Source organism: Sphaerisporangium sp. NPDC004334 (assembly GCF_053602655.1).
This window is the reverse complement of sequence record NZ_JBSGDZ010000002.1, coordinates 200,776-258,446: the sequence shown is the minus strand read 5'-3', so window position 1 is coordinate 258,446 and position 57,671 is coordinate 200,776. Positions and strand designations below refer to the sequence as shown.

The 57,671-nt window shown below is 71.5% G+C and carries 40 protein-coding genes (2 of these 40 only partly in view); 14 read left to right on the top strand and 26 right to left on the bottom strand.

The window, feature by feature from the left end:
• The 4 genes from hemC to ACWEN6_RS03020 form a co-directional block, all read right to left on the bottom strand.
• A protein-coding gene (gene hemC / locus ACWEN6_RS03035; protein ID WP_452568695.1) for a hydroxymethylbilane synthase crosses the window boundary here: on the bottom strand, positions 1-199 show its beginning. Its footprint begins 800 nt before the window's first position; the window shows 199 of its 999 coding nt (coding positions 1-199); the start codon lies at positions 197-199; its stop codon lies off the left edge, out of view.
• A gap of 452 nt (positions 200-651) precedes the next feature.
• On the bottom strand, positions 652-2,535 hold the full coding sequence (locus ACWEN6_RS03030) for a hypothetical protein (RefSeq protein ID WP_452568694.1): 1,884 nt from the start codon (positions 2,533-2,535) through the stop codon (positions 652-654).
• A 744-nt stretch (positions 2,536-3,279) separates the two neighbouring features.
• Entirely contained in the window at positions 3,280-4,113 is an 834-nt protein-coding gene (locus ACWEN6_RS03025) for an SAM-dependent methyltransferase (protein WP_452568693.1), read from the bottom strand.
• 1,464 nt (positions 4,114-5,577) lie between these two features.
• Positions 5,578-6,225, bottom strand: a complete 648-nt coding sequence (locus tag ACWEN6_RS03020; protein WP_452568692.1) for an HAD family hydrolase — start codon at positions 6,223-6,225, stop codon at positions 5,578-5,580.
• 602 nt (positions 6,226-6,827) lie between these two features.
• Between ACWEN6_RS03020 and ACWEN6_RS03015 the strand changes: the two genes are divergently transcribed.
• Positions 6,828-7,592, top strand: coding sequence for a DUF2786 domain-containing protein (locus tag ACWEN6_RS03015; protein ID WP_452568691.1), 765 nt, complete (start codon positions 6,828-6,830; stop codon positions 7,590-7,592).
• 92 nt (positions 7,593-7,684) lie between these two features.
• On the opposite strand, the gene ACWEN6_RS03010 is transcribed toward ACWEN6_RS03015, so the two are convergent.
• Complete coding sequence (locus ACWEN6_RS03010; RefSeq protein ID WP_380824401.1) at positions 7,685-8,071, bottom strand: VOC family protein; 387 nt, start codon at positions 8,069-8,071, stop codon at positions 7,685-7,687.
• A gap of 288 nt (positions 8,072-8,359) precedes the next feature.
• On the opposite strand from ACWEN6_RS03010, the gene ACWEN6_RS03005 reads away from it, so the two are divergent.
• Positions 8,360-10,309 (top strand): hypothetical protein, encoded by a 1,950-nt coding sequence (locus ACWEN6_RS03005; protein ID WP_452568690.1) that lies wholly within the window; start codon positions 8,360-8,362, stop codon positions 10,307-10,309.
• Here the strand turns inward: ACWEN6_RS03005 and ACWEN6_RS03000 are convergent.
• Positions 10,306-10,773 carry a hypothetical protein gene (locus ACWEN6_RS03000; protein ID WP_452568689.1) on the bottom strand — a complete coding sequence of 156 codons (468 nt, stop codon included), beginning with the start codon at positions 10,771-10,773 and terminating at the stop codon, positions 10,306-10,308. The two genes, ACWEN6_RS03005 and ACWEN6_RS03000, sit on opposite strands and share 4 nt — an antisense overlap.
• 474 nt (positions 10,774-11,247) lie before the next feature.
• Entirely contained in the window at positions 11,248-12,585 is a 1,338-nt protein-coding gene (locus ACWEN6_RS02995; protein WP_452568688.1) for a hypothetical protein, read from the bottom strand.
• 230 nt (positions 12,586-12,815) lie between these two features.
• On the opposite strand from ACWEN6_RS02995, the gene ACWEN6_RS02990 reads away from it, so the two are divergent.
• Positions 12,816-13,937, top strand: a complete 1,122-nt coding sequence (locus tag ACWEN6_RS02990; RefSeq protein ID WP_452568687.1) for a hypothetical protein — start codon at positions 12,816-12,818, stop codon at positions 13,935-13,937.
• Positions 13,938-14,107: 170 nt separating this feature from the next.
• A complete protein-coding gene (locus ACWEN6_RS02985; protein ID WP_452568686.1) occupies positions 14,108-14,572 on the top strand; it encodes an ATP-binding protein in 465 nt (154 codons plus the stop codon).
• Positions 14,573-14,792: 220 nt separating this feature from the next.
• On the opposite strand, the gene ACWEN6_RS02980 is transcribed toward ACWEN6_RS02985, so the two are convergent.
• From ACWEN6_RS02980 to pip, 5 genes are all read right to left on the bottom strand, one after another.
• Positions 14,793-17,675, bottom strand: a complete 2,883-nt coding sequence (locus tag ACWEN6_RS02980; RefSeq protein ID WP_452568685.1) for an AfsR/SARP family transcriptional regulator — start codon at positions 17,673-17,675, stop codon at positions 14,793-14,795.
• A 51-nt stretch (positions 17,676-17,726) separates the two neighbouring features.
• On the bottom strand, positions 17,727-18,449 hold the full coding sequence (locus ACWEN6_RS02975) for a hypothetical protein (RefSeq protein ID WP_452568684.1): 723 nt from the start codon (positions 18,447-18,449) through the stop codon (positions 17,727-17,729).
• A 79-nt stretch (positions 18,450-18,528) separates the two neighbouring features.
• On the bottom strand, positions 18,529-18,675 hold the full coding sequence (locus ACWEN6_RS02970) for a hypothetical protein (RefSeq protein ID WP_452568683.1): 147 nt from the start codon (positions 18,673-18,675) through the stop codon (positions 18,529-18,531).
• 332 nt (positions 18,676-19,007) lie between these two features.
• Positions 19,008-19,154, bottom strand: coding sequence for a hypothetical protein (locus tag ACWEN6_RS02965; protein ID WP_452568682.1), 147 nt, complete (start codon positions 19,152-19,154; stop codon positions 19,008-19,010).
• 215 nt (positions 19,155-19,369) lie between these two features.
• Complete coding sequence (gene pip / locus ACWEN6_RS02960) at positions 19,370-20,335, bottom strand: prolyl aminopeptidase (RefSeq protein ID WP_452568681.1); 966 nt, start codon at positions 20,333-20,335, stop codon at positions 19,370-19,372.
• 1,082 nt (positions 20,336-21,417) lie between these two features.
• Between pip and ACWEN6_RS02955 the strand changes: the two genes are divergently transcribed.
• Positions 21,418-25,131 carry an nSTAND1 domain-containing NTPase gene (locus ACWEN6_RS02955; protein ID WP_452568680.1) on the top strand — a complete coding sequence of 1,238 codons (3,714 nt, stop codon included), beginning with the start codon at positions 21,418-21,420 and terminating at the stop codon, positions 25,129-25,131.
• A gap of 167 nt (positions 25,132-25,298) precedes the next feature.
• Entirely contained in the window at positions 25,299-28,820 is a 3,522-nt protein-coding gene (locus ACWEN6_RS02950) for a WD40 repeat domain-containing serine/threonine protein kinase (protein WP_452568679.1), read from the top strand.
• A gap of 16 nt (positions 28,821-28,836) precedes the next feature.
• Here the strand turns inward: ACWEN6_RS02950 and ACWEN6_RS02945 are convergent, their stop codons facing one another.
• Positions 28,837-29,418 (bottom strand): ArsR/SmtB family transcription factor, encoded by a 582-nt coding sequence (locus ACWEN6_RS02945; RefSeq protein ID WP_452568678.1) that lies wholly within the window; start codon positions 29,416-29,418, stop codon positions 28,837-28,839.
• A 79-nt stretch (positions 29,419-29,497) separates the two neighbouring features.
• Here ACWEN6_RS02945 and ACWEN6_RS02940 point away from each other — a divergent pair, with 79 nt between their 5' ends.
• A complete protein-coding gene (locus ACWEN6_RS02940; RefSeq protein WP_452568677.1) occupies positions 29,498-31,102 on the top strand; it encodes an alpha/beta hydrolase family protein in 1,605 nt (534 codons plus the stop codon).
• A gap of 27 nt (positions 31,103-31,129) precedes the next feature.
• Here ACWEN6_RS02940 and ACWEN6_RS02935 read toward each other — a convergent pair whose 3' ends face one another.
• Together ACWEN6_RS02935 and ACWEN6_RS02930 are read right to left on the bottom strand one after the other, a co-directional pair.
• Entirely contained in the window at positions 31,130-33,016 is a 1,887-nt protein-coding gene (locus ACWEN6_RS02935) for a hydantoinase B/oxoprolinase family protein (protein ID WP_452568676.1), read from the bottom strand.
• Entirely contained in the window at positions 33,013-35,211 is a 2,199-nt protein-coding gene (locus ACWEN6_RS02930) for a hydantoinase/oxoprolinase family protein (RefSeq protein WP_452568675.1), read from the bottom strand. Before ACWEN6_RS02930 ends, ACWEN6_RS02935 begins: the two co-directional genes overlap by 4 nt.
• Positions 35,212-35,471: 260 nt before the next feature.
• Between ACWEN6_RS02930 and ACWEN6_RS02925 the strand changes: the two genes are divergently transcribed.
• Positions 35,472-36,803, top strand: coding sequence for a hypothetical protein (locus tag ACWEN6_RS02925; RefSeq protein ID WP_452568674.1), 1,332 nt, complete (start codon positions 35,472-35,474; stop codon positions 36,801-36,803).
• 62 nt (positions 36,804-36,865) lie between these two features.
• The gene (locus ACWEN6_RS02920; protein ID WP_452568673.1) at positions 36,866-37,528 is read left to right on the top strand and encodes a thymidine kinase; all 663 of its coding nucleotides are present in this window, start codon (positions 36,866-36,868) and stop codon (positions 37,526-37,528) included.
• A 159-nt stretch (positions 37,529-37,687) separates the two neighbouring features.
• Here ACWEN6_RS02920 and ACWEN6_RS02915 read toward each other — a convergent pair whose 3' ends face one another.
• From ACWEN6_RS02915 to ACWEN6_RS02900, 4 genes are all read right to left on the bottom strand, one after another.
• Positions 37,688-38,590: a hypothetical protein gene (locus ACWEN6_RS02915; RefSeq protein ID WP_452568672.1), complete on the bottom strand. Its 903-nt coding sequence runs from the start codon at positions 38,588-38,590 to the stop codon at positions 37,688-37,690.
• Positions 38,591-38,978: 388 nt separating this feature from the next.
• Positions 38,979-39,776 carry an SRPBCC family protein gene (locus ACWEN6_RS02910; RefSeq protein WP_452568671.1) on the bottom strand — a complete coding sequence of 266 codons (798 nt, stop codon included), beginning with the start codon at positions 39,774-39,776 and terminating at the stop codon, positions 38,979-38,981.
• Positions 39,777-40,207: 431 nt separating this feature from the next.
• Complete coding sequence (locus tag ACWEN6_RS02905) at positions 40,208-41,125, bottom strand: hypothetical protein (RefSeq protein ID WP_452568670.1); 918 nt, start codon at positions 41,123-41,125, stop codon at positions 40,208-40,210.
• A 157-nt stretch (positions 41,126-41,282) separates the two neighbouring features.
• Positions 41,283-42,329, bottom strand: a complete 1,047-nt coding sequence (locus tag ACWEN6_RS02900) for a Crp/Fnr family transcriptional regulator (protein WP_452568669.1) — start codon at positions 42,327-42,329, stop codon at positions 41,283-41,285.
• Positions 42,330-43,077: 748 nt separating this feature from the next.
• Between ACWEN6_RS02900 and ACWEN6_RS02895 the strand changes: the two genes are divergently transcribed.
• The 3 genes from ACWEN6_RS02895 to cydB all read left to right on the top strand — a co-directional run bounded on the left by ACWEN6_RS02895 (position 43,078) and on the right by cydB (position 46,310).
• Positions 43,078-43,755 carry a polysaccharide deacetylase family protein gene (locus tag ACWEN6_RS02895; RefSeq protein ID WP_452568668.1) on the top strand — a complete coding sequence of 226 codons (678 nt, stop codon included), beginning with the start codon at positions 43,078-43,080 and terminating at the stop codon, positions 43,753-43,755.
• Between the two features lie 179 nt (positions 43,756-43,934).
• Entirely contained in the window at positions 43,935-45,371 is a 1,437-nt protein-coding gene (locus tag ACWEN6_RS02890) for a cytochrome ubiquinol oxidase subunit I (RefSeq protein WP_452568667.1), read from the top strand.
• Positions 45,372-45,380: 9 nt separating this feature from the next.
• Positions 45,381-46,310: a cytochrome d ubiquinol oxidase subunit II gene (gene cydB, locus ACWEN6_RS02885; protein WP_452568666.1), complete on the top strand. Its 930-nt coding sequence runs from the start codon at positions 45,381-45,383 to the stop codon at positions 46,308-46,310.
• Positions 46,311-46,591: 281 nt separating this feature from the next.
• On the opposite strand, the gene cutA is transcribed toward cydB, so the two are convergent.
• The 6 genes from cutA to ACWEN6_RS02855 all read right to left on the bottom strand — a co-directional run bounded on the left by cutA (position 46,592) and on the right by ACWEN6_RS02855 (position 53,563).
• Entirely contained in the window at positions 46,592-48,982 is a 2,391-nt protein-coding gene (gene cutA, locus ACWEN6_RS02880; protein ID WP_452568665.1) for an aerobic carbon-monoxide dehydrogenase large subunit, read from the bottom strand.
• Positions 48,979-49,497: a (2Fe-2S)-binding protein gene (locus tag ACWEN6_RS02875; RefSeq protein ID WP_354839048.1), complete on the bottom strand. Its 519-nt coding sequence runs from the start codon at positions 49,495-49,497 to the stop codon at positions 48,979-48,981. Before ACWEN6_RS02875 ends, cutA begins: the two co-directional genes overlap by 4 nt.
• Entirely contained in the window at positions 49,490-50,398 is a 909-nt protein-coding gene (locus ACWEN6_RS02870; RefSeq protein WP_452568664.1) for an FAD binding domain-containing protein, read from the bottom strand. Before ACWEN6_RS02870 ends, ACWEN6_RS02875 begins: the two co-directional genes overlap by 8 nt.
• On the bottom strand, positions 50,395-51,765 hold the full coding sequence (locus tag ACWEN6_RS02865) for a uracil-xanthine permease family protein (protein ID WP_452568663.1): 1,371 nt from the start codon (positions 51,763-51,765) through the stop codon (positions 50,395-50,397). The genes ACWEN6_RS02870 and ACWEN6_RS02865 overlap by 4 nt, the downstream gene beginning before the upstream one ends.
• Positions 51,766-52,100: 335 nt before the next feature.
• Positions 52,101-52,937, bottom strand: a complete 837-nt coding sequence (locus tag ACWEN6_RS02860; protein ID WP_452568662.1) for an oxidoreductase — start codon at positions 52,935-52,937, stop codon at positions 52,101-52,103.
• Between the two features lie 248 nt (positions 52,938-53,185).
• Positions 53,186-53,563: a winged helix-turn-helix transcriptional regulator gene (locus ACWEN6_RS02855; RefSeq protein WP_452568661.1), complete on the bottom strand. Its 378-nt coding sequence runs from the start codon at positions 53,561-53,563 to the stop codon at positions 53,186-53,188.
• Between the two features lie 100 nt (positions 53,564-53,663).
• On the opposite strand from ACWEN6_RS02855, the gene ACWEN6_RS02850 reads away from it, so the two are divergent.
• Positions 53,664-54,338 carry an NADPH-dependent F420 reductase gene (locus tag ACWEN6_RS02850; RefSeq protein ID WP_452568660.1) on the top strand — a complete coding sequence of 225 codons (675 nt, stop codon included), beginning with the start codon at positions 53,664-53,666 and terminating at the stop codon, positions 54,336-54,338.
• A 25-nt stretch (positions 54,339-54,363) separates the two neighbouring features.
• Here the strand turns inward: ACWEN6_RS02850 and ACWEN6_RS02845 are convergent, their stop codons facing one another.
• Positions 54,364-54,720, bottom strand: a complete 357-nt coding sequence (locus tag ACWEN6_RS02845) for an STAS domain-containing protein (RefSeq protein WP_452568659.1) — start codon at positions 54,718-54,720, stop codon at positions 54,364-54,366.
• 421 nt (positions 54,721-55,141) lie between these two features.
• Here ACWEN6_RS02845 and ACWEN6_RS02840 point away from each other — a divergent pair, with 421 nt between their 5' ends.
• Positions 55,142-57,671: the 5' portion of a SpoIIE family protein phosphatase gene (locus tag ACWEN6_RS02840; RefSeq protein WP_452568658.1), read on the top strand. Its footprint extends 1,640 nt past the window's final position; the window shows 2,530 of its 4,170 coding nt (coding positions 1-2,530); the start codon lies at positions 55,142-55,144; its stop codon lies off the right edge, out of view.

Here is a 57,671-nt window from a genome sequence, read left to right as displayed (position 1 = left end):
GCTCAGACAGATCACCCGGCCACAGATCAGCGCTGGTCTTGATCGGGACAAGCTCCACCTTGACCCCGGGCGCCCTGCTGGTGATCAGGTCCGAGACATGCTGAGCCTGATGCATGGCCATCGGCGAGGTACGCGTACCCAGCCGCAACGACGTACCGGAAAACCGCTCCACGAGCAGGGCAACCAGAGCATCAGCCATCGCGAACCATCCCAGGTAAGGCGCCAGCACCGCCGACGCGGACAGTGAACCTACCAACCAGCCCCCAACCAGGGGCCCCGTTACAGTTACTACGCCGATATCAGACCGGCCGCAGTGGCGCCGGCCGAACTCCCTCACGGTCGCCCTACGGGTGGCCTACGGCCATTCCGCCGGCCCCACCGCTCCCCACCCCACCGGCACGGGGAACCACATGAGTCATGACGCGGATTCGACGCCTCCACGCGGGCGCTACCGAGATGGACCATCTCGCAGGTTCGAGGCCCCTGCGCAGGCATAAACGCGGATGCACCATGTCGCGGATTCGACGCCTCCACGCGGGCGCTACGCAACATGCGTCATGTCGCAGATTCGTGGCCCCTGCGCGGGCGTCACCGAGTATTCGATCATGTCGCGGATTTCCCGCCTCCGCGCAGGCGTCCGTGTGTTGGCGGTCAGGCGCGCATCATGTGCTCAAGGGTGTTGACGTCTTGATCCACCACCTGTCCGCACGCCGCGCAGCCCACCATGACGGCCGATTTACGCTTGTCGCCGTCCAGCAGGCCACCACAGCCGATGTGCGGCAGCGAGGACTCAAACTCCGTCTTCTCGACCGCCCCGCCTTGTCTCTCAGCGGCTTCCTCGATGTACCGGCGCAGCTCCCCGGGAGCGGCCATGAACCGGTTTGCGTTGGCCACCCGGGTTTGCGCGTTCTCCGGACCCGGCCCAGGCCGCTGGGCAAGGTCGGTCAGGTTCCAGCCATCAAGCACCACCACCGCGGCCTGTCGTGTCACCCACGAAGCGACTTGACGCCACCAGTCATTACGCTGCCCCAAAACCTTGGCCGTGCCGTGCCCGTGCCAGCGGTGAAGGTGAAGATCCTGCCGGTCCCAGGCGATCAGACGCAATGCCGCCTCAGTCACTTGCGGCGCACCGTCCCAGACATCGGTGACCGGCCCTGCGTCGTGCCGCTCGACGTGAAAGTGACACCGCAGCCCAGCCACCACCCGCCGCAATCTGTCCGGGGATCGCCACTGCGCCAGGTCCTCCAGGCTTCCCCCTGCGGCCAGCTCCAGCAGCTCTCGCCGCTCGCCATCGCTTGCCAGCCAGCGGACCAGCCAATCACGCATGGCGTTGAAACCCAGGCGCCGCGTGGAGTCCACCCCCGCGAGCCGTTCATATCGGGCACGCCACTCACGCGGCAACACCACCTCATGCCATGCCCCACGGTCGCGCACGACACCGGCCAGCGCATCGGGCACACGACCCGCGCCCGCGACGACCGCCACACGCAGGCCCCCATCAGCAAGACTGCGCCAGCCCAGATGGACAGCCACCCGGCCCCCACCCACCAAAGCCCCAGGCGCGGGAAGGTGGACAGTGACACTGAGATGACACTCAAAGCCATCCGTTACCTTCGCGCGGGTGAGATGAGCCTCAACCACTGTCGCCTCCGCAGGCAACATCCGGTGAATACGCACCGGCAGCGTTACCACCGCCGTAGCAGGCCCCGAACCGATCCGGAACCGCGCCACAGCCCCCCGCGTCGCCCGGCGCTGCTCAGCACGGCTCATCGACTGCCACGTCTGCGGAGCGATCCACGGGCTCAGCCCGAACACATTGCGCCACGGCCCCTCAGCATCCGCCAGCGTCTCAGGGTCCCGAGGACGCTGAGACGTCGAGGTGATCTGTAAGACCACCGCTAAGCGTTCGGTCCCATCCCACCGCCGAAAACGTAACTGCGCTTTCCGCCCCGCTTTACGCTGATCGGAAACCTTCCGCACCATCGGCATATGCCGACTCCAAAGCAGGTCCTTATAGGTGCCCCAGTACAAACCACCATCTTGAGCGAACTCCCTATACGTCCCGGCCACCGCAGCGGTATAAGCCGACTTAGCCTCAGCCCGCAAAATCTTGATGACCGGATAAACCCCGCGCTTGACTAGCTTGAGACGCTCAATCGCCTCCTTGAGTTCCTTACGGACCATACTCGTCTCCTCGGCCGACACCCCCTGTGCCCTGGCAGCCTCCACAGCCACCTTCAGGGCGTCGATCCGTTCCTGCGCGGCGCGTACCTCCGGATACCGTAGCCATATCGCCTCCAATTGCGCGTCATAGGCGCGCCATATCTCCACCAGCCTGTTACGCAACAGGTGCACCCGGCGCATCTCCTCCACCACCTCGCGCGGCACATCCCGCCGCGCCGCGAGCGGCCGTTTCACACACTCGCCATCCCTTGCGGGATCGAGGCCGGGAAGATTCCCGCAGATGGCGTATCGATAGGTACGCACCACGACTCCAGGCGCAGCCCCCTCGCAGGTGAGCGTCGGCACGGTCATCTGAACTGAATAATCCTTTCAATGTGGCTGATCAATACACGGTCCAGCCGCGATGACGCCGGCCGAACTCCCTTGCGGTCGCCCTACGGGTGACCTACGGCCATTCCGCCGGCCCCATCGCTCCCCTGAGTCTCTGCACGACGACGCGCCTCGCTGCCACCCACATCCATCGAAGCGGCAATCCCCGACCGCTGTAGAAACTCATCGAGCATCTCATCAGCCCGCCGATAGGCGTCCCGTTCTGTGGCAACCTGCTCAACCTGCTGCGTCCCCAGCGGGCCGGGTAGCAAGCAATGCAACTCCACCGGGCGGCACACTCGGACAACAATGAACGCTCGCACCTCGCCGACCATGCCGTGACGGTCACCGTGTATCCGCCGCGAGTCCTCCCAGACGATGCCTACAGCGGCCAAGACGACGGCCTTTCGTGACGAGAGTCATCCTTGCCTGCGTCCAACCTGCGATACAGATCCGCGATCCGCTGTGACGCCGTCTCCGCAGCCGCCACCCGGCACCAGGTGTAAACCCGCCGCCCTGTCCGCTTCGAAAACCGGCCAGTCCACCAGCGGTAATGCCACTCTTGTAGCCCCGGCTCACACCACACCACCAACGCAGGTGCGACCGACACCGCCGCAATCTTGCTGCCCGGTTGAACGTCCGCCTCAATCCCCAGCCCAGCGAGGTTCCGTCGAAGCTGCCAAGCAGCTACCGCCGCCTCAGAACGCGGACCCGTCGCGATCGCGATCACGGCTTACGCCCCACACCGCACACCACCGGCATGTCTGGGAACTGGCGACGGTACATGTCGTCTTCGTTCGTGCGCCACATCGTCAACGGCACCAAACCCGGCTCGACCAGGGCCACCCCCGAGAAGAAGGCCCGCACCTCCTCCAGCGAACGCGGCACCCCCGGCGAACTCGCCTTGTCATACACCCGGGCCGCCTGGCGCATACTCGGCACATCCAGCACATGCGAAATCACCAGCAACGACCCCGGAGCCAGCGCCGCCACCAGATCAGCCACCACTTCATACGGCTCATCCTCAGGCGGAATGAAATGCAACACAGCCACCAGGAACAAGGCCACCGGCCGAGAAAAGTCGAGCAGCGGCTTACTCGACCACAGCAGTTCCCCCGCCCTGCGAAGGTCCGCCTGAATAAAAAAGGTGTCCTGGTCGTCGGCAAGCAGAGCACGCCCATGGGCAGCAACGATCTCGTCGCTATCCACATAGACGGTTTTCACGCCGCGAGCAACCGACCGCGCAACCTCATGCACGTTGTCCTGAGTCGGATAACCACTCCCGACATCAAGAAGCTGCCGGATACCACACTGCTTAACGGCGTAGCGGACCGCCCGCCCCAGAAACAAGCGATTCGCCCGAACCATGTACTTGATATCAGGGTTGGCGGCCAGCACCTTAGCCGCCGCCTCACGCTCACACGCGAAAGCATCCCGATCATCACCGAGCAGAGCGTTATACACCCTCGCCACACGCGGAACCCCGGTGTTGACCGGAGGGGCCAGCGGGACCAGTGCTCCACCCAGGTTCGAGGCATCGCCTCCGAGATTCCTGGTCACGCGCCCTCCTTCGCCTGTCTGACCGCCCTCAGCTTGTGAGGTGCTCCAAGGGTTATCTACACTGAAGGCCCCTTCAAGGACTTGGAGAGGACATTGAGAGGACTCTCAGGGGCCATACAGTGACCGAGGATGTCTGTTTAGTCCCCTGTGGGCCATATGGCAGTACTGTTTGGCTCGCCAGCCCGTGACCCATTGCGGAGGTTGCTCACATGACCCGTCCCACGGGAAATGCCCAGCTCAAAGCGGCGCGGCAGTATGCCGGCTATGCATCCCAACAAGGGTTCGCCGACGCCTTGACCGCGGCTGCCCTTGTGCTCGGCCTGGGGCACATGGAGGTAAGCGTCCGCCAGGTTCGGCGTTGGGAGTCGGCGACCCCACCTTGGCCGCAGGCCGATCACCAACGTCTGCTTGTGCACGTATTGCAGATGCCCCTAGAGGAGCTGGGCTTCACTCCGCCCTGGTCTGGGGCATCGGGTTCTCCCTCTGCGCCGCAACAGTCTCGCCGTCCTAGACCGCCCCACAGCACGGGGGCCGCTTTGCCGCTTCCTCGGGCATCAGCGGCAACTCAACCGACGACAATCGGGACCGACTACAGCGCGATAACTGTCGCCTATAGGCGTCTATATTGGACTGTCCAGCCCACGCAACTGCATCCCGCTGTCCTAGAACATACTCGGCTAGGAGTCCAACTCTTAACAGAGACAACCAATCTCGCACGTCGAATGCTCGCGACGGCCCTAGCTGAGTCCCTCTTGCTGGTTGGTCGCATCGAGTTTTTCGACCTTCGACAACCTCAAGACGCAGACGCAACCTTTATTCGCGCTCTACAAGCAGCAGGGGAAGCAGAGGACCCTATCCTTGGCTCAGCCATCCTGGCACACGCCGCATTCATCCCCGGATGGGAAGGGCATCGTGAAGATCTGGCGGAACGCATGAGGGCATCCCGTGCTTACTCGCGCCGCGCGCCAGCTTCCCCTGAATTCCTCGCCTGGCTTGACGCGGTGGAAGCCGAATGCGAGGTTCGCTGTGGACATTTTAGAGAAGCATTGCGCTTAATCGCACATGCAGAGGATACTCTCGCGACCGCGACGCTTCACCCGTCCCCGGATTGGTTCCAATGGTTCTCTCCTGTGCGCCTGGCGGCATTCAAAGGTAATGCCCAACTCAAAGCCGGACATCTTCCTCAGGCTCGCGAAACACTGCGATCTGCCTTAAATTCACTAGCACAGAGCGACGGAAAACAGCGCGCAGTCGTTCTAGGCGACCTGGCCGCAGTCGAAGCATCCGATAGCAAACCAGACGCAGCGTGCGTTGTCCTTGAAGAGGCCCTAGATCAACTCGCGACAACGTGGTACGCGACTGGGATGGAGCGTGTTCGTGACGTACGCCGCATGCTGCAACCATGGACCGATCGTGAGTGCGTACAACGCCTAGACGATCGCCTCTATCAATGGAAAACAACGCTCACTGCATTGCAGCGTTGAAACTTTTGATCCGATCCGGCAATTCGTCAAGAGTCTCTATACGCATCGTCGGAATCCGATCCGCTTCCGGAGCGTCCTGTAGAATCACACCCCAGGGTCCCCTGCGTATCAGGGCAGTGCATAGACCCATTTGGGCCGCTGGCCTAATATCATTGTCGAGTCGATCGCCAACGTACAGGATTTCGCTTGCAGCACATGGGGCAGCGCCTATCACGCAGCGAAAGAATTCTACGTCCGGTTTTGATACCCCCCAATCATCGGATGTAGCAATCATGTCCGTAGGCAAGTTCAATGCTCGCAGGATTCCACCAGCCCTGACGGTCTGATTACCAGCGATCCCTACCCATAGACCGTCATTCCGAAGCTTCTCTAGCGCTGGTCGAGTGTCCGGATAAAGGTCTTCCTCGCCGAACCATTCCGCTTTACCTGCCTCAGCCCGCTTCTCGCGTTCCTCCGTCAGGTCGAATCCGGGCCGGAAGACCTGGAACGTCTCGCGATAATCCAAGCCCTTCGCAATGACCGCGCCGAAGACAGCAGAGAAGGTGTGTCGAGGCACGTCCAGCCAATCGGCCCAAGTGCCATACTCGCGAGTCTCATTGACCAAGCACTCACCGACATCGAACACCACGGCTCTAATCATGTGATGAGCTTACGACGTAGAGCCTGCCTCCGGCGGGGGGCTCCGGCTCCGGAGCGGCAAGGAGCAGCAGCGCGGGAAGGTTCGTGGCTGGCGTGCCTGCTGTCCGTCTGCCGTCGCCCAGGACAAGCCGAGCAGGCTATGGGCATGGGGTCAAGGTCGTTCCTCCAGTAGGGGGCTCCACCTTGACCCCATGCCCATAGCCCACTCCCCAGAAGGTGGGCGACGGCAGACGGACAGCAGGCGGTGGGTTTAGTGCAGGCCAGCTAGGTATCAAATGCGTCACAATTCCGTCATCGGCATGCCGGCGCCTGTTACGGCGCCCGAGTCGGTGAATGTTCGTGGACAGCGCACTAGCGGAGTCCACGCGCCCTGCCACCAGCACGTGCATTAGGTTGGTGCGTCGCCACCACCGCTCGGGCCGCTCGGCGGCAGCATCGCGGCGTCGCGGCGCAGGTCACTGCCACCGCGGATCCCCGGCCTCACAGGGGGCGCCGACGTCACGCCGCCCGACGACGAGAGACGGCGCACGCACGACCGAAAGGGAGGGCCAGCTGACCAGCACCGACACGACGGCGTCCAGAGCGAAGATCATGGAACGGGTCCGGCGACTGCTGGACCTCGCCGAGCATCCCAACACCGGCGAGGAGGAGGCGGCGCTCGCCTCCGCCCACGCGGCCGCCCTGATGCTGCGGCACGGGCTGGACGCCAGCGCGGTACGGCGCGGCGCCACCGGGCGTTCCGAGAAGATCGACGGCATCGAGTTCGAGGTCTCCAACCGCGGCGGCCACGCGCGTGAGCGCTGCTGGGCGCTCCACCTCATCTGCGACGCGCTCGGCTGCAAAGGCGCCCAGCACTGGACCGGTGTGCACGGGCGCGGCATCCGTGGCGCGCGGCACGTCACCATGACCGTCGTCGGACCCGACCCCGTCCTCGACAGCCTGCGCGTACTGCTCCCGTCCATCACCCTCCAGATGGAGAACCAGATGAGACCCGCTCTGCGGCATTTCACCACCCGCGACCTGACGGGCGTCGAAGGCAAGGACCGGCGCGCCCGCGCGACGTCCGACTACCGGCGCGCCTTCTACGTCGGCTTCGGCTCCGGCGTCTCGGCCAAACTCCGCGACCGGGTCGCCGAGATAGCCGACCAGGTGAAGGGCACCGGCGCCGAGCTCGTGCTCCTCGACCGATCGGCGCTCGTCCAGGCCGAGTTCCAGCGCCGCTTCCCCGGCCTCAGGCGCGCCCGCGCCACCACATTGGATGCCAACGGCTACCACACCGGCCGGCAAGCCGGCCACATGGCAGACCTCAGCGACCGAGCCCTCCCCGACCTCCCCCTCGGCCGCCTCCCCCACTGAAACCGGGGCGCCGCGGCCCGGCACGAGAAGTCCCGGAGAAACCAGGAACGAATGATGAAGGGCGCGGTCCCACCTCGAACGAACGAAAGGGGTCAGTCCCAGCGCCGGGCATTGCCCTCGTGGAAGTCCGTCCGCTCGTCGGGGATGACACAGAACGGCAGACCGGCCGGATCCTCCATGATCCACCATCTGCCGTCGACCTGGCGGACCCGCCGCGCCCCGAGCTTCTCCAGCCGCGCGACCTCCGCCTCCAGGTCGTCGGTGTGGACGTCCAGATGCACCCGGCTCGGCCCCTCCCCCAGGCGCTGGATCAGCAGCCAGGCATCCTGCCCCGGCAGATCCGCTCCGTGATACGCGGGCTCGGACTCGAATGCATGCATCGTCACCCCCGCCGCGCCCTCCCAGAACCTCAGCTCGGCGTCGTGGACGTCCTCGGAGACGTCGATCACGACTTTGGAAACCCTGCTGTAGTGCGCCACGCCCCTACCTCCCGACGAGCTTCTCCACACCGCGCTACGCAACCAGACCCTTCTGCTCCCCGCAAGCCACCCCAAGCTCCCGCTCCGGCTCGCCGAACGCCCGACCTCGCCCACCGCGAACCTCCCCTTCGATCCGCGAGCGCCCCGGCCTGACCCACCGCGCGCCCCGGTGCGGTATGTGAACGGTTCCCGCCGATCACGCATCCGTGACATCCGGCTGCGTTACGTTGGTTACGGAGGTTGCCGGGGCGTCGAAAGGCCGAGACCGTGACACAGGAAACAGGACCCGTGCCCCCCGGAACCGGCCCCCTATCACCCGATTTCACCGGCATCGACCCCGACCGGATGACCGGCTTCATCACCGAGATCGACCACGCCCGAGGCGTCCTCGCCGAACACACCGAAGCCATCCGCCGCGTCTTCGCCGCCAACGACCTCCCCGCCACCTCCCTCACCCCCATAGCCGAAGTAGAACACTGGATAGACACCCACCTCCCCCACCTCCGCCGCCGGGTACAGACAGCAAGAAACACCGCACAGCTTCCCAACTGGTCTCCTCAGGCGACACACCTGATCCCCTACGAAGAGAAGCCTGCTCTCCCCACGGCAGAGGCCCAACGCCTCGGCCAGGAGCTTGCCGCGCAGTACAAGAAGATCGACGACGACCTCATCAACCTGGACCGCCAGGCGGAATACCAGAAGGTCCTCGACACGCTCGCCCAGCACGTCCACGACCCCGCCTACACCGCCGCCTTCTTCGCAGCCTTGGGCGTACACGACACGCTGCAACTCCCCGTCGTCCTCCGCGAACACCTCGGCGACCCCGGCGAAGCCACGCTCGCGCCACCACGCCCCGACGACGAACTCATTCGCGCAATAAGCCAAGCCTTCGCCACCGCGGTCTCGTCCGGCCCTCGCCTGCCTGGAATGACGCAGATAAGTAACGCTCTCCGGAGTCCAAGCCTCGACCCGAGAGACACATTCGGTGCCAGCCTCATCCTGGCAGCGGGGGCCTTTCCTGCCGAGTGGCTGGCGCAGGTGGTGGCAGCGCGAGGACTGGCGACACCGCGCGAAGTACACACCGGTTATCTGTACGCTCTCGGAAACAACCCCGCCGCTGCCCGCTTGGCGATCAAAACGGCTCTAGGCGACAGCGCCGACCAGTCAGCGCTCAAGAAGTGGCTCAAGGGCATGAGCGACCGCACGAGCGGACCGTACGCCACCGACATCGAGGCAGACGCCTTCGGCCGCATGCTCGCCGCCGCCTCCGGCGCCTACGACGAAAAAGACGGCACCCACAGCAAAGACGCAGCACTATTCGCCTTCATCGTCATAACAACAATGGGAGACCTCCGCATCGGCCAGGCCGCTCGCATACACCTGGCAGAGATCGCCGGTAGGTACGTGACCGAGATAGCTGAAGGGTCTGATATAACCGACAAGAACCACTTGCTTCCCAGCGCATTCGTAGACGTAGTTTCTCGCACTCCCGGGCTGAAGCCTACGTTCCGACTGAGCCCAGAGGACACCTACAAGTTCATCAAGACCTTCGCGGACAGTCCAGAGACGCAGACACCCTTCCGGGAAGGTATGGGAAATTTCGCCCGTAGGCTGATTCACGCAGAAGTCCCGGCCATGCTGGAAAGCAAGGATCCCGCACGGGTGAATGAGATTTTCGCAGCCCTAGGCAATACGGCTGGCATGCAACTCGCCGCCGAGAAGAAGCTCAGCCAAGTTAAGGACGACGCCGACGACGCGGCCGGGAAAACATTCAGCACGATATCGGGCAACATGCTGGGCGTCATAGGCATCTTCGTCCCCGGCGAGAAGATAGGCGCTACGGCATGGACCTTACTCAGCGGCGGCTGGTCTGCATTCGACACCTACAAAGAAGAGAATGAAGAAGGAGAGAAGGTCGAGCAAAGGAATCGCGACGAAACCCTAGGCCGTCAGCACACAATAGCGAACTGGCTTACGGAAGGCGGAATGGCGCCACGGATTCCACCTGCACGCTATCCAGGAATAGCAAATCAATCAGGACTGCTTCGACCATTTTCAGAGATCCTGACGACCGGCGAAAATGGACTGAACGCCCTCGACAGCTGGTTCATTGATAATGGCATGGGCAGTGGAGACTTGAAGTCATTCGGCGAAATTTCCGACCAGTTTGCAACCACACTTGAAGGACGGAAAACCCGCGTTGCAGAGCGGGCCCTAAAGTTGGATGACGGAGGCTAAGACACCTTCAAGCAATGCGTCTCACCCCGCAGATCAATCTGACCATGCAGTGGCGAACCAACATACAGGACGGTAGCGGCATCCTGGTTCTCCAAGCGAATAGGCTTGCTATCGAAATCGTCGCTAGTGATTTCATACGGAGCTACACGCTTGAGGGTAGCGACCAATCCGTCCTTTACTAGTTGCGACTTAGAGCGAGCATCGATATCTGTCGCTCTAACAGCGAAGGTCTGTTTGGCCCTGCCATGCCCACAAGGAACATTTTTTCCACCGGGGTCCGTGATCGTCACATCCCTTGCATGCCGCTCCTGCAACAATTGAAGAATGTGTCCTTTCAATGTTTGTCCGGCCTGGGCAACGGTGGGGCCTTTGTCGATCGTGCAGGCTGTGAGCACTAGGGGTGTGAGCAATGCAACAGCGGCGAACTTGCGGCGCAGGGTCGAGTCACTAGACCGCTGCACCATCTTCGCCTCCACGTCTGTTCGAGACCGAGTCGCTTCCCACATAATCTCAGTGAGAGCCGCTGCGCCACCTAGTATCCACATACTCACTCAGACTTTCATCGCAGGAGGAGCCAGGCGTTGCCCATCGACGACGACTTGGTGCCGAACCCCCGGCATCGGGACCTTGAGGCGGCTCTCGCTGCCGTGCGGGTGTATGTGCGGGCGCTGGAGACCGCCCTTGATCCTGCCTGTGCCACGTTCGGGGGGCGTGTCGTGTGGGTCGGGCCTACGGCTCGGGCGTTCGGGGAGGAGTTAAATGGGCGGCGGGCGCGTCTGAAGACGGCCGTTCACCACATCCTGGCCGAGCTGGAGGCTGAGTTGCGATCCACGCCGAGCAAGGTCTCGCGGTCGACGGCGGCGAGCATGAGCGGCTGGTCATAGCAGCATTCACCCCCGCCGTCTCCCTCGAGGTCTCCCCGTTAGCGATCACGCAGCCTAGGACACCAGTGATGTCGGGTCCGGTGCTCGAAGACCGGAGAGAGCTTCTCGCCAGTCGGCCGTCGCCGAACCCGAGTCCGCGAGAAGATCGTCGAAATCGTGGGCCCTTACGACCACGGTGATGCTCGGTCCGGTGTGCGCGTCCCGGACGGCCGCCGTGGCGAAGTGGCACGCTTCTTCGATCTCCCCCGCCTTGGCGAGTGCACAGGCGTAGGCAAGCCGGACGAGAGCGGGATCGTTGGAGTCCTCGGCCCCGTAGCGCGCCAGTGCCCGGGTCATCGCCTCGGCCGTGCCACTCAGGTCCCCCAGGTCGGCCCGCCCTCGAGCCTCGTAGAAGAGTTGGCGCTCTCGCTGGAAGGACAGCACTCCCGGCTGGAGCAGGTCGTCCGCGCAACGGTCCAGCGTGTACCCGGATCGGTTGATGGCGCGTTCGAACGCCGGCCTGTCGCCGAGCGAGGCGTGGGCGAGGGCGGCGAGGCCCCACATCCAGGCGATGGCCGGCGTGGCGGTGACGCTGCGTTCCAGCCGGGGCACGACCATGGCAAGAGTCGCATGGGGATCTGCCGCATACGTCGGTATGAGCGCGGTGCTGGAGAGGGCGAGATCGGCGAGGTAACGATCGCCGGCCTCGTCCGCCGCCCTGGTCGCGGTCGTGTACCACCTGCGGGCGAGTGGGAAGTGGTTGGCGCAGAACATGATTTCGCCTACCACAATGGCCAGCTTGGCACCCACCCTGGTCAGCCTGCGTTGCGCTTCAGCGGGATGCCTCTGCGTCAGCAGTTCTCTCACACTCGCCAGATGGAGAAGCGCCTCTGGCAGCACGGTGGGAGGCGGGACATTCCGTCCAAGCCGATCCGCCTCGTTCTCCAGGTAGAGCACCCGTGCCTCGCTCACGCTGCTGGCATCGAGAACCTGCTCGAAGAGGTCGGGGGTTCGGGAGAGGGTCTCGGTGAGGCCGAGGGCCATGGTGGTGGCGCCTAGGTGGAAGACTTCTCGCCGGTTCGTGGCCGCCTCCCGGGGGTCGGGGCGCGTTGGTGCGACGCCGGAGCCTTTCCCTTCAGGGTCGTACGGCGCGAGCAGTTCTGCAACGGTGTGGCCGGGAAACATCCGTTCCAGCACCCGGCAGTGGTCGGCCTGCGGCTTGGTCTTGAGGTGGCCCTTGAGCCAGCGGCCGAACGCCTCGCGGCTCGGAGCCGAGCCGATGAGGCGCCGGTCGATGCCCCGCGCCACCTTCTCGTACTCCAGGCAGAACGCCCGATGCGTCTCCTGGTGACGCTTGGACAGCAACACTCTCAACAACGTCTGCCGGCCGGGCATCCGGAACACCGCCTTCACGAACCATATGGTCAACGTTCGGTAATCACTTCGCGACTTTAAGTGGCGTCGCGGGTGAAGGCCAGCCGTTTTCGGTGTCACGGCGGTCGAGGCACAGGCATGCCACATCGGTGACCGGTCGGTGCCCGTTGGCGACACGGGAAAGCGACGCCGCCGATCGGACGAGCCTCGTAGCGTCCCCGGCGAGATTCTCCCGACCCGATCCAACTCGAAGGTGCGGTCTGATTCGCATGTCCAGCTCACCGGCTCCCGTTGAGCCTTTCGCGGCCGTCCAGCGCATCCGGTATTCGGTGTGGTGTGCCGGCCTGTCCCTCGGCCTGCTTGTCACGAGCACCGTGCCGTGGCTGCCCCGTGCGCATCCCTGGTCGACGGGCGAGGCGCTGTCGCTGTGGGAACTGCCGGAGTCCGGCATCGGTTCCGTGAGCGCGTATGGCGGAGGCGCGCTCGGCATGCTGATGCTGGCTCTCGCGCTCACCCTCTTGGCCGCCGTCCATCCCGCGCGTCCGATGGTGCTCGGCGCGCTGCTCGCGGACGCGCTCAGCTTTCTGAACACCATGTGGCTCCACCAGGCGCTCGGCGACGCCGCCCCCGAGGGCATCGCACCCGGCGTGGCCGCCGCGCTCGTCGAAACGCTGGCTCTGATGCTCGGACTCGGCCTGCTCACTCTCGTCGACAGTGCCGACGAGCGAGACGCCGCGCGCCGGATGACGGCGTACGCGGGACAGAGGCTCACGGGCTCACCATGGTCACTGGAGATCCGCCGCAGGCTGGGACACGCGGTGCGCGGTGGCATGGTGTCGGTGCTGCTGATCTTCGCGAGCGCACTGCCGTGGGTGGGTCTTCGGCATCACCGCGAGTACGGTGAAGAGATCATCACCTACCTGTCCCTGTGGGACCTGGCGGGTTCCTCCGCCGGATCGGCGGTGACTCCGGCCGCCGAGACCGTCCTGTCCCTGCTGGTGGTGTCCTTTCTGCTCGTCCTGGTGGTGGCGAGCGAGCCTGACCGCTTCGTCGCCTGCTGGGCTCTGCTGTCGGCGTCTCTGACGGCGGGATCGCTGTGGTGGCTCGGCCGGGTGCTGAGCGATCTAGGACAGGTCCGAGGTACCGGGGCGGTCGCGTGGTTTTCAGGCCCGATGGTGACGGCCGTGCTGCTCGTCCTGAGCATGGCCGTGGTCGCGCTCGTGATCATGCCCGAGGCGCGCCTCCAGCGTCGTCCGGACAACCCCGGTGGTACGGCAGTCCAGCGCCGAAGGGCAGGACGGCGAGGTGCGTCTGGCGGGCCGACCGCGTGGGCTTCGCGAGGACTCCGAAGTCTCCGAGGGAGATGGGGGGCGCTTACCAGACGGCAGTGAGGGGTCGAGGCCGGGGACGACACGATGGTGAGGCAATGAGGACGGGAGCGAGGCCAGCTGAGCGGTGTCGGTGAGATGCCGACGGCCACGCGAAAGAGCTTGGCTTTCGCTGGGCCGCTGCCGGAACGCGGCTTGCGATCGACCCGGCCTCTTTCGTGAAGGACCAGCGAATGCCCATGTGCGAGGACGCCTTCGGCGCCGCTCCTGTCGTACGCCTGCTCGAGAGGGCGGCGTTCAGTGCCGCCGAGGGCTCGGTCCCCGAAGCGCGGAAGTGGGCGGCGAAGGTGCTGGAGGGTCATCCGCGCCGCGACGACGCTCTCCTGCTGCTGTCGGAGACGTTCACCAACGCCGTCGTGCACACCCGGTCCACCGTGATCGGGGTCGTCCTGCTCGGTGAGGAGGACCAGCGACTGCAGGTGGAAGTGGTGTCCGAGGGAGCCGAGACGCTGCCGTGCACCTGCCGCCGCGTTTCCGTCGACGCGGCCGCGCCGGCGGAGTGGGGAGAGTTGGCGGAGTCGGGCCGGGGCGTGCGTCTCGTCCGCGCCATCGCCGACCAATGGGGCTACATCGAGGACCGCCCTCGCTGCGTCGTCTGGTTCGTCCTTCACCCCCACCCGAGCTCCGACCAGGCATGACCTGTACTGCGACCCCGGCGGCGCCGCCGGTCATCGGTTCACCGCCGCACGAGGGCGCCGATACCCCCGTACACCGTCCCGCCGCCGCGGCGCCCCACCGCGCGGTCACCAGGTGACGAGAGGAAGGGCGAAACCGCCGACGGCAAACGGCGGGCTCACCGCCCTTTGAAGACGCCGATGGCCCGTACGCCTTCCGCCGCTGCGGCGCCTCATCGCGCGGTCACGAGGTGACGAGGGGAGGGGTGGGGGCGCCGGCGGGGAGCGGTGGGGTGGGGGACAGTTTGGCGCGGAGCAGGGTGGCGTCGGGGTGGGAGAGGTCGTCCAGGATGCTCAGGGCCTGGCGCCAGGCGTGCTGGGCGGCGGCGGGGTCGCCCATGGCCTGGTAGGCGTCGCCGAGACGGCTGAGAGTGCGGGTCTCGTAGTACATGCTGCCCGAGCGGCGGTACAGCTCCAGCGCCTGCCGGTAGCGGGTGACGGCCTCCTCGTAGTGGCCGAGTTGGTGATGGGCGTACCCGAGGCTGTCGCGGATGGTGGCCTTGCCGATCTGGTCGGGGAACTCCTCGCACAGTTCCAGGGACTTGTGGCAGTAGTACAGGGCGCGTTCGTGGTCGCCGAGCCGGGCGTGGCCCCAGCCGACGTTGTTGAGCGCGACGGCTTGGCCGGGACGATGGCCGGCGGCCGTGAACAGCTCCAGAGCCCGCTCGGCGTGGTGGAGCACCAGCTCGAAGCATCCCTGCTGGTCGCTGACCCAGGTGAGGCCCTGGTTGGCGTCGGCCTCGTAGGCGAGGTCGCCGAGACGGCCGAACAGGTCGACGGCCCGGCGCAGGTGGGTGTCGGCCTGGCCGATGTGGCCGAGCCCGGCGTGGACCAGGGCGAGGCCACGGTGGCTATGGGCCTGCCCGGTGAGGTCGCCGCGGCGCACGGCGGCGTCGAGGACCCGGCGGTAGGTCGTCATCGCCTCATTGAGCCAGCCGCCGCGCTGGTGGAAGAAGGTGGTGGTCAGGGTGCAGACGAGCTGCCAGGCGCGCGTGTGGAACCCGGCGTCGACGGCCTGGTCGATGGCCGCGAGGATGACGGGGTACTCGGCGGCGAACCAGTCGACGGCCTGCTGTTCGGTGAGTGCCTCGGGGACGACGCCGTCCAGGGCGGGGTCCAGAGGCATCGGCGGCTGCGAGGAGAAGCGGTGGCCCGCCGAGTGCGCGGTGTGCAGGTAGTGGTCGAGCAGGCGGTGCGTCGCGCCGCGCCGTTCGGCCTCCGGGTCGTGGGTGTGGGCCAGCTCGGTGGCGTAGACGCGCAGCAGGTCGTGCAGGGTGTAGCGCCCGGGGGTGTACTCGGTGACCAGTTGCGCGCGCGTGAGTTCGGCCAGCAGCGCGCGGGTGCGCCGTACCGGCAGGCCGGCCAGGCTGACCGCGACGCCGCCAGCGACGTACCGGCCGGGGTGCAGGCCGAGCAGCCGGAACAGCCGGGCCGCGTCCGGGCTGAGGGTGCGGTACGACCAGGAGAAGGTGGTGCGCACGTTGCTCACCGGGTCGCCGCCGTCGAAGGCGTCGAGGTCTCCGTGGGCCTCGCGCAGTTCGTCGGCGAGGGCGGCCAGCGGGAAGGTGGGGTTGGTGGCGGCGCGGGCGGCCACGATGGCGAGCGCGAGCGGGAGGCGGGCGCACAGGTCGCCGATGCGGTCGACGGCGCGCGCCTCGGCGGCGACCCGTCTCGCGCCGAGGCGGCGCGCCATCAGCTCGCGGGACTCGGCGGCGGACAGCAGGTCGAGGCTGATCGGCTGGGCTCCTTCGACGGCGACGAGCCCGGCCATCTGGTCGCGGCTGGTGACCACCGTGAGGCATCCGGGGTCGCCGGGCAGCAGGGGCCGCACCTGGTCGGCGTCCCGCGCGTTGTCGAGCAGGACGAGCACGCGCTTGCCGGCGAGCAGGCTGCGGTAGAGGCTGAAGCGCGCGGCCTCGCCGGCGGGGATGCGCTGCCCGGACACTCCGAACGCCTCAAGGAACCCGCAGACGGCCTCGGCCGGGCTCATCATCGAGCCCTTCGGGTCGAAGCCGCGAAGGTTCACATACAGCTGCCCGTCGGGGAAGCGGTCGCGGACGCGGTGCCCCCAGTGCACGGCGAGCGAGGTCTTGCCCACGCCGGCGCCGCCGCCGATCGCGGCCACGACGGCGGTGGACGGCGCGCCGTCACGCGGCAGCAGCGCGTCGAGGCGGGCGATGGGGCCGGCGCGGCCGACGAACGAGGTGACGTCGGCGGGCAGTTGCCTGGGGGTGATGGCGCCGCGGAAACCGGGCGAATCGGCGCCGGCCCCCGGCAGGCCGGCGCCCAAGCCGGGTACGGCGCCCGAGCCGGGCAGGTCGGCGCCGGCGTCGCGGTCGCGGTGGCGCAGCAGCCGCAGCTGGGTGTCGCGGAGCAGCGCGCCGGGCTCGAGGCCGAGCTCGGAGGTGAGGCGCTCGCGGGCGGCGGCGTACACCTCCAGCGCTTCGGGAGTGCGCCCGCAGTGGTGCAGCGCCAGCATGAGCAGCGACTGGAGACGCTCCCTGAACGGGTTCTCCTCGGCGGCGCGGCGCAACTCGCCGACGGCGTGGATGTGCCACCCGGCTTCGAGCTGGGCGTGGAAATAGTCCTCCAGCGCGCTAAGCCGCCGCTCCTGCAACGCCGGGCCTTCGAGCGCCAGGAGCGGCTCGGTGACGCCGCCGAGCGCGGCGCCCTGCCACATCGCCAGCGCGGCGCGCAGCCGGTGGGCGGCGGAGTCGGCCTGGCCGGCGGCCAGCTCGGCGTGGGCCCCGGCGACGGCGTCGTCGAAGGCGTCGAGGTCGAGCTCCCCGGGGCGCATCTGCAGGAGGTAGCCGGGGCGGCGCCGGACGATCGCGTCACGGCCGATGATCTTGCGCAGGTCGGAGATGTGGACGTGGAGCTGCCCGCGGACGCTGGGCGGGGGGTCGTCGCCCCACACATGGTCGAACAGCCGCTCTTCGGCCACCACGCGGTTGGCGTTCAGCAGCAGGGCGGCCAGCACCGCCCGTTGTTTGGGACCGCCGAGACGCAGCGGCCCGTCCGCGCCGGACACCGTGACCGGCCCCAGCAGCTGATAGCGGAAACGCACCCGGTGAGCCCCTTCTTCGGCCTGCGCCAAGGCTACTGGGGTCACCTGGTCTCATGCGCGCCGTCGGCGCGAGACCTCCCGGCGGTAGCCTCCGGGGCTGTCGTCGTCGCGGACGGAGAACGCGTCGGAGATCATCTTGGCGGTCTCCGCGCGGCTCTCGTCGCTCACCGGCACGAACTCCGTCTGCCGGAGCAGTTTGCCCTGGTAGGCAGCGCAGGGCACCGGCTGGACGGCGAACAGCGGCATCCTGCGCGAGAGCTGGATCACTTCGTCGGTGCGACGGAAGCGCAGGTTGCCCAGGACGGGGCCGTGCCACCAGCCGGTCTCCAGGATGCCGTCCTGCACCTCGTAGGTGATGCTGCCGGGCAGGTTGGGCACGCCGCGCACCAGGAGGCTCCATTCGGGCGGTGTGACGGCCACCAGACCGGTCCAGATTTGCAGCAGGCCGGCCTCGGGAGGGGTGGAGAAGACCGGCAGCCCGAGGAAGGCGTCGTCGGCGGGCTCCGCGCCGGTCAGCCGGATCAGCGTCTGCGCGGCGATGTTGGTCAGCGGCATCCAGTCGTCCGCGTTCTCCATCAGCCAGTGGAACGCGGCGCCGTCCCACTTGATGTAGCAGTCCACCGGCGGGTACAGGTACCAGCCGTAGCCGGAGGCGGCGCGGAAGGGCTCGCAGTAGGAGACGGCGCGGAAGGGCGGCGTTCCGAGCGCCGACGGGTCGGCGGCCGTCGGGGGGACGACGCCGTCGAAGCAGGCGCGGAACGAGAAGGACGTCATGGGGAGGGTGACCTTCACGAAGACGGGAGGCCCTCCGGCCTCGGGATCTTGGGGTTCCCTGGGCCGGAGGACCCGTGGATCAGTGCTGCTCGGCGTCCGCGAAGGCGAGTTCCTTCGGGCTGCGGGGGGCGTTCCATGTGATGCTCATGCGGATGGGGAGCGTCAGAGAGTCCCGCAGGATCCGGGTCTCGGCGCTGCGCGTGGACTTCGTGGAACCGTGTGCCATGGGGCTTCTCCTCAGAAGGTCGTCAGGGTGGCGGAAACCTGCGGCCGGGTGGCCGGCCGGCGGGTCGAGACCGCGTTCCACGGCCCGGCTGGGGAACCGGGCAGTGGTGCGGGTTCTGCCGGACGAGACCGTCGCCTCGGACCGGCCGGGGAAGGCGGGCCGGGTAGGGGATCGTGATGACGGGACCGTGGGCCTCGGACCGGCTGGGAAGGCGGCCGGGGTCGCGGTTTCGCCGGGGCGTGGAGGCGGCCCGCGGCGGTGGAGTCCGCCTTCGGGGTTGAGGGTTCCCGGCCCTGTGAGCGTGGGAGGGCCCAGGGCCGGGAACGTCTGCGTCAGCGCCCTTCGGCGCCCGTCACGGAGAGTTCCCTGGAGCCGCGGGGAGCATTCCAGACGATGCTCATGCGGATGGGGACGACCAGCGCGTCCCGCAGCACCTGGGTCTCGAAGTTCCGCTCGCCTGATGTCTGCCCATTCGCCATTGGAACCTCCGGTGCGGTGGTGAGAACTTCCCGGCCATCGTGGCGCGGCGGTCTTCGAAAACGCTTCGGAAGATCTTCGGGCGTTCCGGAGAGCCCCGAAGGCCTCGGACCGCCGGAGAACGGACGGACGGACGGCGACGGACGGCGGGCGTTGAAGCGGCGGGGCGTCGAGGCGGCGGATCAGGCGGATCAGGCGGGTCAGGCGGGTCAGCGGGTCAGGCGGGTTTGCGGGCGAACTGGTCGGTGGTGGTGATGAGGCGGTCGAGGATGGCCGGTTCGGAGTAGGCGTGGCCGGCGTCGGGGACCATGTGGAACTCGGCTTCGGGCCAGGCGCGGTGCAGGTCCCAGGCGGTCCTGGCCGGGGTGCACATATCGTAGCGGCCCTGGACGATGACGCAGGGGATGTGCCTGATCTTGTCGACGTCGCGCAGCAGCTGCTCGTCCTCGAGGAAGCCGTTGTTGACGAAGTAGTGGCATTCGATGCGGGAGAAGGCCACCGCGTAGTCGTCCTCGCCGTGGGTGGCGATGATGTCCGGGTTCGGGCGCACGGTGATCGTGGAGCCTTCCCAGACGCTCCACGCGCGGGCGGCGGGCAGCCGTACGTCCGGGTCGGGGTCGTTGAGCCGGCGGTGGAAGGCGCTGATGAGGTCGCCGCGTTCGTCGTGCGGGATGGGCGCGATGTAGCTCTCCCACAGATCGGGGTAGACCAGTGAGGCGCCCTCCTGGTAGAACCACCGCAGTTCCAGGGGCCGGAGCGTGAAGATGCCGCGCAGCACGAGCTCGGTCACCCGGTCGGGGTGGGTCTGGGCGTAGGCGAGGGAGAGGGCGCTGCCCCACGAGCCGCCGAAGACCTGCCAGCGGTCGATGCCGAGATGCTCACGCAGGCGTTCCATGTCGGCGACGAGGTTCCACGTGGTGTTGTGCTCCAGGGACACGGCGGGGTCGCTCGCGTGCGGCAGGCTGCGCCCGCAGTTGCGCTGGTCGAACAGCACGATGCGGTAGGCCTCGGGGTCGAACTGGCGGCGGTGGTCGGGGGTGCAGCCACCACCCGGCCCTCCGTGCACCATGACCACGGGCCTGCCGTCGGGGTTGCCGCAGACCTCCCAGTAGACCTGGTCGCCGTCGCCGACGTCGAGCATGCCGGAGTCGCAGGGTTCGAGCGGTGGATAGAGCGTCCTCATGACCAGCCATCTTGGCAGTGCGCCGCCCCGGACGCCGCACGGGCACGCCCACCCGGAAGCGCACGGCGAATGACCCGCCCGCACCATCTTCGGCCTGGTCGGACGCCCGTGCGGCGACTCGGACGTGGACCACATCCGCCTTGTCGTGGATCCGGTGGACCGGCGGCGGGTGATCTGATCGGGCGTCCGCACCGTGCTGGAGGGGCCGGTCCGCCGCTTCGGAGAGGCCCGTCAACGGCTGGTGCGGGCCTGCGATTTATACGATATTTCCACCATTGGCCCCCTTTGCCGTCGCTTATCACCCACAAATCGATTTAGCAGCATAAAACCGCCACACGGCCTCGCCCCCGGTTCTCGGGAGGTATCGAGACCGGGGGCGAGGCCATGTGAGGCAGGACGGAAACGGCCAGGCGCGCCGCCCCGGGGAAGCCCCCCGGCTTGGCCGGGATGGCGGGGAGGGCGCCTGTCTTCCGTCCTTGGGCTCGCACCGCCCGAGCAGGAGGGGGTTGCCCGAGGCGGTGCGGTGCCTTCCAGGGTGGCTTCGTGTAGGTCGCCCTCCGCGAGGGCGACCGTGGATGATCCCGCTTCAGGTGCGACCGGCGCGGCACCTCGTTCCACCGCCGTGCCCTTGTGGTGGCACGGCGTCCGGCACACGGGCCCCTTTCGCGCGGGCGAGCCGGGGACATCTCGCGCCCTCGCTCCGTGAGCTGGAGTGGAACGTGTCAGGCCGTGCCCGTGGACGGGCGCGGCCGGCGCCGGGGGCACCGTCGCGGGATCGCGCATCTCGGTCCCGCCCGGGGTGGCGGGCAGGCCGCGCGGCCCGCCCGGCATGACGGACGGATGAAGGCGAACTCGCCGGCCCCGGCGGAGCACGCCGCGAACGCCAAGGTGAACCCGGGCACGAAAGCGATCATTCCCCTCATTCGCATGGTGGTCTTCTCGCCCTCCATTCCGGTTCACACCAATCCAGCACCGCGTGCCATTACTCCCAGCGAGCGGCATCGCTATCGGTATAGTCGGCCATGGGTTGTCCAGCGAGGGTTTGCCCCACTGGACAAACAACACGCACGGGGAGCGCAGGTATGGGACGTCCGGAACGCGAGCTCGATCCGGACAAGGATCCGCTGCACGCCTTCGCCTTCGAACTGCGGCGATTACGCGAGGCCGCGGGACGGCCGAGCTACCGGCGGTTGTCCGGCCAGGCGAACTTCTCGGTGACGGCCCTGTCGGAGGCCGCCGGCGGCAACGTCCTGCCGAGCCTGCCGGTGACCCTCGCCTACGTCCGGGCCTGCGGCGGCGACGTCCAGGAGTGGGAGGAGCGCTGGCGCAAGCTCGCCGACGAGCTGGCCCGGCGCGAGGACGACCAGCCCGCCCGCCCGGCCGACGACGCTCCCTACCGTGGGCTCGCGGCCTTCGGCCCCGAGCACGCCGACCTGTTCTTCGGGCGCGAACGGCTGGTGGCGGACCTGTGCGCGCGGCTCGCCGCCTCGCCACTGCTGGCGGTCTTCGGGGCTTCGGGGGCGGGGAAGTCCTCGCTGCTGCGCGCCGGCCTCCTACCGGCCGTCGCCGCCGGGGGCGTGGCCGGCGGTGAACACTGGCCGGTCGTCGCGCTGACGCCCGGCGAGCACCCGCTGGAGGCGCTCCGCCTGCGCCTGGCGGCCCAGACCGCCACCCCCGCCGCCCTGTCGTCCGCCGTGGCGCGGATGCTCGGCGAGCGGCCGGAGCAGGCCCGCCTGCTGCTGGTGGTCGACCAGTTCGAGGAGGTCTTCACCCTCTGCCGGGACGAGCGGGAGCGCGCGGAATTCGTCGCGCTGGTGGTCGCCATGAGCGGCGAGCCGCGGGCGCGGGTCGTGCTCGGCGTGCGCGCCGACTTCTACGCCCACTGCGCCGGCCACGCCGACCTGGTGGCCGCCATGCGCGACCGTCAGGTGCTGGTCGGCCCGATGGAGGAGGAGGACCTGCGGCGGGCCATCACCGGGCCCGCCGAGCGGGTGGGCGGCAAGGTGGCCCCCGAGCTGGTCGACATCATGGTCACCGAGGTGGGCGAGCAGTCCGGCGCGCTGCCCCTGATCTCGCACACGCTGCTGGAGACCTGGCGGCGGCGGCGCGGCTCCTCGCTGACCGTGACCGGCTACCGGGCGGCGGGCGGGGTGCGCGGGGCGATCGCGATGACGGCCGAGCAGGTCTACGGCGAGCTGCCGGACGAGCGGCGGCACCTGGTGCGGCGGGTGATGCTGCGCCTGATCGCCCCCGGCGACGGAACCGAGGACACCCGGCGGCGGGCCCGCCGCGCGGAGCTGGTGAGCGGCCCGGACAGCGCCGCGGTGGCGGCCGTGCTGGACCGGCTGATCGAGGGGCGCCTGGTGACCGCCGGCCAGGACAGCGTGACCATCGCCCACGAGGCGCTGATCCGGACCTGGCCGCGGCTGCGCTCCTGGCTGGCCGAGGACCGCGAGCTGCTGCGCGCCCACCGCAAGCTGACCGAGGCGGCCGCGGAATGGGATCAGCACGGCCGCGACGCGGCGTTCCTGTACCGGGGGGCGCGGCTCGCGCACTGGGACGGCCGGTCGCTGGAGGGGCTGAACGACCTCGAACGCGACTTCCTCGCGGCGGGCCGGCGGCAGCAGGCCGGCGAGCGCGGCGCGGTCCGGCGGCGGGTCGTCCTGGCGCTGAGCGGCCTGACCTGCGCCGTCATCGCGGTGAGCGTGCTGGCGGCCATGGCACTGATGCAGGCCGGGGAGATCAGCACTCAGCGCGACGTCGCGGTGTCGCGGCAGCTCGCGGCCGAGTCGCGCACGCAGTCGCAGTTCGACCCGGAGGGGGCGCTGCGGCAGGCGCGGCGGGCGTACGCGGTCCGTCCCACTGGCGAGGCGGAGACCGCGCTGCGCCAGGCGCTGGTCGACGACCGCATGCTGATGTCGCTGCCCGGCCTCACCGGCCGGCAGATGGGGGTGGCCTGGAGCGCCAGGGGCGCCCACGTGGCGGCGACCGCCTCGGACGGCACGGTGCGCGTGTGGTCGTGCGACCCCCGCACCGGGCTGCCGTCCGGCGTCCCGCTCGTGCTGACCGGGCACCAGGGCGACGTGCACAGCCCCGCCTTCAGCCCGGACGGGCGCCGGCTCGCCACCGCGGGCTCGGACGGCACGGTGCGGGTGTGGTCACTGGACGGCTCCGCCCCGCCGGTCGTGCTGACCGGCCACCACAAGACGGTGTGGAATGTGGCGTTCAGCCCGGACGGGCGGCGGGTCGCCAGCACCGGCGAGGACGGCACCGTGCGCGTCCAGGACTCCGGCGGCGCGGGCGGGGCGGTGGTGCTGCGCGGGCACGAGGGTCCGGTGGAAGGCGTCGCCTTCAGCCCGGACGGCCACCGCCTGGCCACCGGCGGCCACGACCGCACGGTGCGCCTGTGGGACCTCGGCACGGGGAAGGCCACGGCGGTGCTGCGCGGCCACGACGGCGCGGTCAAGACCGTGCGGTTCAGCCCGGACGGCACGCGGGTGGCCAGCGCCGGCGCCGGCGTCGACGGCACGGCGCGCGTCTGGCCGGCCGGCGGGCACGGCGACCCGGTGGTGCTCCGCGGCCATGACGGCACGGTGGAGGGCCTGGACTTCAGCCCCGACGGCCACTGGCTCGCGACCACCAGCGACGACTCCACCGTGCGGGTGTGGAGCTCGGACGGCGGCGGCCATCCGCTGGTGCTGCGCGGCCACCAGCGGGTGGTGTGGAGCGTGGCGTTCAGCCCGGACGGGGCGCGGCTGGTCTCCGGCGGCGAGGACGGCACGGTGCGGGTCTGGTCCCTGCGTGACGGTTCGACGATTCTGCGCGGTCACCGTGGCGCCGTGTGGTCGGCGGCCTTCCTGCCCGGCGGGCGGCGGATCGTCAGCGGGGGCGAGGACGGCGAGGTCGGCCTCTGGGATCTGTCGACCGGGCGGCGGCGGGTGCTCGGCAACGGCCACCACGGTGAGGTGCCCGGCGGCGGCCACGGTGAGGTGCTCGGCGGCCATCGCGACGAGGTGCTCGGCGTCACCGCCGCTCCCGACGGCCGGCACGTGGCGAGCGCGGGCCGGGACGGCACCGTGCGCATATGGGATTCGGACGGAGCCGCGCCGCCGGTCGTCCTGCGCGGGCACAGCGGCGTGGTGTGGACGGTGTCCTTCAGCCCGGACATGCGCCGCGTCGCCACCGCCGGCATCGACGGCACTCTGCGCGTCTGGTCCGCCGACGGCTCGGGCCCGGCCCTGGTCCGCAAGGCCGACGAGGGCCAGATCCGGTTCGCGGCGTTCAGCCCGGACGGGCGTCACATCGCCACGGGCGGGCAGGACGGCACTGTGCGGGTGTGGGACACCACCGGCGAGGCCCCGCCCGTGGTGCTGCGCGGCCATCAGGGGCTGGTCTGGTCGGTGGCGTTCAGCCCGGACGGCCGCCGCGTGGCGAGCGCCGGCAGCGATGGCACCGTCCGGGTCTGGCCGGCGGACGGGCGGGGCACGCCGCTGGTGCACCGGGCCCACCAGGGCATGGTGTGGTACGTGGCGTTCAGCACCGACGGCCGCTGGGTGGCCTCGGCCGGGCACGACGCCACAGTGCGCGTGTGGCGGTCGGACACGGCCGGCCAGCCGCTGACCTTCTCCGGGTTCGGCGCGAGCGTCGAGAGCGTCTCGTTCGCCGAGGACGGCCGGCGGATGCTCACCACGCACGACGACGGAACCGTGCGCGTGTGGAACTGTGACGCGTGCGCGCCGACCGGTGGCCTGCTGCGCCAGGTGGACCGCGTGCTCGCCGGGCCCGCCGGCCGGTAGACCGGCTCCGTGACCATGGACCGGCCGGAAGAACGCGGACCTCGGCCACGAACCGGGCGGAAAGACCGGTCCGCGGCCCTGAGGCCGGATGGGAGAACCTCGCGCCGCTCGCGCGCATCTAATGCCGTGTCGTGCCGGCGGGGCGACGCGGAGACAGGGGGCGGCACATGGCGGGAAGGCTGGGCCCGGACGATCCGGAGCGCCTGGGCGGCTACTGGCTGGCGGGACGGCTGGGCGCCGGCGGCCAGGGCGTGGTCTACGAGGCCTACGACGAGGAGGGCCGCCGGGTCGCGCTCAAGGTGGTGCACGGCGGCGCGGCCGGCGACCCGGAGCTCCGGGACCGTTTCGGCCGGGAGGCCTCGGCGGCGCGGCGGGTGGCCTCGTTCTGCACGGCCCGGGTGATCGCCGCCGAGCTGGACGGCGAGCGGCCGTTCATCGTCAGCGAGTACGTGGAGGGGCCGAGCCTGCGCCGCGCGGTGCAGGACGGGCGCGCCTTCACCGGCGACGACCTGCACCGCCTGGGCACGGCCGTCGCGACCGCGCTGGCGGCCGTCCACGAGGCCGGAGTGGTCCACCGCGACCTCAAGCCCGACAACGTGCTGCTCGGCCCGGACGGGCCGCGCGTGATCGACTTCGGCATCGCCCGGACGCTGGAGATGTCGCTGACCTCGACCGGGCTGGTGGCCGGCACCCCGACGTACATGGCCCCCGAGGTGTTCACCGGGCAGCGCGCGGGGGCGCCCGCCGACGTGTTCGCCTGGGGCGGCGTCATGCTGTTCGCCGCCACCGGCGAGGACCCGTTCAAGGCCGAGAGCCTGGGCGGGGTCATGCACCGGGTGCTGTCGGTGGACCCCGACCTGGACGTCCTGCCCGCCTCCCTGCGCCCGCTGGTCGCAGCGGCCCTGCGCAAGGAGCCCCAGGACCGTCCCACCGCGACCGACCTGCTGCTCGGGCTGATCAGCGGCGGGGAGGGCGCCGGCACGGCCCGTCTGCTGGAGCGGGGCAGCGCGGCGGCGGGACGGGTCGGCCCGGCGCAGGCGCGCGACCCCGCCCTCGGCACGCTCGCCGAGGACGCCTACGGCATGCTGTCCCCGGCCGAGCGCGACCTGGCGCCGGAGGTCTTCCTGCGCATGGTGGCGATCGGCCCGGACGGGGAGCCGGTCACCCGCCCGGCGCGGGCCGACGAACTGCCGGCGGGCGCCGGGAACGTGCTGCGCGTGTTCGCCTACGTGCTCTCGCACCAGGACGGAGAGGTGCGGCTCGCCCGCCCGGCGCTGCTGGGCGCATGGCCGAGGCTGCGCTCCTGGGTGCGGGACGAGCGCGAGGGCCTGCCGGTCCACGCCGGCATCCGCGCGCAGGCGCGGCAGTGGGACGAGCACGGCCGCCGCGACGGCGACGTGCTGCAGGGCGGCCGCCTCGACGCCGCCGTGCGGTGGGCCGCCACCGGACGCCGCCGGCTCACCCTCAACCCGCTCGAACGCGACTTCCTGGACGCCTCCGCCGCACTGACCCGCCGGCGCGCGCGCCGGCGGCGCCTGCTCACCGCGGCTCTGGCCGTCCTGCTCGTGGTGTCGCTCGCGGCCGGGGGCCTCGCGGTCTACCAGGGCGCCCGCGTCGCCGAGCAGCGCGACCAGATCACCGCGCAGCGTGACCGTGCCAAGGGCCGCGAGCTGGCCTACCTGTCCGGTACCCTGCGCACCGCCGACCCGGCCGCCGCGATGCTGCTGAGCGTCGCCGCCTACCGGCTCGACGGCGGCGCCGAGGCCCGCTCCAGCCTGATGTCCTCCCTCCACCAGCCGGAAACGGCCGTATTCACCGAACCGCCCGTGCGTGACTCTCCGTCCAGGGCGCTGAGCGGGGACGGGCGGCTGATGGTCAGCGTGTCGCCGGGCGAGATCCGCCTCTACGACCTGGCGCGGGGCCTGCTGATCAGGCGCGTCCCCACACCGGCGACGCGGGGGCTGGACGTGCGGGAGGTCGCGCTGCGCTCGGACGGGCGACTGGTGGCGATCTCCACAGCGGACGTCCTCATCGTGTGGGACCTGCGGGCCGGCAGGGTGCGCGGCCGGTTGCGGCTGCCGGGCGGGCCGCTCTGGACCCGGGTGGCGTTCGGGACCGGCGGGTCCACGCTCACCCTCGTGGACGACGACAGCGAGCCTTATGTCTGGGACCTCGCGACGGGCCGCACCTACGGCCGCCACCACTGGAGGGGCTCAGGCCCGGTCGTGTCGGCCAAGGCGCACCTGGCGGCGCTGGTCGCCACGGAGGACGGTCTGAGGGCCTACCGGCTGCCGGGCGGCACGGAGGACCGGCGCTTCCGCGAGGCCTGCCCGAGCGACACCGGTGTGGCGGCCTTCAGCGCGGACGGCGCGACCCTGGCGTGTGCCGGGTGGACGGTCAGGCTGGTCACCACGGACACCGGCAAGCGCATCCCCTACCACGAGGACGAGGACTGGCGCTGGCCCGAGGGCGGGGCGCTGGCCGGCGGCGGGAGCCTCGGGCTGCGGTTCAGCCCCGACGGGCGGCTCCTGCTCGGGTTCGCCGACCGCGACATCACGGTGTGGCGGGTGGCCGACCAGCGGCAGATCTTCTCCTACCAGGCCGACGGCGAGGTCGACAACGCGAGCCTCGGCTCCGACGGCCGCACCCTGCGCTTCCTGATGGACGGCACGGTCGTCACCCTCGACGTCCGGCCGCGCGTCACCACGACCGGCCCCGGAGGGAAGGTCTTCAAGACGGGCCTGAGCCCGGACGCCCGGTGGATGTCCGCCGAACGCTCCGACTCCACCCCGATCCGGCTGTGGGACGTGCGGCGGCGCCGGTACGCCGGGGTGTTTCCCGGCACGGCCGATTCCGGCGTGCCCGCCGATTTCGACCCCCGAGGCCGGACGGCGGTCACCGTCACCGGCGGCACGCTGCGCGCCTTCGACATCCCGTCGCTCACACCGCTGTGGAGCCACAGGCTCCCCTCCGGATTCGACTCGGTGGGCGGCGTCTTCAGCCAGGACGGCGCGACCTACGCCGCGGTCCTCACCGCCCTCAACGGGTCGGCCGAGTTCCCCCTGCCGGAATGGGACGCCCGCACGGGGCGGCTGATCAGGACGCTGCGACCGGCCGCCGGCCCGGGCGCGATCGCCTTCACCCCCGATGGGCGCACGATCGCCACGTCCGCCGGGCGGCTGCTCGACGCCGTCTCCGGCGCACAGGTGGGCCCGCCGTTCAACAGCGCGCCGTCGCTGGGCGTGCTCGCGGTCAGCCCGGCGGGCGGGCTGCTCGCCTCGGGCGGCGGCGCGGGGCGCGTGGCGCTGTACGACACGCGGACGAGGTCGGCGGTGCCGCCGGTGCTGCGCGGGGTGGCCGAGCCCATCGCGCTCATGTCCTTCTCCCCGGACGGACGGCTGCTGGCCACGGTGAGCGAGTCCGGGACGGTGCAGTTGTGGGACGTGGACGCCAAGCGGCGGATCGGCGTGCCGGTCAAACTGTTCGGCGACTTCGCCATGAGCATGGCGTTCGACCCGGACGGTTCGGCCCTGACGATCTCCGACCAGAGCGGCACGCTCTACCGGCTGCCCGCCGGGGCCGGGGCGGCCGCGACGGCGGTGTGCGCGCGGGCCGGCCGCACCCTCACCCGCGCGGAGTGGACCCGCTACCTCCCCGGCATCCCCTACCGGGACGTCTGCCGCTCCTGACCGTACTGTGCGCCCGCTAGGGCCTCGTTTCGACGGCGGGGTCGTCGGCGGGAAGGGTGAAAAGGCGGACATAGACCGGCCGGGCGCCCGGCGGCGCGGTCTCGGGGCGGTGGGTGTGCGCCTTGAGCAGGGTGATGTACGCCTCGTAGAACCGGGCGAAGTCCTCTTTGGTCATCCACCCGAAGCCTCGCGATCCGGTGGCCCATTCGGGATCGCGCGCGTGGACCTCGGGGAAGCGCTCGAACAGCAGGCGGTCCTCCTCCATGCCGAGCCGGTGGAACTCGGCCAGGACGGGACGGTCCTCGGGGGCGAGCCGGTCGGGTGTGGGGAGCCGGATGTCCCCCCGGCCTCCGGCGGTGCGCCACCAGCGCTCACGGCCCGTCGAGCGCTCCGGGATCTCCTCGATGAAGCCGTACTTCTCCAGCTGGCGCAGGTGGTAGCTGGTCGTGCCGGTCTTGGCGCCGAGCAGCTCGCCCAGCGTGGTGGAGGTCGCCGGGCCGTACATGTTGAGGTGGCGCAGCATGCGGCGCCGCATGGGATGGGCCAGGGCCTTCAGCCGCGCGGGGTCGTCGAGCAGGAACGGCTCGTCATCCTTCATGAGGAGCAGCCTAATACCACAGAAGGATATCTGCAGATTCTTCTTTGCCGAGAAGTCTCTGCAGAGTAGGTTCGGCGATATGAGGTCAAGCATCCTCGCGACCGCCGCGACCGCGCTCCGCCTGCTCGCCATCCCCGCCGTCTTCCCCGCCGTCTTCCCCGCCATCTTCCCCGCCGTCGCCGCCCCCTCCCTCGCCATCCCCGCCATCACCATCCCCGCCACCGCCCACGCCGTGGCGGGTCCGTTCCTCGCCGGGGCGCGTGCCGTTCCGCACGGCCTCGTCGAGCCGTCGCCCGCGGTCCCCCCGGACCTGGCCGCGCGGGAGGTCTCGTTCCGGGGCGCCGGGGGTCTTGAGATGCACGGCACGGTGCTCTCCCCCGCCGCCGCCGCCGGGCCGCGGCGCCGGGGCATCGTCCTGGTGCACGGCGCCGGCTCCGGAACGCCGCGAACGAAGCTCATGGAGGAGGCCGTGCAGTTCGCCCGCCGGGGCCTGTCGGTCCTGGTCTACGACAAGCGGTCGGTGGGCTACTCACTGTTCCGCCGGTCGTACTCCCAGCTGGCCGACGACGCGCTCGGCGCGGTGGCGGCGCTTCGCTCCCAGCCGGGCGTCGACCCGGCGAAGGTCGGCATCTGGGGGCTCAGCGAGGGCGGCTGGGTCGCGCCGCTGGCCGCCTCCCGGTCCGCGGACGTCGCGTTCGTCGTGCTGGTCGGCGCCAACGCGCTGCAGCCCCTGCGCCAGCAGACGTGGGCGGTGGCGGCTGGGCTGCGCAAAGCGGGCGTGTCGGGCTCGCTCGTCGACCGGACCGAGCCGAACCTGTACCGGGCGATCACCGACGGCGGCATGTTCCCCGAGCCGTACTACGACCCCGCTCCCGTTCTGGCCTCGCTCCGTCAGCCGGTCCTGGCCATCTGGGGCACCTACGACCTGCTGACGCCGCCCCGGGAGACTCCCCCGCTGCTCGCCAAGGCGCTGGAGAGCGGCGGCAACCGGCGCTACACCTTCCGCTTCTTCGGGGAGGCCGACCACGCCGCGCACCGGACCCCGGACGGCGGCGTCACCCGCCTGCCCGAGCTCGCCCCCGGCTACGCCGACCTGGTGGGGTCCTGGACCGCCGCCGCCATCGCGGGAAAGGCGCCGCTCATGAGCGTCTCCGGACCCGCGCCCGTACAGGCCTCACCGACCGTGCCCGTCTATCCACCGGCGTGGTGGGAGTCGGCGAACGCCCAGGCCGCCGCCCTCGCATTGATGCTGGTCGCGTTCACGGCCTACCCGGCGACGGCGCTGGCGCGGCGCCTGCGGGGCCGTGCGCGCCCCGCGGCGAGCCGGGCCGCGCGGCTGCTCAGCGCGGGCGGGCTCACCTCGGTCGCCGGCTCCTTCGGCTACGTGTTCTACCTGGTCATGACCGGAGGAAAACTGGCCACCACGGGACCGGTGGCGGCGGGGCGGCCGCTGATCTGGCTCGCGCTGCAGGCTCTGGCGGTGACCACGGCGGCCGCGACCGCCGTCGTCGCGTCGGGCCTGCTCCGCGGCCGGGCGCCCCGCGCCGGCGACCACGCCACCGGAGACCTCTCCCACCGCGAGGGGCGTCCTGGCCGGGGCGAGCGGGTCCGGCTCGGGCTGCTGCTGGCGGGCGGGGTCGTGTTCCTGCCATGGGCCCTCTACTGGGGCCTGCTGCTCCCGTGACCGAAGGCCCCGCCCGCCTCCCCGGGCTCAGCCGGTCCGGGAGTCCGCCCCGCCGGCGCCGCCCGCGTCGCCCGCGTCGTCGAGGTCGAGGAGGTCGACGTCGGCGTGGGGTTCGCCGCCGGACAGAGTGGGGTAGCCGGGGCCGCGGTCGAAGAAGGGGACCGCGGGGGCGGCGCGCAGTTCCGTCCGCAGCGCCTCGGTGGCGGCGGCGTCCACGCGCGGCTGGTCCGCCGGGCCGTCCAGGACGACGCCGTAGTCGTCGCGGGCGCCCTCGGGCGACACCTTGCCGTCGCGGACGTCGGCGGCCACCGCCTCCGGGTCGCGGTCGTAGGGCGAGCCCCAGCCGCCGCCCCCGGTGGTGCGCACCCGGACGATCTCGCCCGCCCTGACCGGGAAGTCGTCCACGAGCCCCTCCATCTCCCGGCCGCCGACGGTGACCAGGAACGGGCGGCCCGCCCTGCCGCCGTTGACGCCCCAGCAGGCCAGGATGGACCGGTCGGCGATGGACATGAACGAGGCGTCGCGCAGCATCCTGATGTGCTTGTCGTAGCCGAGGCCGCCCCGGTACAGGCCGGGGCCGCCGGAGTCGCGGGCGAGGCCGAGCCGTTCGACCCTGAACGGCCAGCGCGCCTCGGCGAACTCCACGGGGATGTTGCGCGAGTCGGGCACGATGTGGATGGTGTCCTCGCCGTCGGCGTACCAGCGTCCGCCGGAGCCGCCGCCCAGCACCTCGCGCATCAGGTACGGCCGGCCCTCCTCGTCCTCCCCGTACACGCCGGTGTAGCGGATGGTCTCCTGGTCGGCGGGCATGCGGCCGCCGGTGGCCTTGGCCAGCGCGCCCGCGAGCACGCCGAGCAGGCGCAGGATGACGAACGTGCGGGCGTTGGTCGGGGCGGGGAAGACCGGGGTGAGCAGGGTGCCCTTGCCGGGGAACCTCATCTCGATGAGCGGCACGACGCCCTCGTTGACGTCCAGCTCGGCCATGCGCTCGGGGGTGTCGGCGAGATTGCGCAGGATGGGAGCCAGCCACTTGATCAGGAAGACGCCGCCCGCGTAGTCGCCGGCGTGGTTGATCGGGCCCTTGGCCTGCGGCGAGGTGCCGGTGAAGTCGATGACCAGCGGCCGCTCCGCCGAGTGGTCGACGGTGAGCGTGATGCGCTGGGCGTGCAGCCGGGGCTCCTCGACGCCGTCGTGCTCGGCGTAGTCCTCCCAGACGTGCACGCCTTCGGGGATCTTGGACAGCAGCTCGCGCCGGAAGGTCTCGGTGGTCTTGGCGATGATCGCGTCGAAGCATCCCTCGACGGCGGCCCGGCCGTACCGGGCGAACAGCTCGGCCAGCCGGCGGGCCCCCATCAGGCAGGCCGAGCACTCGGCGTCCAGGTCGCCGGCCAGCGAGTCGGGCATGCGGGAGTTGCGGGTCATGATGGTCAGGGCGGCCCTGTTGGGCACGCCGCGGTCCCACAGCTTGATCGGCGGGACCATCAGCCCCTCCTCGAAGGCGCTGCGGGCCCGCGAGGGCATCGACCCGGGCACGGCGCCGCCGATGTCGTCGTGGTGGCCGAACGCCTGCACGAACGCCACCACCTCGCCGTCGTGGAACACCGGGACGGTGACGCACAGGTCGGGCAGGTGGCCGATGCCTCCTTCCGACAGGTAGACGTCGTTGTGGAAGAACACGTCGCCGGGGTTCATCTCGGCGATCGGGAAGTCGCGCACGATCGGCTGGACGAGCGCCGAGTAGGAGCGGCCGGTCAGCTTGCGCAGCCGCGCGTCGTGGATGCCCGCGCGGAAGTCGTGCGCGTCGCGGATCATCGGCGAGCGGGCCGTGCGGGCGATGGCCGTCTCGACCTCCATCTCGACCGAGGCGAGGGTCCCCTCGACGATCTCCACCAGCACCGGGTCGACCTCGCTCACGCGTCCGCTCCCTTCACGACCTCCACGGCCGGCCCGCCGGCCGTCACCGGGTCCTGCGACCGGCTCGCGGACCGCACGACGAGGTTTCCGTGGGCGTCGACCTCGGCGGTGAAGCCGGGATGCAGCGGCAGGGTGGAGCCGTACTCCTCGATCACCGCGGGGCCGGTGACGACGTCGCCGCGGCGCAGGTCGCCGCGCTGGTGGACGGGCGCCGTCCACCAGCCGTCCCGCCGGCCGTCCGATCTGTCGTCCCGCCGGTCTTCCGGTATGTCATCTGGTCTGTCGTCCCGCCGGCCGTCCCGTGGGCCGGGCGGGGCCGGGTCCTCCTCGAAGTAGACCCTGCGGTGGCCGGGAGGCGGCGGTGGCGCGCCGTCCGCCGGGGTCGGCAGCTCGGGCAGGGCGGGGCGGGTGATGGGACCGATGCCCGAGACGCGCAGGTTGACCCATTCGACGGCATGCCGGGGGTCGTCGCGGTACCCGTACCCGTACAGCTTGTGGTGGGCCTCGTGGAAGCGGCCGAGCACCTCGGCCCGCCACGCCTCGTCCAGCGGGCCGGACGGCGCGGGCACCCGCACCTCGTACGCCTGCCCGAAGTAGCGCAGGTCGGCGCTGCGCGCGTAGATGTGCCGGTCGCCGTCGAAACCCTCGCGCCGCAGCGCGTCCGCCGCCTGCGCCTCCAGGTCGCCGAAGACGTCCCGCGCCGCCTCAGGCGACAGCTCGCGCGTCACGTGCGTGCGCACGTAGTCGTTCTTGACGTCCACCGTGAGCAGGCCGAACGCCGAGACGTTGCCGGGGTTGGCGGGCACGACCACCGCCGGCAGCGACAGGATGTCGATGAGGCGGCAGACCAGCAGCGGCCCCGACCCGCCGAAGGCCACCATCGGGAAGTCGCGCACGTCCAGGCCGCGCTTGACCGTGATCTGCCGGATGGCGTTGGACTGGTTGAACGCGCTGATCTCCAGGATGCCGACGGCCGTGCGCTCAGGGGACAGGCCGAGCTTGCCGGCCAGCGCCTCGATGGCGGCGCCGGCCGCGGCGGCGTCCAGCGGGATCTCACCGCCGAGCAGGTGGGGCGGCACGCGGCCGAGGTACACGTGGGCGTCGGTGACGGTCACCTCGGTGCCGCCCCTGCCGTAGCAGACGGGGCCGGGGTCGGCCCCGGCGGACCTCGGCCCGACCTTCAGCGTGCCCTCCGGGGAGATCCACGCGATCGAGCCGCCGCCCGCGCCGACGGTCACGATGTCGATCATCGGGATCTTGCACGGGTAGCGTCCGACGGAGCCCTCGGTGGTGAGGGACGGCTCGCCGTCGACGACGACGGCGACGTCGGTGGAGGTGCCGCCGCCGTCCAGCGTGATGGCCGAACCGCGGCCGGCGGTGCCCGCGATGAGGGCGGCGCCCAGCGCGCCCGCGGCCGGCCCGGAAAGCACCGTGGTGATCGGCTGGTGCACCACCTCGGCCGCCGACAGCACCCCTCCGTTGCTCTTCATCACCGAGAACGGCATGCCGAGGCGCGAGGACAGGTTGGCGATGTAGCGGCGCATGGTGGGCTTGACGGCCGCGTCGACCAGGGTCGTCACCGAGCGCTCGTACTCGCGGTACTCGCGCAGGACGTCGCTGGACAGGGAGACCACCGCGTCCGGGTGCTCGCGCTCCAGCACGGCCCGCATGGCGCGTTCGTGCCCGGGGTCGGCGTAGGAGTGCAGGAAGCAGACACCGACGGCGGTGACACCCCGCGCGCGGAACCACCGTGCCACCTCGACGGCCTGCGCCTGGTCGAACGGCCGCACCTCCCGGCCGAGGTGGTCCAGCCGCCCGCCGACGGTCCTGACCTGATGCACCGGCACGATGCGGGGCGGCTTGACCCAGAAGTAGGAGTTGCCGTACCCGTCCGGGACGCTCTGCCGGGCGATCTCCAGGATGAACTCGAAGCCCTCGGTGGTGACGAAGCCGAGGTCGACCGGGCGGTCCTCGAGGAGCTGGTTGGTCGCGACGGTGGTGCCGTGCACGATGCCGGCGACATCGGCGAGGAGCCGTCCGGCGAGGATCTTGTGCACGCCGTTCATGAACCCCTCCGCCGGATCGGCCGGCGTGGAAGGGGTCTTGGTCGTGGTGATCTCGCCGGTCTGCTCGTCCACCATGACCACGTCGGTGAACGTGCCCCCGGTGTCGACGCCGATACGGACATTGCGCATGCTCTCAGTGTCTACTGAACCGTTCCCGCCTCGGGAATCAGCGAGATCCGCCAAGAAATCGGCCATCCATCGGCAGCTTCCGCCGTCCATACGCCCCGGCCGCCCCCCTCACGCCACCAGACCGCGGAACGTCGTCGCGAACCTCGTGGCGCACCCGGCCGGAGCCCGTGGTGAGCCGGTCGGGGCCCGCGGCGCGCCGGGCCTTGAAACCCGCGGGCACCATGGTGGAACCCGTGGGGCGGGGCGGCGGTAGGAAGGGCATGGAGCGACGCGACTTCCTGAGGCTCACAGGCGGTCTGACCGGCACGGCGCTGCTCACGTCGTGCACCGGCGGCCCCGGTGGCACCCCCGCCTCCCCCGTTTCCGCACCCCGGCCCATGGCCGCGGCCACGCCGCCGGCCGCGCGGCACATCGTCTACGCCGACGTCTCGGCGCGCCTGGCGGCCTTCGACGCCGGGACCGGGACGACGCTGTTCACCGCCGACCGGCCGGTGCCCTCGGCGGACTGGCGGCGCCTGTACACCGTCTCTCCCGCCGGAGACCTGGTGACGCTGGACGCCCTGACCGGCGAGGCGACCGCTCGTACCACCGTTCCACGGGGCCTGATCCCGCGTGTGGTGTCCTCGCTGGGGAACGCTGTGGCCCTGACGCCCCCTCCTCCGGCCTCCCCCTACGGCCGGCCGGGGCGCAGCAGGACCAGCGTGGTGGTCGTCGCGCCGGACGGAGGGCGCAAGCCCAGGACCGTCCGCCTGAAGGGCAATTTCCAGCCCGACGGGTTCACCGCCGTCGGCGACGGCCTGTTCGTCCTGCAGTATCTGCCGGCCGCCGCGCCCGAGAGCTACAAGGTGAAGGTCTACGACCTGGAGCATAAGGCGCTGTGGCCGCTGTCCACCCGCGACAAGAAGCCGGTGCCCGAGGACGCGGAGGAGACCATGCGCGGCGACGGGCGCGCCGCCGTGCTCGACCCCGTCCAGCAGCGGCTCTACACCCTCTACACCCACCAGCCCAACCACCTGCACACCCGTGACCTGCTGGCGGGGCGCGGCACCGGGGTGCACGCGTTCGTCCACGTGCTCGACCTCAACCAGCGGTGGGCGTACTGCCTGGACCTGCCCGAGCCGTTCGGCCGGGCCCAGGCCGCCGGACACACTCTCGCCCTTTCCGCGGGCTCGCTGTACGTGTACGAGGACGGCCGGGGAACGCTCGTGCGGGCGAGCACCGAGTCGCTCACCATCGTCGGCACCGCGACGATCGGCGCGTCCCCCGCCAAGGGCTCCTCGGCGGCGTCGGCCTCGGCGGGCACGACGGCCGCGTCGGTCTTCGCCTCCTCCGAGGGCTTCGTGTACCTGGCCGCCGGGCCGTCCCTGCGGGCCGTCGACCCGCACTCGCTGGCCGTGCGGCGCGAGTGGCGCCTGCCTTCGCCCGCGCGCGGCGCCGTGGTCACGCCCGGCGGGGACGGGGTCTACGTGGGCGTCACCGACGGCGTCCTGCGTTTCGACGGCGGGCAAGGACGAAACGGCGGCGGTCCCGCGGCCCGGCTGTCCATCCCCGGCCTCACCCTCCTCCGCCACGCGGCGCCCGCCACCACCTGACGCAGCCACCTGACCCCCGCCATGCGGCCCTCGTCCGCAGGCGAACTGTATGCTGACGCCCCGTGAGTGATACGTCCGCCTTGTCCGCCGTCCCCGCGCCCCCGCACCGCGACGCGGTGCTGAGGTTCTTCCACGGCCCGATGGACTGCGGCAAGTCCACGCTCGCGTTGCAGATGAACTACAACCACGGCCGCCAGGGCCGGCGGGGGCTGGTGCTGACCAAGCACGACCGCTCGGGTGGCCCGCGCGTCACCAGCCGCATCGGGCTGGGCCTTTCGGCGGTCGAGGTCGACGAGGACCTCGACCTGGTCGGGCTGGTGCTCGCCCACGACCGCATCGACTACCTCATCTGCGACGAGGCGTGCTTCTACACGGTGACGCAGATCGAGCAGCTCGCCGAGCTGGTGGACGAGCACGGCGTGGACGTGTACGCCTTCGGCCTGGCCTCGGACTTCCGCTCGCGCATGTTCCCCGCCGCCCAGCGGCTGTTCGAACTGGCCGACGAGGTGTCCCGGCTGCAGGTGGAGGTGCTGTGCTGGTGCGGGCGCCAGGGCAGGCTGAACGCCCGCGTCGTGGACGGGGTCATGGCCCGCACCGGCGAGCAGGTCGTCATCGCCGACACCGACGGGGCGCAGGTGCACTACCGCGTGCTGTGCCGCCGCCACTACCGCTCCGGCGACCTCGGCGAGTCCCACTCTGCGTCGCTCACCACGGCCGGCGCCTGACCAGGGTTCGACCCGCGCCCGCGGATCACGCGAGCGGACCGCGGACCGGCAGGCCTGACCGCAGGCCGGCAGGACGGACCGCGGCCGCGACGACGGACCGCAGGCTGGGATGAAGGACCGCGACCGCGATGACGGACCGCGCGGGCCGCAGTGGCCCGTTCAGGGGGCGGAGGCGATGTCCTCCATGCGGGAGGCGAGCTGGACGGGGTCGCCGCCGAGCAGCGCGGACGTCGCCCGCCACCAGGCGAACCACTCGCCGCTGCGCCACATCCAGTCGACGCGTTCGACGGCGGCGACCACGTCTCCCTTGGCCTGCCAGCGCGCGCCGACCTGCTCGCCGGTGGCGCCGTGGCGCAGCGCCCACTGGCGGAGGTACTCGGCCGCCTGCTGGTCGACCGTGTCGGCGTAGGGGTCGGGGTCCTCGCCGGGGAGCGGGTGCGGGCCGAGCCCCGCGGCGACGCCCCAGCTCCACTGGGCCTCGGCGGCCCGGGAGTAGCGCAGCGAGGAGAAGTCGAGGTTGGACCCGAGCTCGCCATCCGGCCGCTCGACCACGACGGCGTCCAGCCGGCCGCCCGCGTCGAACGCGACGACCAGGCGCGCGCCGGGGACGGCGTCCGCCGGCAGCTCGACGCGGTCCTCCGCCTGCCAGGAGTTGAGATCCACGGAGGCGACCGGCGGGCCCCAGGCGGCGTCGGCGCCGTCGTCGGCGATCCAGGCGGCGAGCATTTCCAGGACGGTGAGGTCGGTCCACGGCTCGATGGCCGTGTTGGCGGCCAGCACCTCGTCCGGCGCGGGGATCTTGCCGCCGCGGCCCGAGGTCCACCAGTCCGCGCCCAGCACTCCGGTCCCGACGAGCAGGCCGGCGATCGCCGCCAGCTCCGAGGAACGCCGGGTCAGCGCGGCTCCTTGCGCCAGCTCGGCACAGCGGGCGGTGCGCTCGGCGCCGAGCACGGTCGCGGCGTCGCCCAGGAGCGAGGCGGCCGTCGGCTGCCGCTCACCCAGCAGGTCGTGGATGAGCCGCCGAGCCTCTGATCGAGCGTCCTCCGCACGGAACTCTCGCATATCCCCACGTTACGCCCGGAGATCCTCTTCCGCGAGGTCCGACAATATCCCCAGACCACATCAGAACCTCCATATGCCTCCGACCATGGCAAACCACCCACCACTCGCACCGAACCCCCACCCCGGCCATGAGAACCCCTTGGGTCACCGGCCCCGGCAGGCCCAGGTCAGTGCACCCAGACCAGTCGATCTAGGCCAGTCGACCCAGGCCAGTGGGCTCAGGCCAGTGGGCTCAGGCCAGTGGACTCAGGCCAGTGGACTTATCCCAAGTCGGCCAACCCCGGCCGGCGGCCTTGATCGACGCACCCTGATCGACGCACCTTGATCGGCGGCCCTCGATCGGCGGCCCTCGATCGGCGGACCTGGGTCGGTGGGACGGCGGGGCGGGTCAGCGTGCGCGGCCGGAGCGGCCGAGGAGCCAGCCGATGACCGCGCTGCCGAGGGCGACGCCCGCGCCCATGCCGAACGCCGTCAGCACCGGCCAGACCGGCGTGCCGCCGGAGCGGGACGCCGCCCCGCCCCCTTGCCCCGCCTCGGCGCGCGGTCGCTCGAACACCTGCCCGGCGAGCGCCGCCGCGGGAGCCGCCGCCGAGCCGGCGGCCGTCACCGCCCCAGGCGCGGCCGGAGCCGCCGCAGGGACCAGCGCCGGCAACCCGCCGTCCTGCAGAACGCCGGCCTGCGGAGCGCCGGCCTGCCGCGCGACGACGGCGGGGCCGGTGCCCGCCGCGGCCCGGGCGGTCGCGGCGGTGACCTGGAGGTGCTGCTCGACGGCGCTGAAGAACTCACCGGCCGTCCGCTTGGCGACCGAGCCCAGCATCCGCTGCCCGACGCCGCCGATCATCCCGCCGATGACGGCCTCGGCGTCGTAGTCGATCCGGGTCGCGCCGCCGTCGACCTCGCTGAGCCGGATGAGCACGGTCGCCTCCACCGTGCCGGGCGCGCCGGCGCCGCGTGCGCGGAGGGTGAACCGCTCGGGCTCGTGCGGGTCGGACAGGGCGACTTCGCCCTGGTAGATGCCCTTGATGGAGGCGACGCCCGCGCTGACCGTCATGCGGTAGGTGTCGGCGCCCGTGGCCTCCAGCCGCTCGCATCCGGGGATCGTGCACACCAGCACGGCCGGATCCTGGAGCGCGGCCCACACGCTGTTGCGGTCGACCCCGACGACGGCACTGCCGACGACCTTCATGGACACCTCCGATGCCGAGAGACTAGGGACGGGCCGTGACGCGCATAAGGGCAACTTCTGCCCGCCCGACCGGCCGGACCTCGTCAGATGTCGCCGCCGCCGGGGTGACGCCGACATCCCCGCCCCGCCTCAAGGTCACGCTAACACCACCCCACCCTCCACAAGCCGCGCTCGCACCGGAGACGACTCCAGGCACGGCTCGGCGCCCGGCCTGCGCGGGCGCGGGCTTGGGACGGCAGCGGGATCAGGGTCCACCGGCCGGCGGCCGGGTACCGGAAAGGCTCTCCCCTTCCCTCCCAGTACCCGGCCTGTCCGGCGGCGGCACGGCCTGGGCCGCCGTCCTGACCGCCCGCCGCCGGACGTTCGTGCCGGCCTCCACCCGCGACCGGACGGTCCGAACCGGCGTCCGTCGTCGTCGTGGGGGCCGGGGGTCAGCCGGCGGTCAGGGGTAACTCCACGGGGTGACCGCCGTACAGGGTGTGCAGGGCGTCGGGCGCGCTGATCCAGACCCGCGTCCCGGCGTCCACGGAACGCAGGGTCACCGGGTGGAACATGTGCCGCACCAGGCCTCGGTGGGCGTGCTCGATGACGTCCTCGAACAGCGGCGCCGAGACGGCGACGGCCAGGTCGGCGCCCGGGCGTTGCCGCAGCGCCGCCCGCACCTCGTCGCTGTCGCGCAAGGCGCGGGCCGTGGCCGCCGCCCGGCCCGAGAACCCGTCGTCCCCGATGCTGATCGGCCCCTGGTGGAACGCCACGCGCAGCCGCAGCCGCGCGGACGCCCCCGTGCCGGCGCGCTCGTTGCGCCGCCGCAGGGCGATGCGCAGCTCGCCGGTCAGCCCGGCGATCACCCGTGCCTCGTTCACCCCCGGCGGCAGGATGAGCAGCGGCCCGGCACCCGCCCCCGCGACGGCGCCGGACCCCACCGGCCCCGAGACGCCGTCCTCGGCGCGCGGCGACGCGGTGGCGTTCCGTCCGCCCGTGCCGTCATCGAAGCCGGACGGCACGGGTGGAGCGGAGCCACCGATGCCGTACTCGACGGCGGACGCCAGATGGCCGGCGATGCCGTCCTCGAAGCCGGACGGCTCGGGCGGAGCCGAGCCACCGATGCCGTACTCGACGCCGGAGGGGTCGGGCAGGTCGAGGTCGGCCATGCCCTGCTCGGCGCGCGGCGGCGCGGGGAGCGGGTCGGCGATGTAGAGACGGTCCAGGCCCGCGTGCGCGGCGGCCTCCTCGATCACCTCGGCGAGGCGGCGGCGCGTCTCCCCATGCCGCACGCCGGATCGCCCCCCGTCCTGCTCGGCGTCGACGGCGACGCACAGTCGGCGTACTTCTCCCCCCAGATCGTTCACCAGTGCTCTCCCTCCCATCTCATCGTTTCGACGGATACGCGGCTCCCCTCGCGGCGCCGCGCTCCCCACATCGGCACCGCGGTCACCACCGCAGACACCACCGCAGACACCACCGCAGACACCACCGCAGACACCACCGCAGGCACCACCGCGGTCATCACCGCGCCGGACCGCCGCCGGCGGGACCGTCGCCCGTCTCGGCGGAGGCGCGCAGCGCGCGGATGTCGTGCACGACGATGCGCCGGTACCCGGTGCCGATGACGCCCGTCCGGCGCAGCACGGTCAGCGCCCGGCCGACCGCCGGGTCGTCGGCCTCCGCGAGCCCCGCGAGCTCCGGCCGGGTGAGCGAGACCCCGATCATGATGCCCTCCGGTACGGTCTCGCCGTAGCAGCGGGCCAGTTCGACCAAGACGCGGACCAGCCGGCCCATCGCCGTGTACGCGCCGGTCGCGTACCGGCGGGCCGCGGCGCGGCGCCCGCCGGTCGGGCCGTAGATCGCGTGGGCGAACTCCGGGAACCGCACGGCGAGCCGGGCCAGTTCCCGCGGCGGGATGCGACGCGCGAGGCAGGCGTCCGCCGCGGTGACCGTCACCTCCTGGCGCCGCCCGGCCAGCACCGCGGCCTCCCCCACCAGGTCGCCTCCGGCGCGGATGCCGACGAGCGCCGCCCCGCCCGCGACGCCGCCCGGCCCCGGCACACCTCCCTTCCCCGAACCATCACCCTCGTACGGACCATCCCCCTCGCGCGGACCATCGCCCTCGCCCCGACCAGGTATCGCACCCGGGCCGTCGCCCATGCCCGGCCCCGGCACGGCGCGCGGACCGTCATCACCACAGGTCGCCGCCACCGCGCCGCGACCGCCCCCCTCACGTGGACCAGGGACGCCACCGGGATCGTCGCCCTTGCGCGGTTCGGGGACGGCGCCCAGGCCGGGAACGGTCGCCGTGCCCGGGGTGCCGCCCGAGCCGGGGGCCGCGCCGATCCTCGGGACAGTGGCCGAGGCGGACATGGGACGGGTGCTGGTGATGCCGACGCAGCCGTCGAGCAGGAGGATCGCGTCGGCGGACCACTCGCCCTCGACGGTCAGGGCGGTCCCCGCCGCGTACTGCCAGGGCCTCCCCAGCGCCAGCAGTTCGTCTCTCACCTCACCGGGCAGACCGCCGAGCAGGCCGCGCCGGGGCCAGGCGCCCACATTGCGGATCACGCAGGCCCGCCTTGGTACGGGGCCGGTCATGGCAGTCCTCCCACCTCACGCCGGCCGCCTGAGGGCCGGTTATCCGTGCCCGGGCCCCCACCCGTGCCTTGCCGCGCGAGCGCGGGCCGGCGTGCCGGCGGCGCGCACGCGTGGAGCCGCGGGAGGCCGGTCGCCGACGGCGATGGCCTCTCGGGTGCAACCGCGTGGCCGCGGCGCGACCGTTCCCGTTCGCGGGTCCCACCCTCTGTCGACGTCCTTGCGGATACCTTGCGGATGGGCAACAGCGGCGGCCGGCCGGATCGCGCGCTTTCGGCAAGGGATCGGCGTGATGGCAAGATTGCCCGTCATGATCTGGGGACGGAAGGCGTCACGCGCGGCCGCGGGACTGGGACTTCTGGTGGTCTGCTCGATGGGCGGGACCGCCTCCGGCGAGGCGCCCCCGGTGGGCGCGGCCTCCGCCGAACGGCCTCGGGTCCCCTCTGGCGCTGGGGAATCATCCCAGGTCCGCCCCACCTCCGGCCGGCCACCCGAGGCGCGGTCCCCCATCACCGACGGGCCCCTCCCGCGTTCCTCGCCGGGTCCTGCGGTGTCTCCCAGCGCCATGGTTCCCGAAGGCCCCGCGCTCACTTCACGCCCGCAAGGCTCTCCAGGCCCGCAGATCTCCCCGGGCCCCGCGGTCTCTTCGGTGCCGGTGGGGGCGGTGCCTCGGGACGGGGAGGTGGGGCGGGTCCGGGCACGGGCGGATGAGGCCGTGCCGGTGATCAGCTCGATCCCGACCCGGCGGAAGGTCGTCTTCCTCACCATCGACGACGGCTGGGAGCAGGATCCGGGGTTCGTGCGGCTGGTCCGGGAGCGGGCGGTCCCCATCACGGTGTTCGCGATGCGCGACGCGGTGGAGGCGCGCGGCGTGCCGGACCCGGGGGCGGCGGGCGGAAGGTACGTCGGCGCGGGCAAGTGGTCCTACTTCCGGGAGCTGCGCGACCTCGGCGTGCCGGTCGAGGCCCACACGCTGACCCATCCGAACCTGTGGAACCTCGGGAGCCGGGCGCAGCGCAAGGAGATCTGCGGCTCGGCCGAGGTCGTGGCGAGGGAGATCGGGCGCAGGCCCGTGCTGTTCCGGCCGCCGTTCGGCAACTACACCGGGACCACGCTGCGGGCGGCGAAGTCGTGCGGGCTGCCGGCCGTACTGCTGTGGACGGCGACGGTGCAGCCGGGCGGGAAGATCTCCTACCAGACGCCGGACAAGCGGCTGCACCCCGGCGACATCCTGCTCCTGCACTTCCGCGCCCATCTGGCGAGGGACTTCCGGATCCTGCTCGACAAGATCGAGCGGCGCGGCTTCGAGCTCGGGAACCTGGAGGCCTACCTCAGGGCGGCGGGCGTGCGCCTGCCCGCTCCGCCGGGCGGTGTAGGGGGGAATCAGCCGGTGGGGTGACGCCCCGGCCGGGCCAGGAGGCCGACCATTGACCCGTCGCCGGGGGACCCGGCGGGCGGGGGTGTGACGAAGATCGCACAGGACGGCATGGCCTCCGCACCACATTTACTCTACAAGCCGTAGTACTACTAGAAGTAGAACTACAAGCCGTAGAGCTGAGGGGCCCGGGTGAGGGGTGCATGGACGCACTGGATCTGGCACGGTGGCAGTTCGGGGTCACCACCGTGTACCACTTTCTCTTCGTACCCCTGACGATCGGCCTCGGGGTCTTCGTCGCCGGCCTGCAGACCGCCTGGCACCGCACGGGCAAGGAGCACTACCTGCGGCTGACCAGGTTCTTCGGCAAGCTCTTCCTGATCAACTTCGCGATGGGCGTGGTCACCGGCATCGTGCAGGAGTTCCAGTTCGGGATGAACTGGAGCGAGTACTCCACCTTCGTCGGCGACGTCTTCGGCGCGCCGCTCGCCCTTGAGGCGCTGCTCGCCTTCTTCCTGGAGTCGACGTTCCTCGGGTTGTGGATCTTCGGCTGGGACCGGCTGCCCAAGCGGGTGCACCTGGCCTGCATCTGGGCCGCGGTCCTCGGCTCCAACATCTCGGCGTACTTCATCCTGGCCGCCAACGCCTGGATGAAGCACCCGGTCGGCTACCAAGTGGTCGACGGCCGGGCCCGCATGACCGACCTGTGGGCCGTCCTGACCAACCCCACGGCCCTGGCCCAGGTGCCCCACGTGGTCGCCGCCGCCTTCGTCGTCGCCGGCGGCTTCGTCATCGCGGTCAGCGGCTACCGGATCATCCGCGAGCGTCGCGCGGCCACCGGCGGGGACGCCGCCGTCCCACTCACCCGCGCCGCCCGCGTCCCCGGCGACCCGGCCATGTGGCGCGGCGCCCTGCGGGGCGCGCTGGTCATGACGGCCCTCGCCGGGGCGGTCCTCGCCGGCACCGGTGATGCGTCCGCGCGGTATATGGGCGAGCAGCAGCCCATGAAGCTGGCCGCCGCCGAAGGGCTGCGGCACGACACCGCCGGGGCGCCGTTCTCCCCCGTGCCGGGCATCGAGGTGCCGAACCTGCTGAGCCTGCTGGCCGCGCACGACCCGGGAGCCCGCGTGCAGGGCGTCGAGGACATCCAGCGGCGCTACCAGGCGGAGTTCGGGCCCGCCGACTACCGGCCGAACATCCCCGTCGTCTACTGGTCCTTCCGTGTCATGATCGTCTTCGGCCTCTCGACGGTGGGGCTGTCGCTGCTCGGCCTCTGGCTGACCCGGCGCCGCCGCCCGGTCCCCGCCTGGTTCGCCCGCGCCGGCCTGCTCGCCCTCCCGCTGCCCACGCTCGCGGTGATCGCCGGGTGGCTGCTCAGCGAGATCGGGCGGCAGCCCTGGACCGTTCAAGGCGAGCTGCTCACCGCCGCCAGCGTGTCGCCCGGGGTGTCGCTCGGCGAGGTGGCCGCATCGCTGGCCGTCTTCACGGTCCTGTACGGCGTGCTGGCGATCGCCGAGGCCCGCCTGCTCGTGCGGCACGTCAAGGCCGGGCCCGACCCCCTCACCGTGTCGCCGAACCCGCGCGGGCCGGGCGACGTCGACGCCGAGGCGGCCCGCCTCACACCGACCCTCATGTACTAGGAGAGCGCGATGGAACTCACCACCTTCTGGTTCCTGGTCGTCGCCTTCCTGTGGACCGGCTACTTCGTCCTGGAGGGCTTCGACTTCGGCGTCGGCGCGCTGCTGCCCCTGCTGACCAGGGGCGAGGCCGAGCGCAAGCAGATGCTCGAGACGATCGGCCCGGTCTGGGACGGCAACGAGGTGTGGCTGATCACCGCGGTCGGCGCCATGTTCGCGGCCTTCCCCGCCTGGTACGCGGGGCTGCTCAGCGGGTTCTACCTGCCGCTGGTCATGGTGCTGGCCGGCCTGATCGTCCGCGGCGTCGCCCTGGAGTGGCGCGGCAAGGTGACCGCGCGGGAGCGCGCGCTGTGCGACGCGGGCATCGTGGCCGGCAGCGCGCTCACCGCGTTCCTCTGGGGGGCGATCTTCGGCAACCTGCTGTACGGCACGGCGGTGGCGACCGTGCTCGGCGGCGCGCTGTCGCTGACGCTGGCCCTGGTGCACGGCGCGGCGTTCGTCGCGCTGAAGACGACCGGGCCGCTGCGCGCCCGTGCCCGCCGCGCCGCTTCGGGCATCGCGGCGGTGGCGCTGCCGGTCGCCGTCCTGGCGCTCCCCGGCATCCCCGCCGCGCGGGCCGCGGGCGGCGGCTGGACGGCCCACCCGCTGCCGTGGCTGGCCGCGGGGGCCGCCGCCGGCGCGCTGACCGCCGCGGCCGCGCTGCTCTGGCGCCGCCGCGAGGGCTGGGCGTTCACCGCCACCGCCGCCTCGATCGTCCTGGCCACGGCCGCGCTGTTCGGCACGCTGTGGCGCGCGCCGCTGCCGGGCCTGACCGTCGCCGAGGCGGCGTCCGGCCCCTACACGCTGGGCGTGCTCACCTGGATCGGCCTGGCGGCCCTGCCGTTCGTCCTCGGCTACCAGGCCTGGACCTACTGGGTCTTCCGCAAGCGCGTCACCGCCTGAGGGAACTCGCCGCCGGGCACGGACGTCATACGCGTATGGGGCTCAAACGGCTCATCGACCGGCTGCTGCGCCGCCGTTCGCGCGTCCCCGCTGGTGGACGCGACGACCGGCCCGACACGGGAGGGGTGAGGGAGCCGCGGCGTCCCTCGTCCACCCCGCCGTCCGACGTCATCCGCCTACCGGAACCGACCTGACCGGTCGGGATTCCCGCCCCCGCCGGGCGGGGCGCGAAGGCCGCCACCCCCGTGGCGGCCTTCGCCGTAAGCGGCGGGCAGGGCTTGTCAGCGCCCCGCGGAGCGGCGCAGTTCGTACAGCTCGGACGGGGAGATCGGCATCCGATCGACCGGCAGCCCCTCGGCGTCCTCGACCGCCGAGGCGATCACCGCGGACACCGGGATCACCCCCGCCTCGCCCGCGCCCTTGATGCCGAGCGGGTTCAGCGGCGAAGGCGTCTCCAGGTGGGCGGTCTCGATGGCCGGCACCTCGGTGGCGTAGGGCATCAGGAAGTCCATGAAGGAGGCGTTGAGCAGCTGACCGTGCCCGTCGTAGACCATGCGCTCGTACAGCGCCCCGCCGACGCCCTGCGCGACCCCGCCGTGGATCTGACCCTCGACGATCATGGGGTTGATGAGTTTGCCGCAGTCGTGCACGACGGCGTAGCGCAGGATGCGGATCTCGGCGGTGTCGGGGTCGGTCTCCACGATGGCGGCGTGCATGCCGGAGGCGAAGGTCGAGCGCACCGGCGAGTAGTAGTCGCGCCCCTCCAGCCCCGGCTCCTCGCCCTCCTCGACCGGCGGCCGGTCCATCGGGGCCTGCCCCGCGAACTGCGTCGCCCGCGCGGCCTCCTCGTCGAAGGCGTACCTGAGCGGGTTGGACAGCACGGCGACCGTCGCCAGCGGCAGCGACGCCCCGGGGGCGCCGACGACGCGCACGACGCCGTCCTCGATCTCAAGGTCGCGCGGGTCGGCCTCCAGCGCCTCGGCGGCGATGCGCAGGGCCTTGTCGCGGACCTTGCGGCAGGCCAGGGCGATCGCGTTGCCGCTCATCACGGCGGCCCGCGAGGCGAAGGTGCCGACGGCGTACCCGAAGCGCCGGGTGTCGCCGGTCACCACCGACACACTGGACAGCGGCACGCCCAGCTCGGTGGCCGCGATCTGGGCGAACACCGTCTCGTGCCCCTGGCCCTGCGAGGTGAGGCCGGTGGAGACGTGGACCCGTCCGTCGGAGGTCACCTGCACGTGCCCGCCCTCGTAGGGGCCCACGCCGGTGCCCTCGACGTAGCAGCCGAGCCCGATGCCGAGCCGCTTGCCGCGCGCGGCCGCCTCGGCCTTCATCGCCGGGAAGCCGTCCCAGCCGATCAGCTCCTTGAGCATGCGCAGCGACTCGGGATAGTCGCCGCTGTCGTAGATCAGCGGGCGGCCGTCCTGGAAGACCAGCCCCTGGTCGTAGGGGAAGTCGCCGGGCTGGATGAAGTTGGCGGCGCGCACCGCCGCGCGGTCCATGCCGAGGTGGGCCGCGATGCGGTCCATCGTGCGCTCCATGCAGAACACCCCCTGCGGGCGCCCGGCGCCGCGGTACGGGGTGACCTGCACGGTGTTGGTGTAGATCGAGGAGAACTCGACCCGGTAGGCGCCGATGCGGTACGGCCCGAGCAGCTGGGTCGAGGTGATGATCGGCACGATGATGCCGTACGGGGTGTAGGCGCCGTGGTCGTGCAGGATCGTCACCTCAAGGCCCAGCACGTGCCCCTCGTCGTCGAAGCCGACGCGCACGTGCTGCACCTGGCCGCGCTCGTGGGCCGAGGAGATGAAGTGCTCGCGGCGGTCCTCCGCCCACTTGACCTCACGGCCGAGCAGCATCGCCGCCCAGGGGACGAGCACCTCCTCCGGCCAGGGGTGGACGATCTTGACGCCGAACCCGCCGCCGACGTCGGGGGCGATCACCTCCACCGAGGGCAGCGGGAGCCCCAGCTTGGCGGCGATGGCCATGCGCACGCTGGTCGAGGTCTGCGTCGAGCTGTAGACCCGCAGCGACCGGTCGTCGGCGTCCCACCGCGCGTACACGCCGCGCCCCTCCAGGGGCGTGGAGGCGCTGCGCTCGAAGTCCAGGCGGAACGACAGCACGTGCGGCGCCGCCTCGACGGCCTCCCGGGCGCCGCGGCCCGCGGCGGAGGGCACCTCCTGCACCAGGTGGGCGCCGAGGTTGCCGGGGACGTCCTGGTGCACCAGGTGGGCGCCCTGGGCGGCTTCCTCGATGCCCACGACCGGTTTGAGGATCTCGTAGTCCACCTCGACGAGCGCGGCGGCGTCCTCGGCGAGGTAGCGGTCGCGGGCGACGACCATGACGACCGGCTCGCCGACGTGCCGGACGAGTTCTCTGGCCAGCGGGTAGGCCGTGCGCCCGTGGGTCAGCGCCGGGTGCGGGATCAGCAGCGGCAGCGGGTCGCGGACCCGTTCCGGCAGGTCCTCCCAGGTGTAGATCGCGACCAGCCCGTCCACGTCGAGGGCGGCCGACACGTCGATGTCGCGGATGCGGGCATGCGCGTGCGGCGAGCGGACGAACGCCGCGGCCAGCGCGTCGTGCCCCAGGTCGTCCAGGTAGCGGCCCTGCCCGGTGATCAGCCGCAGGTCCTCCCTGCGCTGGACCGGCTCGCCGAACAGTCTGGTCGTCACGCCTCACCACCCGCCGCGGCCGGCGTCCCGTCCTCGTCGGCGATCAGCTCGGCCGCCCGGTGGACCGCCTTGACGATGTTCTGGTAGCCGGTGCACCGGCACAGGTTGCCCGAGATCCCCTCGACCACCTGCTCGTCGGTCGGCGCCGGGGTCTCGCGCAGCAGCGCGGTGACCGTGCACAGGAACCCGGGGGTGCAGAAGCCGCACTGCAGCGCGTGGCACTCGGAGAACGCCCGCTGCACCGGCGACAGCGCCCCGTCCGGCCCGGCCAGCCCCTCGACGGTCGTGATCTCGTGCCCGTCCGCCGTCACCGCGAACGTCAGGCACGAGCGGGCGGGCGCGCCGTCCATCAGCACCGTGCAGCACCCGCAGACGCCGTGCTCGCAGCCGACGTGGGTGCCGGTGAGGCCGAGGTCGTGGCGCAGGCAGTCCGACAGCAGCCGCCGGGCAGGGACCCGCGCCCGCCGCACCACCCCGTTGACCGTCAGCGCGATCTCGTGCAGCGCCTCACCCATCGGCGGACTCCCCCGTTCCCTCGCCGGCGGCCTCCTGAGCGGCCTCCTGAGCCGCCACGCGCAGCGCCCGCTCGGCCAGCACCCCGGTCAGATGCCGACGGTAGTCGGCGGTGGCGTGGATGTCCCCCTCGGGGTCCACGCGGTCGCGCACGGCCGCCGCGACGGCGGCCCAGTCGGCCGAGGCGGCGGGCCTGCGGGCGCACACCTCCGACAGGTCCAGCAGCACCGGGACCGGCCCGGCGCTCACGCACGCCACCCGGGCGGAGGCGATGCGCTGGTCGTCGTCCAGCACGACCACGGCGGCGGCCCCGGCCACGGCGTAGTCGCCGTGCCGGCGCGCCACCTCGCAGAAGGCGCTGCCCGCGCGGGGCGGCAGCGCGGGGAAGAACGCCGAGACGGCCAGCTCTCCTGGACGCAGCGCCGACTCAAGGGGCCCGACGAAGAACTCCGACGCCGGCACCTCGCGCTCGCCGCCCCCGTGCCGCGCCAGCCGCACCGACCCTTCCAGCACGGTGAGCACGGCGGGCAGCTCGGCCGAGGGGTCGGCGTGGACCAGGCTGCCGACCACGGTGCCGCGGTTGCGGATCACCGGGTGCGCCACCTGACGGAGCGCGGCCCGCAGCAGCGGCTGGGCCCGGGCGGCGGCCTCGGACCGCTCGACGGCCGCGTGCCTGGCGAGCGCGCCGACACGCACCCCGCCGCCCCGCACCACGATGGTGTCCAGTTCGGCGAGGCGGTTGATGTCCACCAGGTGCGACGGCGAGGCCAGCCGCATGTTGAGCAGAGGGATCAGGCTCTGGCCGCCGGCCAGCACCTTGGCGTACGCCCCCGCCCCGGCGAGGACCTCCAGGGTCTCGCCGAGGCCGGTGGGCGCGTGGTAGTCGAACGGGGGTGGCTTCACGCGCTGGTCTCTCTCCCTTCGGCGACGGCCGGCGCCGCGCCGCCCGGGTCCGTCCTCCTCCAGGAGATGGCCCGCAGCAGGTGGTACCCGCCGAGGACCACGACGGTGCCGAGCGCGATGCCGGCCAGCGAGAAGTCGCCGGTGATCTGGTGCGACACCGGGCCGATCGCCAGGATGATGCCCGCCCCGATCGGGACCATGTTCACCGGGTCGGCGAAGTCCACGCGGTTCTCGATCCAGATCCTGGCGCCCAGCAGGCCGATCATGCCGTACAGGATGACGGTGATGCCGCCGAGCACGCCGCCCGGCGTGGCCGCCACCAGCGCGCCGAACTTGGGCATGAACCCGAACAGGATGGCCACGACGGCGGCGATGTAGTAGGCGGCGGTGGAGTAGACCCTGGTCGCCGCCATGACCCCGATGTTCTCGGCGTAGGTCGTGGTGGGCGAGCCGCCGACCGCGCTGGCCAGCGCCGTGCCGACGCCGTCGGCGAAGACCGCCCGCCCCATGTACGGATCGACGTCGGTGCCGGTCATCTCGCCGACGGCCTTGACGTGGCCGACGTTCTCGGCGATCAGCGCGATCACCGCGGGGAGCACCAGCACGATGGCCGAGACGGTGAAGTTCGGCGCGTGCAGGTCGGGCCAGCCGAACCAGGAGGCGTCCGTCACCCCCTGGAAGCTCACCCGCGGGTGGGTGTCGACCTTGCCGGCGCCGGCGTTGAAGGCGGTGATGGCGCCGAACGCCTTGTCGGCGACCCACGACAGGACGAAGCCGGCGACCAGGCCGAGCAGGATGCCGATGCGGCCGGCGAAGCCCTTGAACGCCACCAGGATGACGCCGGTGACGATCATGGTGATCAGCGCGATCCACGGGTCCTGCGGCCAGTAGACGTCGGCGACCACGTAGGCGAGGCCGAACCCGATGAGCATGACCACCGCGCCGGTGACCACCGGCGGGAAGACGCGGTTGATCACCCCGACGCCGAGGTAGTGCACGGCGACGCCGCACAGCGCGAGCACGACGCCGGCCACCAGGATGGCCCCGGTGACCGTGCCGTCGTCGCCGCCCGCCGCACGGATCGCCACCACGCCGCCGACGAACGAGGCCGACGTGCCCAGGTAGCTCGGGATCCTGCCCTGCACGATCAGCAGGAACAGGATCGTCGCGACACCCGACATCATGATCGCCACGTTGGCGTTCAGGCCCATGATCAGGGGGAAGACGAACGTCGCCCCGAACATGGCGATGACGTGCTGCGCGCCGAACCCCACCATGCGCGGCCAGCTCAGCCGCTCGTCCGGCCTGACCACCTCGCCGGGCGTCAGACCGCGCCCGTCCCCGTGCAACTTCCAACCGAAGGCCATGAGAGCCCCTTCACTGACCGGGCCGGGCGGTCGGTGGCCACCCCGCAGGCGGACCTCCGCGGCGTCGTACCGTTATTGCCGTTGTGGCTTGTTGCGGCACATTAGACCAGTCCAGGGCCGTCCACATGGTAAGGACTTGCCAAAGGTGACGATCTCACCAGCAGTCCGCTTGCGCACCGGCCCCGCGACGCCGAGTGAACGCCGGGACCCGACGCCGGCCGGCCCCCTCGCGCGACGCGAGGACGAGCCGGACCCCCGTCGCGGCGACGCGAAGACGATCCGGACCCCCGTCGCGATGACGCGACGACGATCCGGACCACCGCCGTCGCGGCGGCTCAGTGCACGGGGAAGTCGACCGACCTGCTCACGGCCGCCCATTTGTCGGCCTCGGCCGCGCGAGCGCTGGAGGCCTGCTCGGCGATCTCGACCGCGTCCGAGCCCAGCAGCAGACGCAAAGGCGGTTCCTCGGCGTCGGCGAGGTCGACGATGGCCCTGGCCACCCGCGCCGGGTCTCCCCCCTCGTTGCCGGCGTAGGCGGCGAAGAAGCCGATCACCTCGCCGACCGTCTGCCGGTAGTCCTCCGTGGCCTGCGCCGCGCTGACGGAGTCGGCGATCCAGTCGGTGCGCATCGCGCCGGGCTCGACGATCGTGACCTTGACCCCGAAGGGCCGCACCTCCAAGCTGAGACATTCGGAGAAGCCCGTGACGGCGAACTTCGCCGTCTGGTAGGCGCCTATGCCCGGTGAGACCGCGACACGGCCGCCGAGGGACGTCACCTGGATGATGTGACCGGATCGCTGCGCGCGCAGTACCGGCAGAGCGGCCTTGGTGACGTTGACGGTGCCGAACAGATTGGTCTCGATCTGCGCGCGGAAGTCCTCCTCGGAGGTCTCCTCGATGGCCGACACGACGCCGTACCCGGCGTTGTTCACCACCACGTCCAGGCGGCCGAACTCCTCGACCGCCGTCTGGACGGCCGCACGGGCGGCCGCGGCGTCGGTGACGTCCAGCGCGACCGCGCGGACCTGGCCGCCGTACCGGGCCACGAGATCGTGGAGCACTTCGGGCCTGCGCGCCGTGGCGACGAGGCGATGACCGGCGGCCAGCACGGCCTCGGCGAGTTCGCGGCCGAGGCCGCGAGAGCTTCCCGTGGTCAACCAGACCTTCGACATGCGGTGCAGCCTTCCGCTACGGAGCTGGAGTGCGGCTCGGGGACGTAAGGGCAGGGACGCGCCGAACTGGAGTCTTCGCACGTAGAGCGAGGCCGCGGAATGACGCCGTCGACGCAGCGTTCGCGGACGTCACCAAAAGTAAACGAATTCCCTGGACGAGGCCACCGTCGCCCGGACACAAAAGCGTTACCGCACCGCGTTCCCGGTCGGCCACGGGCCTTCTCTATCGTTCACACGCTCTCTATCGTTCACACGCTCCTGTCCGTCGCGGTCTCCTGGGCGTCGAGGAGTTCGTCGCCGTGGTCGAGGATCCACCGGCCGAGGGCGGTCATGGGGCCGTCGACGAGGCTCCGCCCCAGACCGGTCAGGCCGTACTCGACGCGAGGTGGGGCCTCCGCGTACGCCTGGCGAGTCACCAGGCCGCTGGCGAGCAGGCGGTGCAACGCCTCGGTCAGCGCTTTGTCGCTGATGCCGCCGATCGACGCGCGCAGCTCGCGGCGCCGCCGCGCGCCCGGGCGCAGGGCTGCCAGGACGACCGGGTCCCAGGTGTGGGCGAACAGGTCGGTGGCCGCGCGCATGCGGCAGTCGGCGACCAGCTCGTAGCAGTGGGCTTCGCGCTCGCTCATCTCGCCTTCCATCATCGCTCCCGCGATGCGCACCGATCGGTGCGCATCGCCTTCCCTAGCGTTGCCATCGACCGCACAACGGCGAAGACAGGGAGAGACGATGCGAATCGGCATCCTGGGCACGGGAAACCTGGCGGAAGGGCTGGGCACCGGATGGGTGGGCGCGGGTCACGAGGTGGTGATCGGAGGGCGGTCGCCGGCCAAGGCGCGCGGCCTCGCCGACCGGCTCGGCCGGGGAGTGCGCGCGGTCACGCCGCGCGAAGCGGTGACCGGACGCGACGCGGTGCTGCTCGCGGTGTCCTGGGAGGGGGCCGAGGACATGCTGCGCAGCGCCGGCGCCCCCGGCGGGAGCCTGCACGGGGTGCCGCTGATCGATCCCACGAACGCCGTCGAGCACGGCGTCGGCGCGTTGCTGACCGGAAGCGGCGAGTCGGCGGCGCAGCGGATCTCCGCACTGGCGCCGGGCGCGGGCGTCGTCAAGGCCTTCCACCTGTTCCCCGCCGGCCAGTGGGCCGGCACTTCCGGCCAGGACGCCTCTCCGGTGGCGGTGGCGATGTGCGGCGACGACCCGGAGGCTCTGCGCGTGGTCGGGGAGCTGGTGCGCGACGTGGGCGGGGTGCCTGCCGTGCTGGGCCCGCTGGAGCGCGCCCGCCAGCTCGAGGAGGCCGCCGGTTTCGTCATCGGGCTCGCCTTCGCCGGCGTCGACCCCCGCTCCGCCGTCCCCCACGTCCCGTCGCCGGTCACCGCGGTGGACGCGGCCACGGCCTCCCCGTGAGCGTGACCGCCGATCGCCCCGCGACTCACCGCAGGGCGGATATGGCCTTGTCCGTGGTGTCGTGGCAGGAGAACAGCCGGTCCAGGCCCATGATGTGGAAGACGTGGGCGATGTCGGGATGCAGGCCGGCCAGGGCCACGGCGGCGCCGGCCTCTTGGGCGCGCTGGTGCGCGGCGACCAGCAGCGAGATGCCGGTGGAGTCGCAGAACGTCAGCGCCGACAGGTCGATGACCAGCCCGGCGGCGGGGACGAAGGTGAACTCGTCGAGAACCGCCCGCAGACGGGGGGCGGTGTGGTGATCCAGCTCACCGGCGACGGCCAGCACGTGAAGGCGCGCCGAATGCGGCTGGAGAGTGACGGTCAGGCCGTCGTCATGCTGCACCGAGGCTCCTGGAGAAGGGACGGCCGTCGAGCGGACGGGAACGAACAGGGCGGGCATCGCGGCGTCGTCCGACACGTCGTGGGGGCGCGGCCGCGTCAGTGAGCGATTCGTCGAAGGTGCTGACGTCAGGCTCCTTCCCTCGGCCTCGCCGCCCGGAGCGGACGCAGGGCTCCGGAGCGATTTGCCATATCCTACGTAACCGTTGAACCGTTGCATGACCTGCCACGTCGGGCGGCGGAGCGTTCGATCCGCCCGGGCGGAGGCGGGCACGGGATGAGCGGCGGGGGACGGGGGACGGCCCTCGAGACTCGCCGATCGACGCGCCCGCCTTCTCCCGGCGCCGACGAGGCGAACGGCGTGTGACGTGCGCGAATCGGGGTAGCCGGGCTCGGCGTTGACGGGGTTGACGGGAGGGTGGCGGATGATGCGCCGTGACGACGCTCAGCGCGGGCCGGTGAGAGCGGCCGGCGCCGACATTTTCACCATCGACGACGAGATCGGCCTTGATCTGATCAGGGTGGACTGGCGGGAGACCCCGCTCGGGCGGCCCGACCAGTGGCCACAGAGCCTGCAGACCGCGGTGAGCATCCTGCTGTCGTCCCGCTTCCCCATGTGGATGGCGTGGGGGCCGCGGTTGACGTTCTTCTGCAACGCCGCCTACCGCCGCGACACCTTGGGCCGCAAGTATCCCTGGGCGCTGGGGCGGCCGGCCGGCGAGGTGTGGGCGGAGATCTGGGACGACATCGGCCCGCGGATCGACGCCGTGCTGGAGACGGGGAAGGCCACCTGGGACGAGGCGCTGCTGCTGTTCCTCGAACGGGCGGGCTACCCGGAGGAGACCTACCACACCTTCTCCTACAGTCCCCTCCGGGACGACGACGGCGCGGTGGTCGGCATGCTGTGCGTCGTCAGCGAGGACACCGACCGCGTCATCGGCGAGCGGCGCATGGCGACGCTGCGCGATCTCGGCTCCGATCCCAGCGTGGTCCGCACCGAGCGGCAGATGCTGGCCTTCGCCTGCGGCCAGCTCGGCCGCAACCCGCATGACCTGCCGTTCACGCTGACCTACCTGTTCGACGAGGAGGGCCAGGCGCGGCTCGCGGGGACGACCGGGATCTCCGCCGGGCACCCTGCCGCTCCCGCGACCCTCCCCCTCGATGATCCGGCCGGTGTGTGGCCGGCGGCGGCGCTGGCCCAGGGCGAGCCGGTGCTCATGGCCCTCGACCGCGCGCCGTTCACCGGCCTGCCGTCCGGAGACTGGCCCGAGCCGCCCACGCAGGCGCTGGTGGTGCCGCTGCTCCAGCAGGGCGGCACGCCGTACGGGTTCCTGGTGGCCGCACTCAACCGGTACCGGCCGCTGGACGACGGTTACCGCGGGTTCCTCGAACTGGCCGCGGGGCACGTCGCGGCGGGCATCGCCAGCGCCCGCAGCTACCAGGCCCAGCAGCGGCGGGCGGAGGAACTGGCCGAGCTCGACCGCGCGAAGACCGTCTTCTTCTCCAACATCAGCCACGAGTTCCGCACCCCCCTCACCCTGATCATGGGGCCGGTGCAGGAACTGCGCACCACGCTGGCCGGCGCCGACCAGCAGGTGCGCGACGACCTGGAGGTCGTCCACCGCAACGGCCTGCGGCTGGGCAAGCTCGTCAACACCCTGCTCGACTTCTCCCGCATCGAGGCCGGCCGCATGCAGGCCCGGTACGAGCCGGTGGATCTGGCCGCCGTGACCGCCGAGCTGGCCAGCGTCTTCCGCTCCGCGATAGACAAGGCCGGCCTGGTCTTCAAGGTGGACTGCCCGCCGCTGGCCGAGCCGGTCTACCTCGACCTCGGCATGTGGGAGAAGGTGGTGCTCAACCTGCTGAGCAACGCGCTGAAGTTCACCTTCGACGGCTCGATCGGCGTCACGGTGCGCGCCCAGGACGCCCACGCGGTGGTCACGGTCACCGACACGGGCATCGGCGTCCCGGCCGAGGAGGTGCCGCGGCTGTTCGAGCGGTTCCACCGCATCGAGAGCGCCCGGTCGCGCTCCAACGAGGGCAGCGGCATCGGGCTGGCCCTGGTCCAGGAACTGGTCGGCCTGCACGGCGGCACCATCGCCGCCGACAGCGCCGAGGGCGAGGGCACCCGCTTCACCATCCGCCTGCCCTTCGGTCCCGCCCACCTGCCGGCCGGAAGCCTGGTCCCCGCCGGGGCGGCGGAGGCGGTCTCGGTCACCGCCGGTCCGTTCGTCGAAGAGGCCCTGCGCTGGCTGCCCGGAGACGGCACGGCCGCCGAAGGGACGGCCGCCGCCGAATCCGCCGGCGCCCACCCCTCGGCGTCGGATGACGGCGCGCGCACACGGGTTCTGATCGCCGACGACAACGCCGACATGCGCGAGTACCTCGCCCGCCTGCTGAAGGGCGCCGGATACCGCGTCGAGACCGCCGGCGACGGGATGGACGCCCTGGACGCCGTCCGCGCGGACGCTCCCGACCTGGTGGTCAGCGACGTGATGATGCCGCGCCTGGACGGCCTGGCCCTGGTCTCGGCGCTGCGGTCCGACCCGCGCACCGCCGGTGTGCCGGTGCTGCTGCTGTCGGCCCGCGCCGGGCAGGAGGCCTCCATCGAGGGCCTGGAGGCGGGCGCGGACGACTACCTGGTCAAACCGTTCTCGGCCGCCGAGCTGCTGGCCCGGGTGCGGGCGAACGTGGAGCTGGCCCGGATGCGCAACCGCCACGCCCGGTGGCGCAGCGCCATGATCGACTCCCTGCAGGAGGCGTTCTTCGTCACCGACGAGGACGGCGCCGTGATCGAGATCAACTCGGCGTTCATCGACATCCTCGGCTACGGGCCCGAGGGCCTGCCCTACACCCCCATGCACCCCTGGTGGCCGGACGAGAAGGACGATCCGCAGGCCCACGCCATGGTCGCCGAGGCGTTCGCCGGGCTGGTCGGCGAGGGCAAGGGCAGCT

Bases quoted from the DNA above. Each gene is read 5' to 3' on its own strand.
- ACWEN6_RS02975 (WP_452568684.1), bottom strand. From the start codon at position 18,449: ATGACGTCCTTCTCGTTCCGCGCCTGCTTCGACGGCGTCGTCCCCCCG.
- ACWEN6_RS02890 (WP_452568667.1), top strand. From the start codon at position 43,935: ATGGACGCACTGGATCTGGCACGGTGGCAGTTCGGGGTCACCACCGTG.
- ACWEN6_RS02990 (WP_452568687.1), top strand. From the start codon at position 12,816: ATGTCCAGCTCACCGGCTCCCGTTGAGCCTTTCGCGGCCGTCCAGCGC.
- ACWEN6_RS02945 (WP_452568678.1), bottom strand. From the start codon at position 29,418: ATGAAGGATGACGAGCCGTTCCTGCTCGACGACCCCGCGCGGCTGAAG.
- ACWEN6_RS02985 (WP_452568686.1), top strand. From the start codon at position 14,108: ATGCCCATGTGCGAGGACGCCTTCGGCGCCGCTCCTGTCGTACGCCTG.
- ACWEN6_RS02970 (WP_452568683.1), bottom strand. From the start codon at position 18,675: ATGGCACACGGTTCCACGAAGTCCACGCGCAGCGCCGAGACCCGGATC.
- ACWEN6_RS03000 (WP_452568689.1), bottom strand. From the start codon at position 10,773: ATGGTGCAGCGGTCTAGTGACTCGACCCTGCGCCGCAAGTTCGCCGCT.
- ACWEN6_RS02925 (WP_452568674.1), top strand. From the start codon at position 35,472: ATGGAGCGACGCGACTTCCTGAGGCTCACAGGCGGTCTGACCGGCACG.
- ACWEN6_RS02910 (WP_452568671.1), bottom strand. From the start codon at position 39,776: ATGAAGGTCGTCGGCAGTGCCGTCGTCGGGGTCGACCGCAACAGCGTG.
- ACWEN6_RS03015 (WP_452568691.1), top strand. From the start codon at position 6,828: ATGGAACGGGTCCGGCGACTGCTGGACCTCGCCGAGCATCCCAACACC.
- ACWEN6_RS02860 (WP_452568662.1), bottom strand. From the start codon at position 52,937: ATGTCGAAGGTCTGGTTGACCACGGGAAGCTCTCGCGGCCTCGGCCGC.
- pip (WP_452568681.1), bottom strand. From the start codon at position 20,335: ATGAGGACGCTCTATCCACCGCTCGAACCCTGCGACTCCGGCATGCTC.
- ACWEN6_RS02915 (WP_452568672.1), bottom strand. From the start codon at position 38,590: ATGCGAGAGTTCCGTGCGGAGGACGCTCGATCAGAGGCTCGGCGGCTC.
- ACWEN6_RS02865 (WP_452568663.1), bottom strand. From the start codon at position 51,765: ATGGCCTTCGGTTGGAAGTTGCACGGGGACGGGCGCGGTCTGACGCCC.
- cydB (WP_452568666.1), top strand. From the start codon at position 45,381: ATGGAACTCACCACCTTCTGGTTCCTGGTCGTCGCCTTCCTGTGGACC.
- ACWEN6_RS02855 (WP_452568661.1), bottom strand. From the start codon at position 53,563: ATGAGCGAGCGCGAAGCCCACTGCTACGAGCTGGTCGCCGACTGCCGC.
- ACWEN6_RS03030 (WP_452568694.1), bottom strand. From the start codon at position 2,535: ATGACCGTGCCGACGCTCACCTGCGAGGGGGCTGCGCCTGGAGTCGTG.
- ACWEN6_RS02875 (WP_354839048.1), bottom strand. From the start codon at position 49,497: ATGGGTGAGGCGCTGCACGAGATCGCGCTGACGGTCAACGGGGTGGTG.
- ACWEN6_RS02930 (WP_452568675.1), bottom strand. From the start codon at position 35,211: ATGCGCAATGTCCGTATCGGCGTCGACACCGGGGGCACGTTCACCGAC.
- ACWEN6_RS02940 (WP_452568677.1), top strand. From the start codon at position 29,498: ATGAGGTCAAGCATCCTCGCGACCGCCGCGACCGCGCTCCGCCTGCTC.
- ACWEN6_RS02965 (WP_452568682.1), bottom strand. From the start codon at position 19,154: ATGGCGAATGGGCAGACATCAGGCGAGCGGAACTTCGAGACCCAGGTG.
- ACWEN6_RS02950 (WP_452568679.1), top strand. From the start codon at position 25,299: ATGGCGGGAAGGCTGGGCCCGGACGATCCGGAGCGCCTGGGCGGCTAC.
- ACWEN6_RS02850 (WP_452568660.1), top strand. From the start codon at position 53,664: ATGCGAATCGGCATCCTGGGCACGGGAAACCTGGCGGAAGGGCTGGGC.
- ACWEN6_RS02955 (WP_452568680.1), top strand. From the start codon at position 21,418: ATGGGACGTCCGGAACGCGAGCTCGATCCGGACAAGGATCCGCTGCAC.